Source organism: Janthinobacterium lividum (assembly GCF_011601275.1).
Classification (GTDB): Bacteria; Pseudomonadota; Gammaproteobacteria; order Burkholderiales; family Burkholderiaceae_D; genus Janthinobacterium; species Janthinobacterium lividum_E.
In genome coordinates this window covers 345,600-402,492 of the sequence record NZ_JAAOLY010000003.1, presented here as the reverse complement: position 1 = coordinate 402,492, position 56,893 = coordinate 345,600, and the positions used below count along the sequence as shown (strand labels likewise).

The 56,893-nt window shown below is 64.2% G+C and carries 51 protein-coding genes (2 of these 51 only partly in view); 21 read left to right on the top strand and 30 right to left on the bottom strand.

Annotation, left to right across the window (positions count from 1 at the left end; all coding sequences use genetic code 11):
• From GYK42_RS07085 to GYK42_RS07045, 9 genes are all read right to left on the bottom strand, one after another.
• A protein-coding gene (locus GYK42_RS07085) for a TatD family hydrolase (protein WP_166446945.1) crosses the window boundary here: on the bottom strand, positions 1-296 show its 5' portion. Its footprint begins 502 nt before the window's first position; 296 of the gene's 798 nt are visible here — the first part of the coding sequence; the start codon lies at positions 294-296; its stop codon lies beyond the left edge, outside the window.
• Positions 297-308: 12 nt separating this feature from the next.
• Positions 309-1,034, bottom strand: coding sequence for a lipoprotein-releasing ABC transporter ATP-binding protein LolD (lolD, locus tag GYK42_RS07080; protein ID WP_035819561.1), 726 nt, complete (start codon positions 1,032-1,034; stop codon positions 309-311).
• 16 nt (positions 1,035-1,050) lie between these two features.
• Positions 1,051-2,316 (bottom strand): lipoprotein-releasing ABC transporter permease subunit, encoded by a 1,266-nt coding sequence (locus GYK42_RS07075; RefSeq protein ID WP_046682975.1) that lies wholly within the window; start codon positions 2,314-2,316, stop codon positions 1,051-1,053.
• 65 nt (positions 2,317-2,381) lie between these two features.
• Positions 2,382-3,659 carry a lipoprotein-releasing ABC transporter permease subunit gene (locus tag GYK42_RS07070; RefSeq protein WP_166446894.1) on the bottom strand — a complete coding sequence of 426 codons (1,278 nt, stop codon included), beginning with the start codon at positions 3,657-3,659 and terminating at the stop codon, positions 2,382-2,384.
• Between the two features lie 94 nt (positions 3,660-3,753).
• A complete protein-coding gene (locus tag GYK42_RS07065) occupies positions 3,754-5,055 on the bottom strand; it encodes a TolC family protein (protein WP_240943489.1) in 1,302 nt (433 codons plus the stop codon).
• The gene (locus GYK42_RS07060; RefSeq protein ID WP_166446893.1) at positions 5,055-6,368 is read right to left on the bottom strand and encodes an HlyD family type I secretion periplasmic adaptor subunit; all 1,314 of its coding nucleotides are present in this window, start codon (positions 6,366-6,368) and stop codon (positions 5,055-5,057) included. Before GYK42_RS07060 ends, GYK42_RS07065 begins: the two co-directional genes overlap by 1 nt.
• Entirely contained in the window at positions 6,365-8,518 is a 2,154-nt protein-coding gene (locus GYK42_RS07055; protein WP_166446892.1) for a type I secretion system permease/ATPase, read from the bottom strand. The genes GYK42_RS07060 and GYK42_RS07055 overlap by 4 nt, the downstream gene beginning before the upstream one ends.
• A gap of 103 nt (positions 8,519-8,621) precedes the next feature.
• Entirely contained in the window at positions 8,622-9,293 is a 672-nt protein-coding gene (locus tag GYK42_RS07050; protein ID WP_166446891.1) for a PEP-CTERM sorting domain-containing protein, read from the bottom strand.
• A 116-nt stretch (positions 9,294-9,409) separates the two neighbouring features.
• Complete coding sequence (locus GYK42_RS07045; RefSeq protein WP_166446890.1) at positions 9,410-12,922, bottom strand: SdrD B-like domain-containing protein; 3,513 nt, start codon at positions 12,920-12,922, stop codon at positions 9,410-9,412.
• A gap of 392 nt (positions 12,923-13,314) precedes the next feature.
• Here GYK42_RS07045 and GYK42_RS07040 point away from each other — a divergent pair, with 392 nt between their 5' ends.
• From GYK42_RS07040 to GYK42_RS07015, 6 genes are all read left to right on the top strand, one after another.
• On the top strand, positions 13,315-14,373 hold the full coding sequence (locus GYK42_RS07040) for a hypothetical protein (protein ID WP_166446889.1): 1,059 nt from the start codon (positions 13,315-13,317) through the stop codon (positions 14,371-14,373).
• Positions 14,370-16,070 (top strand): single-stranded-DNA-specific exonuclease RecJ, encoded by a 1,701-nt coding sequence (gene recJ, locus GYK42_RS07035; RefSeq protein WP_166446888.1) that lies wholly within the window; start codon positions 14,370-14,372, stop codon positions 16,068-16,070. The genes GYK42_RS07040 and recJ overlap by 4 nt, the downstream gene beginning before the upstream one ends.
• Before the next feature lie 119 nt (positions 16,071-16,189).
• A complete protein-coding gene (fos, locus tag GYK42_RS07030; RefSeq protein ID WP_166446887.1) occupies positions 16,190-16,606 on the top strand; it encodes a fosfomycin resistance glutathione transferase in 417 nt (138 codons plus the stop codon).
• 156 nt (positions 16,607-16,762) lie between these two features.
• Positions 16,763-17,200 carry an MbcA/ParS/Xre antitoxin family protein gene (locus tag GYK42_RS07025; RefSeq protein ID WP_071076812.1) on the top strand — a complete coding sequence of 146 codons (438 nt, stop codon included), beginning with the start codon at positions 16,763-16,765 and terminating at the stop codon, positions 17,198-17,200.
• A 2-nt stretch (positions 17,201-17,202) separates the two neighbouring features.
• Entirely contained in the window at positions 17,203-17,910 is a 708-nt protein-coding gene (locus GYK42_RS07020) for an RES domain-containing protein (RefSeq protein WP_166446886.1), read from the top strand.
• Between the two features lie 42 nt (positions 17,911-17,952).
• Positions 17,953-18,273 (top strand): DUF2288 domain-containing protein, encoded by a 321-nt coding sequence (locus GYK42_RS07015; RefSeq protein WP_166446885.1) that lies wholly within the window; start codon positions 17,953-17,955, stop codon positions 18,271-18,273.
• 46 nt (positions 18,274-18,319) lie between these two features.
• Here the strand turns inward: GYK42_RS07015 and GYK42_RS07010 are convergent, their stop codons facing one another.
• On the bottom strand, positions 18,320-19,105 hold the full coding sequence (locus GYK42_RS07010) for an SDR family NAD(P)-dependent oxidoreductase (protein WP_166446884.1): 786 nt from the start codon (positions 19,103-19,105) through the stop codon (positions 18,320-18,322).
• 102 nt (positions 19,106-19,207) lie between these two features.
• Between GYK42_RS07010 and GYK42_RS07005 the strand changes: the two genes are divergently transcribed.
• Positions 19,208-20,122 (top strand): LysR substrate-binding domain-containing protein, encoded by a 915-nt coding sequence (locus GYK42_RS07005; protein WP_166446883.1) that lies wholly within the window; start codon positions 19,208-19,210, stop codon positions 20,120-20,122.
• Between the two features lie 146 nt (positions 20,123-20,268).
• Positions 20,269-20,958 carry a hypothetical protein gene (locus GYK42_RS07000; protein WP_166446882.1) on the top strand — a complete coding sequence of 230 codons (690 nt, stop codon included), beginning with the start codon at positions 20,269-20,271 and terminating at the stop codon, positions 20,956-20,958.
• On the opposite strand, the gene GYK42_RS06995 is transcribed toward GYK42_RS07000, so the two are convergent.
• The 4 genes from GYK42_RS06995 to GYK42_RS06980 form a co-directional block, all read right to left on the bottom strand.
• On the bottom strand, positions 20,937-21,659 hold the full coding sequence (locus tag GYK42_RS06995) for an ABC transporter ATP-binding protein (RefSeq protein ID WP_166446881.1): 723 nt from the start codon (positions 21,657-21,659) through the stop codon (positions 20,937-20,939). The two genes, GYK42_RS07000 and GYK42_RS06995, sit on opposite strands and share 22 nt — an antisense overlap.
• Positions 21,660-21,669: 10 nt before the next feature.
• Entirely contained in the window at positions 21,670-23,613 is a 1,944-nt protein-coding gene (locus GYK42_RS06990) for a branched-chain amino acid ABC transporter ATP-binding protein/permease (protein ID WP_166446880.1), read from the bottom strand.
• A 7-nt stretch (positions 23,614-23,620) separates the two neighbouring features.
• A complete protein-coding gene (locus GYK42_RS06985; protein WP_010398938.1) occupies positions 23,621-24,511 on the bottom strand; it encodes a branched-chain amino acid ABC transporter permease in 891 nt (296 codons plus the stop codon).
• A gap of 85 nt (positions 24,512-24,596) precedes the next feature.
• Positions 24,597-25,754: an ABC transporter substrate-binding protein gene (locus GYK42_RS06980; RefSeq protein ID WP_046682990.1), complete on the bottom strand. Its 1,158-nt coding sequence runs from the start codon at positions 25,752-25,754 to the stop codon at positions 24,597-24,599.
• A 390-nt stretch (positions 25,755-26,144) separates the two neighbouring features.
• Here GYK42_RS06980 and GYK42_RS06975 point away from each other — a divergent pair, with 390 nt between their 5' ends.
• Together GYK42_RS06975 and GYK42_RS06970 are read left to right on the top strand one after the other, a co-directional pair.
• Entirely contained in the window at positions 26,145-27,053 is a 909-nt protein-coding gene (locus GYK42_RS06975; RefSeq protein ID WP_166446879.1) for a hypothetical protein, read from the top strand.
• A gap of 24 nt (positions 27,054-27,077) precedes the next feature.
• Positions 27,078-27,491, top strand: a complete 414-nt coding sequence (locus GYK42_RS06970) for a hypothetical protein (protein ID WP_166446878.1) — start codon at positions 27,078-27,080, stop codon at positions 27,489-27,491.
• On the opposite strand, the gene GYK42_RS06965 is transcribed toward GYK42_RS06970, so the two are convergent.
• Both GYK42_RS06965 and GYK42_RS06960 read right to left on the bottom strand, forming a co-directional pair.
• Positions 27,488-27,982, bottom strand: coding sequence for a tetratricopeptide repeat protein (locus tag GYK42_RS06965; protein ID WP_166446877.1), 495 nt, complete (start codon positions 27,980-27,982; stop codon positions 27,488-27,490). The genes GYK42_RS06970 and GYK42_RS06965 overlap by 4 nt on opposite strands.
• Positions 27,979-30,009: a bifunctional 2',3'-cyclic-nucleotide 2'-phosphodiesterase/3'-nucleotidase gene (locus GYK42_RS06960; protein ID WP_166446876.1), complete on the bottom strand. Its 2,031-nt coding sequence runs from the start codon at positions 30,007-30,009 to the stop codon at positions 27,979-27,981. The genes GYK42_RS06965 and GYK42_RS06960 overlap by 4 nt, the downstream gene beginning before the upstream one ends.
• Positions 30,010-30,100: 91 nt before the next feature.
• Between GYK42_RS06960 and GYK42_RS06955 the strand changes: the two genes are divergently transcribed.
• From GYK42_RS06955 to lysS, 4 genes are all read left to right on the top strand, one after another.
• Positions 30,101-30,295: a peptide chain release factor 2 gene (locus tag GYK42_RS06955; protein WP_166446637.1), complete on the top strand. Its 195-nt coding sequence runs from the start codon at positions 30,101-30,103 to the stop codon at positions 30,293-30,295.
• Positions 30,212-31,316 (top strand): peptide chain release factor 2 gene (gene prfB / locus GYK42_RS06950; RefSeq protein WP_138829122.1). Its coding sequence is split into 2 segments (ribosomal slippage): positions 30,212-30,292 and positions 30,294-31,316, totalling 1,104 coding nucleotides; the frame shifts between segments, so codons are not numbered across the junction. The genes GYK42_RS06955 and prfB overlap by 84 nt, the downstream gene beginning before the upstream one ends.
• 2 nt (positions 31,317-31,318) lie before the next feature.
• Positions 31,319-32,020 (top strand): HAD family hydrolase, encoded by a 702-nt coding sequence (locus tag GYK42_RS06945; RefSeq protein WP_166446875.1) that lies wholly within the window; start codon positions 31,319-31,321, stop codon positions 32,018-32,020.
• A gap of 18 nt (positions 32,021-32,038) precedes the next feature.
• On the top strand, positions 32,039-33,568 hold the full coding sequence (lysS, locus tag GYK42_RS06940) for a lysine--tRNA ligase (protein WP_166446874.1): 1,530 nt from the start codon (positions 32,039-32,041) through the stop codon (positions 33,566-33,568).
• Positions 33,569-33,636: 68 nt separating this feature from the next.
• Here lysS and GYK42_RS06935 read toward each other — a convergent pair whose 3' ends face one another.
• The 11 genes from GYK42_RS06935 to ppnN all read right to left on the bottom strand — a co-directional run bounded on the left by GYK42_RS06935 (position 33,637) and on the right by ppnN (position 44,187).
• Entirely contained in the window at positions 33,637-34,638 is a 1,002-nt protein-coding gene (locus tag GYK42_RS06935) for a Gfo/Idh/MocA family protein (RefSeq protein WP_166446873.1), read from the bottom strand.
• A gap of 12 nt (positions 34,639-34,650) precedes the next feature.
• Entirely contained in the window at positions 34,651-35,673 is a 1,023-nt protein-coding gene (locus GYK42_RS06930) for a porin (RefSeq protein ID WP_166446872.1), read from the bottom strand.
• 34 nt (positions 35,674-35,707) lie between these two features.
• Positions 35,708-36,667, bottom strand: coding sequence for an NAD(P)-dependent oxidoreductase (locus GYK42_RS06925; RefSeq protein ID WP_166446871.1), 960 nt, complete (start codon positions 36,665-36,667; stop codon positions 35,708-35,710).
• A gap of 20 nt (positions 36,668-36,687) precedes the next feature.
• On the bottom strand, positions 36,688-37,635 hold the full coding sequence (locus GYK42_RS06920) for a sugar kinase (protein WP_166446870.1): 948 nt from the start codon (positions 37,633-37,635) through the stop codon (positions 36,688-36,690).
• Complete coding sequence (locus GYK42_RS06915; protein ID WP_166446869.1) at positions 37,632-38,378, bottom strand: TIM barrel protein; 747 nt, start codon at positions 38,376-38,378, stop codon at positions 37,632-37,634. The genes GYK42_RS06920 and GYK42_RS06915 overlap by 4 nt, the downstream gene beginning before the upstream one ends.
• Positions 38,375-39,109, bottom strand: coding sequence for an amino acid ABC transporter ATP-binding protein (locus GYK42_RS06910; RefSeq protein WP_166446868.1), 735 nt, complete (start codon positions 39,107-39,109; stop codon positions 38,375-38,377). The genes GYK42_RS06915 and GYK42_RS06910 overlap by 4 nt, the downstream gene beginning before the upstream one ends.
• On the bottom strand, positions 39,096-39,746 hold the full coding sequence (locus GYK42_RS06905; protein WP_046683001.1) for an amino acid ABC transporter permease: 651 nt from the start codon (positions 39,744-39,746) through the stop codon (positions 39,096-39,098). The genes GYK42_RS06910 and GYK42_RS06905 overlap by 14 nt, the downstream gene beginning before the upstream one ends.
• Position 39,747: 1 nt before the next feature.
• A complete protein-coding gene (locus GYK42_RS06900; protein WP_166446867.1) occupies positions 39,748-40,440 on the bottom strand; it encodes an amino acid ABC transporter permease in 693 nt (230 codons plus the stop codon).
• A gap of 90 nt (positions 40,441-40,530) precedes the next feature.
• Positions 40,531-41,337 (bottom strand): transporter substrate-binding domain-containing protein, encoded by an 807-nt coding sequence (locus tag GYK42_RS06895; RefSeq protein ID WP_034755383.1) that lies wholly within the window; start codon positions 41,335-41,337, stop codon positions 40,531-40,533.
• A gap of 223 nt (positions 41,338-41,560) precedes the next feature.
• Positions 41,561-42,628 (bottom strand): LacI family DNA-binding transcriptional regulator, encoded by a 1,068-nt coding sequence (locus GYK42_RS06890; protein WP_166446866.1) that lies wholly within the window; start codon positions 42,626-42,628, stop codon positions 41,561-41,563.
• 188 nt (positions 42,629-42,816) lie between these two features.
• Positions 42,817-44,187: a nucleotide 5'-monophosphate nucleosidase PpnN gene (gene ppnN / locus GYK42_RS06885; RefSeq protein WP_034755381.1), complete on the bottom strand. Its 1,371-nt coding sequence runs from the start codon at positions 44,185-44,187 to the stop codon at positions 42,817-42,819.
• Between the two features lie 311 nt (positions 44,188-44,498).
• Between ppnN and GYK42_RS06880 the strand changes: the two genes are divergently transcribed.
• From GYK42_RS06880 to GYK42_RS06865, 4 genes are all read left to right on the top strand, one after another.
• Positions 44,499-46,004: a peptide MFS transporter gene (locus tag GYK42_RS06880; protein WP_166446865.1), complete on the top strand. Its 1,506-nt coding sequence runs from the start codon at positions 44,499-44,501 to the stop codon at positions 46,002-46,004.
• 131 nt (positions 46,005-46,135) lie between these two features.
• Positions 46,136-46,813 (top strand): UPF0149 family protein, encoded by a 678-nt coding sequence (locus GYK42_RS06875; protein ID WP_166446864.1) that lies wholly within the window; start codon positions 46,136-46,138, stop codon positions 46,811-46,813.
• A 12-nt stretch (positions 46,814-46,825) separates the two neighbouring features.
• Positions 46,826-48,526 carry a hypothetical protein gene (locus GYK42_RS06870; RefSeq protein WP_166446863.1) on the top strand — a complete coding sequence of 567 codons (1,701 nt, stop codon included), beginning with the start codon at positions 46,826-46,828 and terminating at the stop codon, positions 48,524-48,526.
• Positions 48,527-48,540: 14 nt separating this feature from the next.
• Positions 48,541-48,921 (top strand): hypothetical protein, encoded by a 381-nt coding sequence (locus tag GYK42_RS06865; RefSeq protein WP_166446862.1) that lies wholly within the window; start codon positions 48,541-48,543, stop codon positions 48,919-48,921.
• A 9-nt stretch (positions 48,922-48,930) separates the two neighbouring features.
• Here GYK42_RS06865 and GYK42_RS06860 read toward each other — a convergent pair whose 3' ends face one another.
• Complete coding sequence (locus GYK42_RS06860; protein WP_046683010.1) at positions 48,931-49,158, bottom strand: hypothetical protein; 228 nt, start codon at positions 49,156-49,158, stop codon at positions 48,931-48,933.
• A gap of 146 nt (positions 49,159-49,304) precedes the next feature.
• Here GYK42_RS06860 and GYK42_RS06855 point away from each other — a divergent pair, with 146 nt between their 5' ends.
• The gene (locus tag GYK42_RS06855) at positions 49,305-50,486 is read left to right on the top strand and encodes a hypothetical protein (protein WP_166446861.1); all 1,182 of its coding nucleotides are present in this window, start codon (positions 49,305-49,307) and stop codon (positions 50,484-50,486) included.
• Positions 50,479-51,405, top strand: a complete 927-nt coding sequence (locus GYK42_RS06850) for an AAC(3) family N-acetyltransferase (RefSeq protein ID WP_166446860.1) — start codon at positions 50,479-50,481, stop codon at positions 51,403-51,405. Before GYK42_RS06855 ends, GYK42_RS06850 begins: the two co-directional genes overlap by 8 nt.
• A gap of 10 nt (positions 51,406-51,415) precedes the next feature.
• On the opposite strand, the gene hepB is transcribed toward GYK42_RS06850, so the two are convergent.
• Entirely contained in the window at positions 51,416-54,241 is a 2,826-nt protein-coding gene (gene hepB / locus GYK42_RS06845) for a heparin/heparin-sulfate lyase HepB (protein WP_166446859.1), read from the bottom strand.
• A 165-nt stretch (positions 54,242-54,406) separates the two neighbouring features.
• The gene (locus tag GYK42_RS06840) at positions 54,407-56,674 is read right to left on the bottom strand and encodes an OPT family oligopeptide transporter (RefSeq protein ID WP_166446858.1); all 2,268 of its coding nucleotides are present in this window, start codon (positions 56,672-56,674) and stop codon (positions 54,407-54,409) included.
• A gap of 212 nt (positions 56,675-56,886) precedes the next feature.
• Here GYK42_RS06840 and GYK42_RS06835 point away from each other — a divergent pair, with 212 nt between their 5' ends.
• Positions 56,887-56,893: the beginning of a penicillin-binding protein 1A gene (locus GYK42_RS06835; protein ID WP_205711296.1), read on the top strand. Its footprint extends 2,321 nt past the window's final position; 7 of the gene's 2,328 nt are visible here — the first part of the coding sequence; its start codon is at positions 56,887-56,889; its stop codon lies beyond the right edge, outside the window.

Sequence of the window (56,893 nt, the reverse complement as noted above, 5' to 3'; positions counted from 1 at the left end):
AGGCCGATTTCGCCGATGGCGACAAAGCGCGGGTCGGCCATGGCCTGCCTCACGGCTTCGCGCAAGGCGATCAAATCGTCCTCCGTAGCGTGCGGCACGTAGATCGGGTGGATGCCCAGCGCATAGCAGGCGTTGGGCGCCGCTGCAGCCATGTCGCGCACGATGGCGAAATTGGCCCGTTCGATAGCGGGAATGACGATCATGCCCACGCCCTGCTGCTGCGCGCGCGCCGCCACCTGCAGCGATTCGCTGCCGAATTCATGCGCGTCGAGGTGGCAGTGCGTGTCGATCCACAGCATGGCGGTTCCTTAGTATTGGTACGGTTGCAGCCCTTCGTCCGTCAGGCGCAGCACGCGGTCGCAACGCTTGGCCAGTTCGATATCGTGCGTGACGATGACGAAGGCCGTGCCCAGGGTGCGCGACAATTCCAGCATCAGGTCGAAAATCTGTTCGGCCGTGGCGTGATCAAGGTTGCCCGTCGGTTCATCGGCCAGCACGCAGGCCGGCTGCGTGACGAGGGCGCGGGCCAGGGCCACGCGCTGGCGCTCGCCGCCCGACAACTCGCCCGGCGTGTGCGTGACGCGCTTGGCCAGGTTCACGCGCGTAAGGATCTGCTGCGCCAGCTCGGTGGCGGGCGCGCGCTTCATGCGCCGTATCATCAGCGGCATGGCGACGTTGTCGAGTGCGGAAAACTCCGGCAGCAGGTGGTGGAACTGGTAGACGAAGCCCAGCGAGGCGTTGCGCAAGTCGCCGCGCGCCTTTTCGCTGAGGGTGGCGAAGTCCTTGCCCAGCAAGGTGACCTTGCCGCTGGTGGGGGTGTCGAGGCCACCCAGCAAGTGCAGCAGGGTCGATTTGCCGGAACCGGAGGCGCCGACGATGGCAACGCGCTCGCCGCGGTGAACGTCAATGTCGATGCCAGCCAGCACCTGCACCTTGTAGCTGCCCTGCGTAAAAGTCTTGCCCAGGCCGCGGCAGGAAAGGACGGCGGAATCGGCGGAAGCGCCGTTGGAGGCAGGTTTGTTCAGATCGGTCATGGTCGTAGTCAGTGGTTTATTCATAGCGCAGGGCTTCCGCAGGTTTCACGCGGGCAGCCCACCAGCTTGGGTACAGGGTCGCCAAAAAGGCGAGGATCACGGCCAGCACGCCGATCTTGGTGACGTCGGGCCAGCGCAGGTCGGACGGCACGGTGCTGATGAAATAGATGTCCTTGGAGAGAAACTGCACGCCCAGCAAATGCTCGATGAACGGCACGATGACGTCGATGTTCATCGCCACCAGCACGCCGCCGCCCACGCCCAGGATCGTGCCCAGGATGCCCACCAGCGCGCCCTGGATCATGAAGATCTTCATGATAGAACGTGGCGAAGCACCCAGGGTGCGCAAAATCGCGATATCGGCCTGCTTGTCCGTCACCGTCATCACCAGGGTCGACACGAGGTTGAAGGCGGCCACCGCGATGATCAGGGTCAGGATGATGAACATCATGCGTTTTTCCGTCTGCACGGCAGCGAACCAGTTGGCGTTCAGCTTCGACCAGTCGCGCAGCCACAGGTCGCCCGGCATGGTTTTTTTCAGTTCCGCCGCCACCTGCGGCGCCTGGTTCATGTCGGCCAGGCGCAAACGCAGGCCCGATGGGCCGTCAAGGCGCAGCAGACGCTGGCCGTCCTCGATATTGATGAAGGCCAGGCCCGCGTCGAATTCATTGTGGCCCGCCTGGAAGATGCCGCTGACGGTAAAGCTGCGCATGCGCGGCAGCACGCCGGCCGGCGTGACCTGGCCCTGCGCCAGCATCAAGGTGACTTTTTCGCCGAGGTTGACGCGCAAGGCGCGCGCCAGTTCGATGCCCAGCACGATATTGAAGGTTCCCGGCTGCAGCGCCTTGAAGCTGCCCATGCGCGTCTGGCCGGCCACGTCGGAGACGTTCGGCTCTTCCTCCGGCAGCACGCCGCGTACGATGGCGGGGCGCAGCGCATCGTCGCGCAGCAGCATGCCCTGCGTTTCCACGAACGGCGCGGCGCCTTTCACGGCCGGATTCTTGAACGCCTGCGCCGCTTCGGCGCGCCAGTCCGGCATGCTGCCGCTGTTGTCGAACACTTCCACGTGGGCCAGCACGGACAGCATGCGGTCCGTCACTTCCTTCTGGAAGCCGTTCATCACGGACAGCACGACGATGAGCGCCGCCACGCCCAGGCCGATGCCGGCCATGGAAATGAGCGAGATAAAGGAGATAAAACTGTTGCGGCCACTGCGCTTGCCGGCCCGCGTGTAGCGCAGGCCGACCAGCCATTCGAAGGGAAGATTTTTTAACATGCTCATTGATTCGTTATTTCTCAGGGGTCCGACCAGCCGGGTCTGACCCCGGCAGTTTGTTGATCAGCCAATTACTCATAGCGCAGCGCCTCGGCCGGCTTGACACGCGCGGCGCGCCAGCTCGGATAGATCGTTGCCACCAGCGCCAGGCCGAAGGCGATCAGGCCGATCTGCACCACGTCCAGCCAATGCACGTCGGACGGCACGGCGCTGATCTGGTAGATTTCCTTGGAAATGAAGTGCAGGCCGAAGATGCCTTCGATGAAGGGCACGATGACGCCCACGTTCAGCGCCAGCACGACGCCGCCGATCACGCCCAGGGCACTCCCCAGCAAGCCGACCAGCGCGCCCTGGATCATGAAAATCTTCATAATGGAGAACGGCGAAGCGCCCAGGGTGCGCAGAATCGCGATGTCGGCCTGCTTGTCGGTGACCGACATCACCAGGGTCGAGACGAGGTTGAACGCGGCCACGGCGATGATCATGCTGAGGATGATGAACATCATGTTCTTCTGGCTTTGCACCAGCGCATACCAGCTGGCACTGGCGCGCGACCAGTCGCGCATCCATAGCTGGCCCGGCATCGACGCCTTGAGTTCGCGCGCCACCTGCGGCGCCTTGTTCATGTCATGCAGGCGCAAACGCAGGCCGGACGGGCCGTCGAGCTGCAGCAGCTGCTCCGCGTCCTGCATGTTGACGAAGGCCAGGCTGCCATCGAGTTCATTGTGGCCCGCCTCGAAGATGCCGGCTACCTTCAGCGCGCGCATGCGCGGCATGACGATGCCGTTGGCCGGATCGCCCGCCCTCGGCTCGCGTTCCAGCATCAGGGTAACGTTCTGCCCCACTTTCACGTCGAGCGCCTTGGCCAGGTCGATGCCCAGCACGATGTTGTACGAGCCTGGCGTGAGATCGTTGAAACTACCCTGCTTCATCTGGCTCGCCACACTGGACACGGTGGCTTCCTGCTGCGGCAGCACGCCGCGCACGACGGACGGACGCATGGTTTCGTCATTGAGCAGCATGCCCTGGGTTTCCACGAACGGCGACACGGCCTTGACTTGCGGGTTGGCGTAGGCGGCGCGCTCCTGCGCCTGCCAATTCGGCATGGAGCCGCTCGTATCGAACACCTCGACGTGGGCCAGCACCGACATCAGGCGGTCGGTGACTTCCTTCTGGAAGCCGTTCATGACGGACAGCACGACGATCAGGGCGGCCACACCCAGACCGATGCCGGCCACGGAAATGAGGGAGATGAAGGAAATGAAGCTGTTGCGGCCACTGCGTTTCCCGGCGCGCGTATAGCGCACGCCGACCTGCCACTCGAAGGGAAATTGTTTGATGATGCTCATGCGCTCCCGCGACAACGATGATATGCGAGCGCGCAGTGTGCCACACAATGGGCATTTCATGCATCAAGTCTGCGTGAAACAGCGCACGCCAGCCCTATTTTGCCTCCTGCGCCAGGCCGAACGCGGCCAGTAACCGCCCTGCCAGCGCATATTGCCGCATCTGCGCCAGGGTCAGACGGTGCACCTGGTCGCTGCGCCGCTGCTGTATCGTGAAGTAGCTGTCGCGTGTCTGGATGACCTGCTGCAGGTTACGCCTGCCCGCCTCGTACTGGATGGTCCCGCCGCGCACGACGAAGGCCATCTTCTTTTCCTGCTCGTCGAGCAAGGCCAGGGTGCGCTGCGCATTGGCGATGCGCGGCAGCATGCTGGCCAGGTCGGCGCGCGTACCCTGCTCGGCGCGCGCCACGTCCGCCTCGGCCGCCTGGGCGCGGCTGATGCTCTCGTCGCGTTGCGCCAGGCCGCCCCCTCCGAGCGGAATTTCCCACGACACGCCCACCGACCAGCCCCGCTGCTGGATGGTCGACGGCGGCGGCGTGGTCTTGTTATTCAACAAGTGGCTGACATTCAGGTCCACTTTTGGCGCCAGGGTGGCCGCCACGCTGCGCACGCGCAGCTGGGCCGCCGCCGCCCGCTCGCGCGCGGCGCGCAATTGAGCCTGCTGCGTATCGGCATTCTCCAGGGCCTGCGCCGGCAGCGGCGCGAAGGCGAAATCGGCAAACTGCGCCACCGGCTCGAAGGCCAGCGCTTCGAGCTTGATGCGCGCCGCCTGCTGGTCCGTCAGCAAGCCGTCGTGCACCAGTTCCGCGTCCAGCTGCGAGCTTTGCGCCAGTTCGCGGTCAACTTCCGACGCTTTGCCCAGCTCCGCCTGGCGCGTCACCTGCCGCACCAGCTGCGTCACGTCGCGCAGCCGTTCCTGCGACTGCTGCAGGCTGCGATCCAGGCGCTGCATGTCGAAATACGCTTCGGCCAGCTTTTCCGCGCTGTCCGCGCGCGCCCGCTCCACGTCGAAAGCGGCGCCCGCCATGTCGCGCTCGGCCGCATCGAGTTCGGCGCGGTCGGCGCCGCCGTTGTAGACATTCCAGCGCACGCTCGCCTCCACCTGATGCGTGCGGCGTTCCACGTCCAGAGTGCCGTCGAGGTCATTGCTGCGCCCCCGCGTCGCCTGCAGCGCGGCCGTCGGGAACAGGCGCGAACGGGCCTGCCTGTAGCGCGCCTCGGTGGTGGCCAGCGCCGCCTGCGCCGCGATCACCTGCGGATCGCGCGGCACGGCGCGCGCCAGCAAGGCGGGCAAGCCGCGCGCGGACTGCGCCTGGAAAGCGGCCGGTGGCGTGGACTGGGCCGTTTGAGCCTCCGCGTTGGCGCAGGCGAATGCCATGCAAAGTAAAAAAGTACGCATCACCGCTCCTGCAGGGAAGACTGCAAGCCGCGCAACACGGGCTTGAACACATATTGCAGCACCGAGCGGCGCCCCGTCAGGATGCCCACGTCGACGGGCATGCCGGGCGTAATCGGCAGCACCTTGCCGTGCGCCGTCAACTGGCTGCGGTCGGTACTCAGCTGCACCTCGAAATAAGGCTCGTTGCGTTCATCGGGAATCGCATCGGCGCCCACGCGCACCACCTGCGCCTGCATGCGTCCATAGGTGGTGGCGTCATACGCCAGCACATTGGCCGAGGCGCGCTGCCCCACGTGGATGAAACCGATGTCCGACGGCTTGACGCGCACGGAGATCAGCATTTCCGAATCGGCCGGCACGATTTCCAGGATAGGTTTGCCTGGCTGCGCCACGCCGCCCACGGTGGCCACCAGCACGCGGTTGACGACGCCGTCGACAGGCGCCGTCACGTCGCGCCGGCTCACCTGGTCCTGCTGGCCCTTCACGGTGCTGGCCAGGGCGCCGGCCTTGGTTTCGTATTCGCTGCGCTGGGCGCCCCACTGGCCGCGCATGCGCGCTTCCACTTCGCCGGCCTGCGCCTGCGCCTCGGCCAGGGTGGCCGCCAGGCGCGGCACGGAGGCGCGCAGGCCGTCGAGTTCCGTGCGCTGCTGCTGCACGCGCTGCTGGGCGTTCAGGTAGTCGCCGCGCGAACCGGCGCCCTCCTTGAACAGCCGCTCTTCGATCGACAGGCTTTCCAGGGCGATTCTCAAGCCCGTGTCGAGTTGGGCGATGCGGCTGTGCGCCTCGGCCAGCTCACCGCGCCGGCGCGTCACGCCTTCGCGCGCGGCCGCCGTGGCCGACGCGAACTCGCGCTGGCCGTCGCGCCACAATTGCGTTTCCTTGGCGATCAGCTCGGGCGCCTCCTGCTGCCATTCCGGCGCAAACTGGGGCGTGCCACCGGACAGCAGCGCGTCGAGGCGCGCCCTGCCCGCCAGCGCGGCCAGGCGGTTCTGCACGCTGGCGCCCAGGTTGGCTTCGTACTGGGCCGTGTCCAGGCGCAGCAGCAAGTCGCCGCGGCGCACGCGCTGGCCCGGTTTCACGAGCATTTCACGCACGATGCCCCCTTCCAGGCTTTGCACTTCCTGCAAGTGCGACGGCGGCGTGATGGCGCCACGGCCATTCACGGACACGTCGAGCTGTGCAAAAGTGGCCCAGGCCAGCACCAGTACCAGCAATACGGCGATCAGCGCCAGCATGCGCGTGACGATGCGCTGCGGTTCGCGTTCCGGGTCCGGGTGGGCCGCCGGCAGAGGACGGGCATTCAGGGCGCTCATGCCGCTACTCCCTGTTCCGCCGCAGGCCTGGCCGCCTGGCTGTTCAACACGCGCATGACCTCATCGCGCGGGCCATCGGCCACGATGCGCCCCTTGTCGAAGACGATCAGGCGGTCCACCAGCGCCAGCATGGCCATGCGGTGGGTGACCAGCACGATGGTCGTGTCTTTCAATGTACGCAGCCGGGAGATCAAGCGCTGCTCGGTGGCCGGGTCGAACATGCTGCTCGGCTCATCGAGCAGCAGCATGGTCGGTTTCGCGAGCAAGGCGCGGGCCATGGCCACGGCTTGCCGCTGGCCGCCGGACAGGCGTTCGCCCCGCTCGCCCACTTCCGTCGCCACGCCGTTGGGCAGCTGGGTGATGATGTCGTCGAGGCAGGCCAGGCGGATGGCGTCGAGCAGGCTGGCGTCGTCAGGCTGGCTGCGTCCCAGTTCGATGTTTTCGCGCAGGGTGCCGTGGAACAGCGTCACGTCCTGCGGTACGTAGCCGATCTGGCGGCGCAGGCTCAAAGGCTCCAACTGGGTGCTCACCAGGTCGTCGAACAGCACGCTGCCGCTTTGCGGGCCGTACTGGTTCAGCAGCAAACGCAGCAAGGTGCTCTTGCCGGAACCGAGCTTGCCGATCACGCCGACCCGTTCGCCGGGGCGGATGTGCAGATTGAGTTTATCGAGCAGCGGCGGCGAATTCGGGTAGGCAAAGCCCACGTCGCGAAATTCGATGCGCCCGGACAGGGGCGGTGCCTGCAGGCTGGCCGCGTCGTCATCGGTCGGCGCTTCCATGATTTTATTGAGCGCGTGATACGACAGCTTGGTCTGCTCCCAGCGCATGATCAGGCCCGCGATCTGGCTCACGGGCGCGAGAGCGCGGCCCGTCAGCATGCTCACGGCGATGATCTGGCCCAGGGTCAGCAGGTGCTCGCCCATCAGCAAGGCGCCCGTGGCCACCACGGCCACGCCGGACAGGGCCAGCACGGCCGTGTTGATGTAATTGACGCGGCTGACGATTTCGCGCGTCTCGACGCTGTTGGCGGCGATGGCCACCGTCAGGCTTTCCCACTTGCGCCGGCTCCACGCTTCGGCGCCCAGCGCCTTGATGGTATCGAGGCCATTCATGGTTTCAAACAGGTGCGCCGTGCGCTGCGCGCTTTCCTGCATCGAGGCGGCCACGTGGCGCGCCAGCGCCGCGCGCGAGGCAAAGGCCACCAGCAGCAAAATCGGGATGACGGCCAGCGGCACGAGTACGAGCCAGCCGCCTACCAGAGCGATCACCAGCAGGAACAGCAGCAAGAACGGCAAGTCGCCCAGGGTCGTCAGAGTGGTCGAGGCAAAGAATTCGCGCACGGATTCGAAATCGCGCACGGTATTGGCCAGGGTGCCGCCGGAGGCGGGCCGGCTGGCCGCGCGCAGGCGCAAGCACTGGGCAAAGATGTTCGACGACAGCGCCACGTCCATGCGGCGCGACGCCGTTTCCACCAGTTCGCCGCGCAACAGGCGCAGGGCCAGCTCGAAGCCCGTCAGCACCACGACGGCGATCGTCAGCACCCACAGGCTGGAAGTGGCATTGTTCGGGATCACGCGGTCATACACGGCCATCGCATAGAACGGCACCAGCGCGCCGATGATATTGAGCACCAGGGTGCCCAGCAGGGCCCAGCGGAAGACCCGGCGGTTGCGGTTGAAGACATCCCAGAACCAGCGCCCCGCCACCGGCATGCTGTAGAGCAAGCTGCGCTGGTCGAAGAATAGTACGGGCCGCACGGCCACCCAGCGTGCGTCGGGCACTTCCTGCTCCAGCGCGGCCGCGTCCAGCCAGGCGCTGCCTTCAATGCCGGGCACGTGGCATTCATATTTACCATCGGCAATAGACAGTATCACCAGCGCCTGCCCCTCCCCGTTGAGCAGCAAGGCAGGCATTTCCGTAGCGCGGCGCGGCGTTCCTGCCGGCAACGCGGTGCCGGCCAGGGTGGCTTGCGCCAGCGCCTGGTCGAGGAAATCGGCGGCGGCCGGGCTGGCCTGGGCCGCCACGCTGGCGCGCAGGCGCTCGGCCTGCACGGCCACGCCGAAAAAGCGCGCGAGGAAGACGATGGCCTCGGCGAGCGCATGGGTGGACATGCCGGCGGAAGCGGTGGAAGTGTCGGGGGGTGGGGTCATGATGGATTCACAATAAAACGCTGCGGCGCGCAGGTCGGGCGCGCCGCAGCGGGAACGCTATCGCTTGCGCGATAAGCGATGAGCAATAATTAGTGAGTAATAATCAAGTCAGCGCGGAAGCGCCCTTGCGGCGGCGCGCCATGAAGCCCAGCAGGCCCAGGCCCGCGACCAGCATGGCCCACGTTTGCGCTTCCGGCACCGGCGACACGGAAAGCAGGGTCTGCGAAGCCGGGTTGACGCTGCTCAAGCTCGTGTAGCTGTACAGGTTCTGGATGGCGCCATTGCCCGTTGCCACGCCCAGCATGGTGTTGGCCTGGCTGACGACGGCATTGCTCAGGCTTTTGAAACGCAGGTCGCCCGTCAGCAGGTTCGTGTTGTCGTTATTCAACTCCCACAGGGCCAGCTGGAAGGCGGCGGCGCTGTTGGCGCTGGTCGACACGTTCGCGACGGACGAGGCGTAATAGCCTTCATACAAGCGCTTGACGGCATCGCTGGCGGCGAAGACGCCGCTGCTGTAGCTGTTCGAACTATTGCTCAGTGCGACATGGGGATCGAGGCAAAACGCCAGGAAGGTGTTGCTGTCGTACTTGACTTCCCACAAGGTCGGCGAGATGGCGCTGCCCGAGCCGAAGGCGCCGCCGGCAGCCGTAAACAGGCTGACGCTGTGCGAATCGACGACTTGCAGGTTGGAGGCGGCCAGGGCGCTGCCGCTGGCAAGGGCGAATGTGGCGGCGGCGATGGCGCCGCGAACGAACAGGTGCATGGATTGTTTCATCGTGGTTTCCCTATTTCTATTATCAAATGTGCAAAAAAGCATGGAAAGCGCCGGCGCCCCGTGACGGGCGCGCCGGTGCGACATTGCCGGGCAGGATTACGGGCCGGCAAGGGACATCAGGCAGCCATTTCCTGGGGCTGGGTATTTGCGTGGGCCATGGCGCGACGCAAGAGGTCGGCCATCTCGCACTGGGCCTGGGCTTCGGCAGCCGGGGCAACGGTGGCAGCCTGAGCGGCAGCGACCGTGTTGACCGTGCCATCCTGGCCCAGCACCACGTCGAGCGTGCTGTCGTCACGCAGCAGGTCGGCCATGCTCGGCAAGGCCACGCCGGCGGCGGCCGCATCCTTGGCGTCGACGTTGAAATACACGTCCGTCATGTCGACCGACTTGCCGTCGGCCAGGGTGGCGCTGCTGCGCTCAAGGTGCAAATTGCTGTTGGCGTCGAGGAACGGCAGTTCCGTGTAGCTGACCGTCAGGCTGGCCACGCCGGCGTCGTTCAGCGACATCAATTCGCCGTCGTCCGTCACGCCATTGCTGTTGGCGTCGCGCCAGATGCGCAATTCCGCAAACTTGTCATCGTGGGCATCGACCACGCCGTCGCCGTTCGAGTCATAGCTGGACAGCTTGGCAAAGCCCGTGCCCTTTTCGTTGCCGCCGAACAGTTCCGAGATGTTGTCGATCTTGCCATTGCCATTGCTGTCGATGGCCAGCAAGCCATCCTGGGCCGAGACCCAGCCTGTCTGGATGGCGTTGCCCGTGCCCAGCAAGTCAAAGCTGCCGTGGAAGTCGGCGCGGGCAATCGTGTGCACGCCGTCACCGTTGAGGTCGATGACGATGGGCGTGATGGCCGCATCCCAGCTCATGTCGTTCTGGCCCGACGCCAGTTTCAGGATGTCCGTGTAGACCACGTTGCCCGTCGTGCCATTGCTGTTGACGTCCGAATCGATGTTGTCGTTGGCACCCACGTTCTTCGCGCCCCACTTCCACGTATCCATGGCGTAGCCGGCGTGATAGACGCCCGACTTGTCGAACTTGAGCGAATAGCTGCCCGGATCGAGGTTGCTGAACAGATAATTGCCGTAGGCATTCGTGTAGGTGGTGGCCAGCAGCACGCCGCTGCCCGAGTACAGTTGCACCTTGATGTTGGCGATGCCTGCCTCGTTGTAGTCCTGCACGCCGTCATGGTCGGCGTCGCGCCACACCTTGTCGCCCAGGCTGGCCTTGCGGTAAATGCCCGCATCCCAGCTCATGTCGTTCTGGCCCGCGGCCAGGTTGATCAGGCCTGAGCGCCCCGTGCTGACATCGACGTCGGAATCTGCCGTGTCAACGCCCACATTGGCCTTGGTGTAATAAAAGCCCGATGGACGGATGACTTCCACCTTGTAGCTGCCGGCCGCCAGTTCGCTGAACAGGTAATTGCCGCTGGCGTTCGTCGTCGTCGTGGCGATGACCTGGTTGTACGCATTGAGCAGGTTGACTTTCACGCCTGCCACGCCCAGTTCACCCGCCTCCTGCACGCCGTTGTAGTTCTTGTCTTCCCATACGCGGTCGCCGATGGAGGCCGTGTTGAGTTTCACCAGGCCCGCATCCCAGTCCATCTGGGTTTCGCCCGACTTCAAGGCAGCCCACGTGGTGGTAAAGCCGGTGGCCGGATTGACATCCGAATCGGTGGCGTAACCGCCGATATCGGCCTTGGTGAAGCCATAGCCGGCAGGCGGCACGAAGCCCAGGTAGTAATTGCCTGGCACCAGGTTGCTGAACAGATAATTACCGCTGGCATCCGTGGTGGCGCTGGCCACGACGGCGCCTTGCTCGTTGTACAGGTTGACTTTCACGCCACCCACGCCCGCCTCGCCCGCATCCTGCGTACCGTTGCCGTTCGCATCGAACCACACGCGGTCGCCGATGGACGCCGTCTTGTACAGGCCGGCGTCAAGATCCCTGTAGTTCTGGCCGGCAGCGACCGTCACCTGGCCGCTGTTGCCCAGCGTATTGATGTCGCTGTCGAGCGCGTCGTTGCCGCCCGCATCCTTGACCGTCGTCAGATAGCCGGCTGGCGCGACGACGGCGATCGAGTACGTGCCGGGATCGACGCTGAAGTTGTAATAGCCGGTGGCGTCCGTCACGGTCGAACCGATCACGCTGCCGGTCGCGTTTTTCAGCTGCACGGTGACGCCGCCGATGCCGGACTCGCCCGCATCCTGCACGCCATTCATGTTGCTGTCATGCCAGACCCGGTCGCCCAAGGTCGCTGGCAAGGCCACGATGCCGGCGTCGAGCGAGTGATTGCTGTCGCCCGAGGCCAGCAGCACTTGCGCCGTGCGGCCGTCGGCATTCGCATCCGAGTCGCGCTGGTCGTCGCCGCCCTGGTCCTGGCCCGTGAAGGCGTAGCCGGATGGCAAGGTGGTTTTGTCGAACTGCACGCTGTAGGCGCCTGGTTTCAGGTTCGTGAACAGGTAGTTGCCATTTGCGTCCGTGATGAGCGGGCTGCCGACGGCGTTGCCCGACGCATCGAGCAAGGTCACTTTCACGCCTGCGGCGCCCGCCTCGCCCGCGTCCTGCACGCCATTCCTGTTCGTGTCGAACCAGACGCGGTCGCCCAGCTCGGCCGTGCGGTACAGGCCCGCATCGAGGGTCAGGTTGGTCTCGCCCGGCGCCAGGGTCACGGGCGCCATCTTGCCGGCCGCATCGATATTGCTGTCCTTGGCCGTGTCGCCGCCCTGGTTCGCTGCCGTCGGCACATAGCCGGCGGGTGCCACCACGGTCACCGAATAGGTACCGGGATTGACGTCGAAGTGGTAGCCGCCGCTGGCGTCCGTCGTGGTGGAGGCGACCACATTGCCGGCCGTATCCTTCAGTTGCACGACGACATTGGCGATGCCCGCCTCGCCCGCGTCCTGCACGCCGTTGGCGTTCTTGTCTTCCCACACGAAATCGCCCAGGTGGGCCATCGGCACCTTGAAGGTCAGGTAATGGGGCGCCAGGCTCAGGTCTTGCGCATTGCAGCCGGCCGTGCCGCCATCGTCGCGCACCTTGAAACCGAGGTCGAAGTCGCCGGCCACGGTCTGGCTCGGCATGAAGACCAGGTGGCCCGCGCGGATGTCGTCGATCGACACTTCCGTGCCCACCGCCACGGCCACGCCATTCAACAAGACCTGGCCCGCCGTGGTGGTATTGGTGATGACGATGGACTTGAAGCCGTCGTGCTCGACGTCGTCGTGGAAGCCGAAATCGCTTTCGCTCAGCACGACGCTGGAACCGTCGACCAGGGTGAAGGTCTTGTCGGCCGCATCGGGCGCGTCATTGACGGGGTCGATGATGACTTGCAGGCTCAGCTGGACGATATCGCCATTCCCCTTGTCGATCGTCACCTGGATGGTCGAGAAGCTGCCATTGTAGTTGGCGGCCCAGTCGCCGGGACGCACGTACACGGTGTCCGCGTCGAGCATGCCGAACAGCGGCGTGTTCTCCGTCGATTCCGTATCGTCCGGCAACAAAACCGTGAAATTCTTGATATTCAGTTCGCCTTGCACCGAGTAGCCGGCCTGGATCAGCAGGTCGCGGATGTCGAAATTCTTGTTGATGTCTTCGCAGACGTGGACCGTGGTCGACAGGTTGTAGGTGGTCATGCGGCCTCCTGACGGCATGCAACGACGGCAGCAGGAGCGGAAATACGGGGGGCCAGGGCGCGATCAGCCTGGCCGCGCAAAGCGGCGAATGTATACATAGGTGGGCTTCCAAGAAGAGACTTGTTTAAAAAATGAAGCCGGCAGATCTTGTATACAGTTTCGAGGGACACAGGAGCCAGACGACGCAACCACGCAGCAGGGGGTGATTGTATTTCTGATATTTAAGTTGTCGCAATTATATCCACTATCTTTTCAAAAGCAAATTAATTTCCATCAATATAAATAAAATTTTTATAATTTTTGTGCATTTCCAGCACCGCCGGTGTTGCCATCGCAGGCTCGAAAACAGATGCGCCTTTTCGGCCCGCACCACAATCGCCTACAATCTCGGGATGAATCAACTTACCCTCGTCTTGCCCTTCGCCTTGCCCAATGCCGAACTGGCTGCCGACCTGCTCAAGGTCTTGCAGGCGCCCGCGCTGGCGGCGCTGCTGTCGCGCACCTCCACTTGCAATTTAGAACCCTTTGACAACGCCAACCGCCTGCTGCCGCACGAAGCGTGGCTGGCGCACGCCTTGGCCCTGTCGCCCGCGCCCAACGGCGAAGGGGCGCAGGCCGCCTTTGCCGCCCAGGCCATGCGCGGCTACGGCCTCGTGCCGGAACCGGGCGCGCGCTACTTCGTGCTGCATCCGGCCCACCTGGCCATCGCCCGCAGCCATATCAGCCTGGAAGATTTGCGCCAGCTCAAGCTGAGCGAGGCCGACGGCCGCACCCTGTTCGACACGGCGCGCCCGTATTTCGACGAGATCGGCCAGCCCCTGGCGTATGGCGACGCGGGCACCTGGTTCATGCGCGCCGACGCCTGGTCCGACTTGCAGTGCGCCACGCCGGACGCGGCCACCACGCAAGACCTGTCCGTGTGGATGCCGGAAGGCGAGCATGCGCGCGCGGCGCGCCGCCTGCAAAACGAAGTGCAGATGCTGTGGCATGAGCATCCCGTCAATGCGGCGCGCGAGGAACGGGGCTTGAAAGCCATCAATTCCTTCTGGATCTGGGGCGGGAGCGTGGCCGCGGCGGCATCTGCATCTGCGCGCTGCGCGGCCAGCCTGCATACGCAGGACGCACCGGGCTGGCTGGCCGCGCTGGCGGAACCGGCACGGCGCAATGCCAGTCCAAACAGTGTGCTGGCGGACCAATCCGATGCAATCGTCGTGCTGGGTGGCTTGACCGAAGCGGCACAGGCGCAGGAATGGGGCATGTGGCTGCAACAGTTGCAAGCGCTGGAAAAGGACTGGTTCGCGCCCCTGCTGGCGGCATTGAAGGATGGCCGCCTGGGACAGTTGCGCCTGGTGCTGAGCCACCGCGACGCATGGCTGGACTGCACCACCAGCAAGCACGCGCAGCGCAAATTCTGGCGCGCGATTACCCTGAACAAGTTGAAAGCATCATGACCCGTACCCGCATCGCCACCCGTCCCTGCCCCTACCGCGAATCCGAATTGCTGCGCCAGGGCGGCATCCATCCCGTGCTGGCCCGCTTGTACGCGTCGCGCGGCCTGTCCGACGCGAAAGAACTCTCGATCGAGCCGAAAGACTTGATACCGCCATCCGGCTTGCTGCACATCGACGCGGCCGGTGTCTTCCTGGCCGACGCCATTGCCGCCAAGAAGCGCATGGTCATCGTGGCCGACTACGATTGCGACGGCGCCACCGCCTGCGCCGTGGCCATCCGCGGCTTGCGCGCCATGGGCGCCGACGTCGATTTCATCGTGCCCAACCGTTTCGAGTATGGCTACGGCCTGACGCCGGAAATCGTCGAACTGACGGCCCGCGAAAAGTCGCCCGACATCATCATCACCGTCGACAACGGCATCGCCAGCATCGACGGCGTGGCCGAAGCGAACCGGCGCGGCATCCAGGTGGTCGTCACCGACCACCATTTGCCGGCCGACACCCTGCCCGACGCGGCCGTCATCGTCAATCCGAACCAGCCCGCCTGCGGTTTCCCCAGTAAACATCTGGCGGGCGTGGGCGTCGTGTTCTACGTCTTGCTGGCCCTGCGCGCGGAAATGCGCCGGCGCGGCCTCTTTGATGCGCAAACGCAACCCAAGCTCGACAACCTGCTCGACCTGGTGGCGCTGGGCACGGTGGCTGACGTCGTGCGTCTCGATACGAACAACCGCATTCTCGTCGCGCAAGGTCTCAAACGCATGCGCAAGGGCAATATGCACGCTGGCGTGGCCGCCCTGTTCCGCGTGGCGGGCCGCGAAGCGCGCAGCGCCACGCCGTTCGACCTGGGCTTTGCCCTGGGACCACGCCTGAACGCGGCCGGCCGCCTGCAAGACATGTCGCTGGGCATCGAATGCCTGGTCACGGACGACGAAGGCCGCGCCTGGGCGCTGGCGCAGCAGTTGAACGACATCAATTTGAAGCGCCGCGAAATCGAGGCGGAAATGCAGGACACGGCCCTGTTGCACCTCGATACGTTCGAGCCGGCCAACAGCAGCACCATCAGCGTCTTCGATGAATCGTGGCACCAGGGCGTGATCGGCATCGTGGCCTCGCGCCTGAAAGAAAAATTCTACCGTCCGACCATCACGTTCGCACCCGGCGCGGACGGCTGGATCAAGGGTTCGGGCCGCTCGATTCCCGGCTTCCACTTGCGCGACGCGCTCGACCTCGTGTCGAAACGGGCGCCGAGCCTGATCGACAAGTTCGGCGGCCACGCCATGGCGGCGGGCTTGACCATCCGCGCCGACGCTTTCGACGCTTTTTCCAAGGCTTTCGAAGCCGTGGGCCAGGCCTGGCTCAGCCAGCAGCAGCTGGAACGGGTGGTGGAAACGGACGGCCCGCTGGAAGACGCCTACTACACGACGGCCTTCATCGAGCTCATGGATGGGCAAGTGTGGGGCCAGGGCTTCGCCCCGCCCGTCTTCTGCGACGAATTCCGCGTCGTCAGCCAGCGCATCCTCAAAGAGCGCCATCTGAAACTGCTGCTGGAAAAGAACGGCGTGCGCTTCGACGCCATCTGGTTCGGGCATACGGACGCCCTGGGCGAACGCACGCGCGTGGCGTTCAGGCTCGATGCGAATGAATACAATGGCACGACGAAAGTACAACTCATGGTGGAACACGCCGAACCTGTGTAGTGACACCTGACAGTACCTGCCGGCGTCGGTACTGTCAGGCGTTGCAACGTTTGTGATCTTATTCTTGCTCGGTACAACGATGGCTGGAACACCCCTAAACACCACCTGAAAGCAGCACCATGCTGACCGGCCTGAACCACTTCACCCTGTCCGTGCGCGACCTGGCGCGCAGCGTCGTCTTTTACCGCGACACCCTGGGCCTGCGCCTGCATGCGCGCTGGGACAGGGGCGCGTATCTGTCGGCCGGCGACTTGTGGCTATGCCTGTCGCTGGACCAAGAAGGCACTGCCGTGCTGGCCAGCCCAGGCTACACGCATTACGCGTTTTCCATCGCGCCCGCCGACTTCGCCCCGTTTGCCGCCCGCCTGCGCGCCGCCGGCGTGTCCGAATGGCAGCAAAACCGCAGCGCCGGCGATTCCGTGTATTTCCTCGATCCGGACGGCCACCAACTGGAAGCCCATGCGGGCAGCCTGGCGCAGCGGCTGGCAGCCTGCCGCGCGGCGCCCTATGCCGGCATGCAATTCTTTGAAGACTAAGAGCACCTAACATAAGCTACTGCGCGTCGCGATTTGTGGCCTCCAATGCTCACTACGGTTCTGTTAGGCACTCTGAGGGTATTGGCGCGCACATTTGGAAGAGGACAGCATAAATTGCAAAAAAGGAGTAATATTCATCCATAAAAGGAGTTTATTATGAATCTTGCCTACGCCTACCCCAAGAGCCGCTTCGAACCGGCCGTGCTCGTCGACTTGAACGCCAAAGCCGAGCGCGAGCGATTGTCGCAGGCGGCACTGAAGGGTTTTTTCAAGCTGGCCGCCGCATGGAAACTGCGTGACGACGATGCGCGCGAACTGCTGGGCGGCTTGTCCAGCAGCGCCTGGTACGAGTGGAAGAAGCACCCGGATCGCGTGCTGGAAGTGGACCGCATCACGCGCATTTCCTATTTGCTGGGCATTTATAAAGCCTTGCACATCCTGTACGGCGACAAGCTGGCCGACGAATGGGTGAGTTTGCCCAACAAAAATCCCATCTTCGGCGGCCGCACGCCCCTGTCGCAAATGCTGGCCGGCGGCTTGCTGGCCATGCAGACGGTGCGCAAGCTGCTCGACGCGCGCCGCGGAGGACTGTAATCGTGACTGCAGCCTCGAATACCCACCTGCCGCCGCTGGCCGCGCTGCGCCAGATCGACACTTGCCGCCTGATTCCCTCTCGCTTTGCCGACATGGAAGACTCCGTACTGGCGCCCTTGGCCGAGGACGATGATCACCTGCGCGAGCTGTTCGAGCTCGATAACGCCACCAACGCGCGCCTTGTGGCCGAGTATGGCGGCGCGCCAGGAATTGGCGTGGACGAACTGGTTTTTGGCGTGCCGCACTTTCGCATCATCAACGCCGCGTACACGTATGCCCGCCCGGAAGGAGCGCGCTTCAACGATGGCGAACGGGGCGCTTGGTATTGCGCCTTCGACATGAAAACGGCGCTGGCCGAAATCATTTTCCATAAAACCGTGGAATACCAGGAAATCGACTATTTCGACGACAGCGTCAACTACCAGTCGCTGCTGGCCGATTTCTCCGCCAGCTTCCACGACTTGCGCGGCCAGGAGCGCTATGCGGCCTGCCTCGACCCGGCCAGCTACATCGCCTCGCAAGACCTGGCCGCCATCCTGCTTGAGGCCGGCTCCATGGGCATCATCTTTCCCAGCACCCGGCTGGCCGGCGGCACCAACCTGGCCTGCTTCCGCCCTGCCCTCGTGGGCAATGTTCGCAAAGGCGCCGCCTATCGGTTAACATGGCAGGGTACGCCGATACCGCACGTGGAAGCCTTGCCAGGCAAATAAAGCGCACGCATCGGCACCCGACTCACCGCAACCTGATCTCACATGCAAACCAATCCTGAAAAAGACACCGAACTGCGCCTCAAAGTAAACAGCGAAACGGCCCGCCTGGCCTGGAGCGAACTGGAAAAGCACTTCGCCCAAGGCAATGTCGTCTGGGTCGCCAATGAACTTGATCTGGTCGAAGTGGCCGTGCGCATCTCGCACGACGACAAGGCCACCATCACGCAATGGATGGTCGACGGCAAGGTAGCCAAAGTCTCCGACCAGCAGGCGCTGGACTGGCAGGCCGCCGATAGCTCGCTATGGGCCGTCGTCGTCAGCCCGTTCATTCTGGTGCAGCAGGAAAAGCCCACCAGACATTGACGCCGGCGCCCACGCCCGTCAATATTCCCAAACACATCTGAAGCTCTTACAGCAGCATGCCGCCCGACGCTTCGATGCGCTGCCCGGTGACCCAGCCGCTGCTCTCGACCAGCAAGGCAGAGGCCATGGCGCCGATGTCGTCCGGCACAGCGGTGCGCCCCAGCGCGGTCATCGCCGCCAGTTGCTGCTGGAGGGCACTGTCATCGCGCACCGCACCGCCGCCGAAGTCGGTTTCCGTGGGACCGGGCGCCACCGCATTGACACTGATGCCGCGCGGTCCCAGCTCCAGCGCCATATAGCGCGTGAGCACATCGATGCCACCCTTGGCCGCGCCGTAGGCGGCATAGCCGGCGAACGCAAAGCGGGTCAGGCCCGACGAAGTGTTGAGGATGCGGCCGCCGTCGGCGAGCAGCGGCAGCAGCTTTTGCGTCAGGAAGAACGTCCCCTTCAGGTGGGTGTTGATCATCAGGTCGAACTGTTCTTCGGTAGTGTCGGCCAGTGTCGCGTACACGCCGCCGCCGGCATTGTTGACCAGGTAATCGAAGCGCTCGCGCTGCCAGGTACCGGCCAGCGTGCTGCGAACCTGGTCGGCAAAACCGGCGAAGGTGGCCGATGCGCCCACATCGAGCTGCAGCGCCACGGCGCGCCGTCCCAGCGCCCGTACTTGGCGCACGACGTCGTCGGCCTGTCCGGCGCGATTCAGATAAGTGATGATGACGTCGACGCCCTGCCGGGCAAGGTGCAGCGCCGTGCTGCGCCCTATGCCACGGCTGGCGCCCGTGATCAGCGCGATGCGTTGGGTCGGAACGGAGGTCGATACGGTGCTGGTCATGATGTTTCCTTGAACGGTGAAAGAGGTGATCACTGTATCGTTTCGCTTAGCGTTAATAAATCGGTTTAAAATGAAATGACTGTTTCCCAATAGAGAACAATCGTGGACTTGTCAGAACTGAGGATTTTTTGCCGGGTGGCCGAACTGGGCAGTTTTACCAGGGCCGCCGACCAGCTGGGCATGGCCAAGGGACGGGTATCGACCGTGGTGCAAGCGCTGGAAGGTAAAGTGGGCGGCCGCCTGCTGCAACGGACCACGCGCAGCGTGCGGCTCACGCCTGAAGGGGAGCTGTTCCTGGTGCGCTGCAAGGAACTGCTGACCGATGCCGAGCAGTTGCAAGGCATGTTCCAGCTGGCTGCCGGCGAAATACGCGGCCGTGTGCGCATCGACATGCCCAGCCTGTTCGCCCAGGAACTGCTGATGCCGCACCTGCCGGCGCTGCTGGCGGCCCACCCGCAGCTCGACCTGGGCATCAGCACCAACGACCGCCGCGTGGACATGGTGCGAGAAGGATTCGATGCGCTGATCAGGATCGGGCCGCTGCCCGACTCGGACCTGGTGGCCCGGCCGCTGGGACTGATGGACATGGCCAATCTCGCCAGTCCGGCCTACCTGGAAGCACATGGCACGCCGCATACGCTGGCCGATCTGGCGGCCCACCGGCTGGTGTACTACGCGGGCAACCTGCGCAACGAGGAGGCGGCGCTGCGCTGCGTGGTCGACGGCGCGCCAGAGGCCGTGCCGATGCGCAGTGCGCTGGCGGTCAATAGCTCGACCTTCATGCAGTCGGCCTGCCTGAACGGGCTGGGCATCATGCAGGCGGCACTGCCAACCAACCAGCGCCTGCTGGACAGTGGCCAGCTGGTACAGGTTCTGTCCGCATTTCGTGCGCCGCCAACGCCGGTCACGCTATTGATGCCGCACCGCCGCCACCTCGCGCCCCGGGTGGACATGGTATTGAACTGGATCGCCCGCGTCACCAGGCCATCGATGCTGCAGACGCCAGCGCCACTCTAGCCGGACCTGCTTCGCGCTACAGGCTGTGCTCGATCTTCAGCCGTAGCGTGCTGCCGCCTGCAGAATGCAAGGGAAACAGCAGTGCGCACCAGGCCGCAGCCTATCGGTTAACATGGCGGCCACCACTTGTCGCCACCTGATCCCGCATGCAAGCCAACCCAGATCACCCTCTCCTGCGCCTGCGCACGCTCATCGACGCGGACGCCCTCGAACGCATCGCGCCCGAACTCGAAGCACATTTCCATGCCAGGCTGCTGGCGAACAGGGTGCGCGGCGGGGTCGAACAGCGCTTGCAGGCCAGCCAGCGGCAAATGCAACAGGCGTTTGCGCAGTCGCCCAGGCTGCATGTCGTGATGGTGTGGGGCAGCGTGATAGGCCTGGCCACCGCCATGGCCTTTGCCCTGACTGGTGGCCTGGATCTGCACGGATATCGGCTCGATATTGCCTGCATGGTGCTCTTCGGCACGATCCTGGTTCTGCTGGTATTCGTGCCGCGCATTGTCGTCTGGCAGCAGCAGCCGTGGGAATGGCTGTGGCGCACCCTGGCCCGGCGCCTGGTCAACAGACAGCTTAAAAGCGCGCGCGCACTGGCGCCGTTCGAAGCGCAGTACGATATCAACGATATCGACGGCGACAGCAGGACGGTCACCTACACGCGCATCACACCGGCATCCGCCACCGTCAGGTGGACCCACACGCTGGCGGGACCTGGCATTTTCGGCAACGGCTACAGCCTGTTCTTCGAACCAGCCCCATCACTGCAGTGCGTCCTGCTGCTGCACCCACCCGATGCACGTTTCGAGGCGTTATGGGCTCAGTGTCCGCCGCCCAGGTAAGCTGCGATCACCTTCGGATCGTTTTTCAGGCTCTCGGCCGGCCCGTGCACCGAGATGCTGCCGTTTTCCAGCACGTAGCCGTAGTCGGCCACGTTCAAGGCGGCGGCGGCGAATTGCTCGACCAGCAGCATGGTCACGCCTTCGGCCTTCAGGCGCGTGATGATGCGGAAGACTTCTTCCACCAGGATGGGCGCCAGGCCCATCGACGGCTCGTCCAGCAGTATCACTTCCGGGTTCAGCATCACGGCGCGGGCCATGGCCAGCATTTGCTGCTCGCCGCCCGACAAGGTGCCGGCCAGCTGGTCGCGCCGCTCCTTCAGGCGAGGGAACAGCTCCAGGGCCTTGTCCAGGTCGCGCTTGATATCGCCTTTCGGGCGCGCCCGCGTAAAGCGGGGGAAGGCGCCCAGCAGCAGGTTGTCCGTCACCGACATCGAGGCGAACACGCGCCGCCCTTCCGGCGAATGGGCCAGGCCCGCACGCGCGATCTTGTGCGAATCGAGGCCCGTGACGTCCTTGCCGCCCAGGGTGACAGTGCCGGATTTCGGTTTCAGCATGCCGGAGATGGCGCGCATGGTGGTGGTCTTGCCAGCGCCGTTCGAGCCGATCAGGGTCACCAGCTTGCCCTTCGGGACGTCGAGCGAAATGCCGTGCAGGACTTCGACTTTGCCGTAGGCGGCGTGCAAATTTTGAATGGTCAGCATGGTCTTCCTCTCAGTGCGCCGCTGGCGCCAGGGTTTCGGCGCTGCCGCCCAGGTAGGCTTCGATCACTTTCGGATCGCTCTGGACAAGCGCGGGCGCGCCTTCCGCGATCTTCTGGCCGAAGTCCAGCACCGTCACCACGTCGGACAGGGCCATCACCACGTCCATGTGGTGCTCGATCAGGATGATGGTGATGCCGTGCTCGCGGATCTTGCGGATGATGGCCATCAGCTCCTTGATGTCGGGCGCCGTCAGGCCCGCCGCCGGCTCGTCGAGCAGCAGCAAACGTGGGTTGAGGCCCAGCGCGCGGCCGATTTCCAGCAGCCGCTGCTTGCCATACGGCAGATTGCGCGCCTCTTCGTTGGCCAGGTCGGCCAGGCCCACGAATTCGAGAATGCTGGCGGCCCGCTCGCGCGCGGCCGTCTCTTCGCGCTTGTAGCGGGGCGTATGCAGCATCACGTCCAGCACGTTCGACTTGAAGGTGTTGTGCAGGCCCACCAGCACGTTCTCGGTGGCCGTCATCTCGCCGAACAGCTGCACGTTCTGGAAGGTGCGCGCCACGCCGCCCAGCGCGATCTCGGACGGCGTGCGGCCGGAGATCACGGCGCCGGCAAATTCCACCTTGCCCGCCGTCGGCTTGTAGATCCCCGTGAGCACGTTCATCATCGTGCTCTTGCCCGAGCCGTTCGGCCCGATCAAGCCGTGCACGGAGCCTTGCGTGACGTTCAGGTCCACCTGGTTCAGCGCTTTCAGGCCGCCGAACTGCATCAGGGCCTGATCCACGCGCAGCAGGGTCGCGCCCTGCTGCCCGCCCTGCGCATGGTCGAACGGCGCCACGCCGTGCGAAGCGACGGCTTGCACATGGCGCCGGCCCTTGCCGATAAAGCTCATCAAGAAGCCGACGATGCCATCCTGCAGGTAGTACACGACGAACAGCGTCATCAAACCGAAGATGGTCAGACGCCAGTCGACCATGTTTTCCAGTTTGTAGGAAAACGCGGCCAGGCCGATGGTGGCCACCAGGGGCACGATCACGCCGCGCAGAGTGGAACGCTTTTTCGCCAGCATGAAGGCGGAGCCGATCACGCCCAGCACGGCGGCGCCGACGGCAATCTTGCGGAACAACTCGATGTCCGACAAGAGGCTCGGCAGCATAACGACGATCAGGGCGCCGATCAGCGCGCCCGAACGGGTCTTGCGTCCGCCCATGATGACGGCCAGCAGGAACAAGATCGTCAGCTCGAAGTTGTAGGTATTGGGCGAGATGTACTCTTCCGAATACGCATACAGGCTACCGGCCAGGCCCGCGAAACCGGCGCTGATGACGAAGGCGTACACCTTGTAGCGGTACACGGACACGCCCATGCAGTCCGAGGCGATGGGGCTGTCGCGCAAGGCTTCGAACGCGCGGCCCAGGTTCGACTTCAGGATGCGGTGCACCACCACCAGCGAGATCACCAGCAGCGCGGCGACCATGTAGTAGTACTCGACCTCCGTCAGTTTGTGGCCGAACAGGACGGGCTTGTGGATCTTGATGCCCATCGGCCCTTCCGTGAGGAAGCTCATTTCATTGATCAGGATTTGCACGATGGTGCCGAAGGCCAGCGTCACCATCGCCAGGTACGGGCCCGTCACGCGCAAGGCCGGCAAGGCCAGGATGGCGCCAAACACGGCCGCACCCAGGATGCTGGCGGGGATGGCCAGCCAGAACGACACGCCCAGCTTGAACACCAACACGCCCGTGACGTACGAGCCGATGCCGAACAGGCCCGCGTGGCCCAGCGACACCTGCCCCGTGTAGCCGACGACGATATCGAGGCCGAACAGCAGGATGGCGTAGATCAGGATGGTCTCGGCCAGGTGGATGTAATACGGGTTCGGGATGACGATGGGGAACAGCGCAAGCGCGGCAAGTCCCGCCGCGCTCAGCGCCAGCATGGTGATTTTGTTGTTCATGTGGTCCTCAGACTTTCTTGATCGCGGCTTTGCCGAACAGGCCGGACGGCTTGACGGCCAGCACCAGCAGCAGGAGCAGCAGGCCAGGCACTTCCTTGTAGCCGGTGGAGATGTAGTAGCCGGTGGTCGTTTCCGCGATACCCAGGATCAGTCCGCCGACGATGGCGCCCACGCCCGACGTCAGCCCGCCGATGATGGCCACGGCAAACGCTTTCAAACCCAGCGAGGCGCCCATGGTGGCCCCCGTCAGTGTCAGCGGCGCCACCAGCACGCCGGCAAAGGCGGCCGTGGCCGACGACAGAGCGTAGGAAAACGTGATGACCATGCCCGTGTTGATGCCCATCAGGCCGGCCGCATCGCGGTCGTTGGCGGTCGCCACGACGGCCTTGCCATAGATCGATTTGCGGTTGAACACTTCGACGGCCAGCATGATGGCCAGCGCGCCGACGATGACGGCCACCTGCATCTGCTGCACGTTGGCGCCGAACACCTGAAACGGCGCGGCCGACAGCGGCGACGGGAACATCAGGTCGTCCTTGCCCCAGATGTTTTCCGCCACGTTCTTGAAAATGATGGCCAGCGCGATGGTCGACATGATCCAGCCGAATTCGGACTTGATCTTGATGGCGGGCCGCACACCTATCCATTCGACGAACACACCCTGCAAGGCGCCGAAGACGATGACGATGGGGATCATCAAGAGATAGCTCATGTACGGGCCGCCGTGGATGGTGCCCACCAGGGAAAGGCCCACGAGCGCGCCCAGCATCAGGGATTCGCCCTGGCCGAAATTGAGGGTGCCGGAAGTGGCAAAGGTCAGCTGGTAGCCGAAGGCGATGACGGCATAGATCATGCCCAGCGCGATGCCGCTGAAGACGAGCTGCAGGAAGATTTCCATGGTATTCCCCGGAAGACGAACGATGAAAAAATGGCCAGTCCTGATTCCTCAAGGCTGGCCACTGCGCGGCGAATGTCTGCCAGGCTTATTTCGCGAGGACGACTTTGCCGTCCTTGACCTCACCGAAGACCGTCAGGTCGGCCGTGATCGCCTCATGGTTGGTCTTGCTGAACGGCTTGTTGTAGGTGGTGACGGCGCCTTCCACTTTTTCATTCAGGTTTTCCAGCGCGGCGCGCACTTTCGGGCCGTCCGTGCCGCCTGCCTGCGTGATGGCCGCGGCCAGCAGGTAGATCGAATCGTAGCCTTGCGCGGCCGAGACGGCCGACGGCATGCGTCCGCCCGAGGGCTTGTAGGCGGCCACATAGGCGTCGATGAAAGCCTTGCGCTTCGGCGTGCTGGCGTCCTGGATGAAGGTTTGCGGCATGCGCGTGCCATTGCCGTTCTTGCCCGCGTTGTCGATGAAGTTACCCATGGCCAGGGTCCAGCTGCCGATCAGCGGCACTTTCCAGCCCAGTTTTTCCATGCCGTTGGCGATCTGCGCCAGCTCCGGGCCGATGCCGTAGGTCAGCACGACTTCCGCGCCCGCCTGCTTGGCTTTCAGCAGCTGGGCCGTCATGTCGACGTCCTTGATGTTGTATTTTTCCACGACGACGGGCTTGATGCCCTTCTTGTCGAGCGCCTTTTCCAGGTCTTCACGGCCCAGCTGGCCATAGTTGGTGGAGTCGGCCAGGATCGCCACTTTCTTGAACTTGCGGTTCTCGATCGCCTCATGCACGATCATGCCGGACTGGATGGTGTCATTGGCCGCATTGCGGAAAATGTAGTTTTCCGGCTGGTCGGCGAATTGCTTGGTGACGATGGAACCCGTCGCCACATTGTTCATGACGGGAATTTTCGCTTCCTGGTAGAAGCGCTGCGAAGCCAGGGCCACGCCCGTATTGATGTAGCCGACGGTGGCGGCGACCTTTTCCTTGTTGATGAGTTCCTGGGCGATCTGCACGCCGCGTTCGTTCTTCGCTTCGTCGTCGCGCTCGATCAGCAGCAGGGAACGGCCCAGTACGCCACCCTTGGCATTGATTTCAGCCACGGCCAGCTTGACGCCGTCGCGCATCGACACGCCCATCGGCGCGGAACCGCCCGTGAACGGACCGGACACGCCGATCTTGATGGGGTCGGCTGCGACCGCCGCCTGCGAGAAACCCAAAACCAAACTTGCCACGAGCAATTTCTGTTTCAAATTCATTGTCATCTCCTCTGATACAACGTTTTTAATGCCACTTATTTTTATAGTCGTACGCTGGATAACCGCCCCATCGATAAATCATTGTAGGTGAGTAAACATGCCCCAGCAACAACTACATATGACGCGTCGCAACATGCGAAAACAACATGCGAAAAAGACCAGATTGCTGGCCGATGTCAGTCTTTTGTAAGGAAAATATGGCGCAAATTGGAGCACCTTGCACCATCGGGCAACAGTCCTGTGGCAAAACGCGACAGGCAAAAAGGCGAGCTCGGCGATTCTCCTGGCCACTGATCTGGCGCAATACTGCCACCCCTCAGCATGCTAACGTCGGCCATGCCAGCGCGTGCGCGCCGGACCCATCAGTCACTGCTACCGCGTGGAGGCCATATGCAGCGCCCGTCGAATTCATCCCTTTACCCCCTGCTACTTGGCGCCATCGCCAGCCTGCTGCTGGGCGGCTGCGCCACCAACCTGGCGCCCGTGCGCACGTTTGCCGAACAGACGCAAAAGATGTCGCTCCACTTCGAACCCATGCTGGCGGGCGGCGTCCACAGCTGCATGGACAAGGCCATGCGCAAGCGCCTGATCCTGGCCGAGCGTTTCGATGCGCAAGCGAGCGAACAGGCGGCGCGCGCCGATTGCGCCGCCATCGAGCAGGCCACAGCGTCGATCGCCAGCCTGAACGACCTCCTGCTGCGCTATGCCCGCACCATGGCGGCGCTGGCCGATGACAAGCTGCCCGTCTACAAGGAAGAGCTTGGCGGACTCGGCGATGCGCTGGGCGGCCTGGCGCAACCGGGCGGCGGCGCGCCCCTGCTCGATGCGGGCAAGCTGTCGAAAGTGGTCAAATTGAGCGAGCACCTGAGCCGCCTGGCCACGCAACGCCTGCAGAAATCGGCCTTGCGCGAATTGCTCGACGAGCAGGAGGCCGTCGACATCGTCAGCAATGCGCTCAAGGAGTATGCGCAGCGCAGCTACCGTGCCGGCTTGCAGGATGAATTGCGCGACCTGGACCTGTTGCGCGGCGCCGTCGACAAGGCCGCGCCGCGCGAACCGCTGGCCGCCAACTACATCCGCACGCGACTGCACCTGGAAGGCCGGCAATTGCAGGAAAGGGAAAAGATCGTCGCCGCGTACGTCGCCGCCGTCGACGCGCTGCAAGCGAGCGTGGCCGCGCTGCGCGCCAATCTCGACCGCCTGCAGGCGCCTGAACTGGAACAGCAGCTGGCGCAGTTTTCACGCCAGGTCGACACGCTGCAAAAACAGGCTGTTTTCTATGCCCCCGCCCGCTGGTAAGCGGCGCGCACACAGGAGTATCCCATGGCCCAACTGACCGAACTGACGAAAGACCAAAGCTACGCCATCGCCGACAGCCTGGCGCAGGCTTCGAGCCTGGTGCTGGAATTGCGCATCCGCGAACGCGAGACGCTGGCGCCGGACGAGCGCGCGCTGCTGGAACAATATGAAAACCACCTGGACCAGATGGTGTCCCTGTTTCGCGCATACGGCATCTATCTGACGGCCGAAGGGGCGGAGCAGGCGCGCGGCGATATCGAGGGCGCCATCGCCAAGGGCAAGCAGCAGCTCAAGCGCATCGCCGACATAAAGGCCGCCATCGGCGCGGCCGCCAGGCTGGTCGACCTGGGCGCGGCCATCCTGTCGCGCGACCCGTTCGCCATTGGCGAAGCGGCGGCCAGCCTGCGGACCAAGCCGAAGAAGGCAGAGAATAGCTAGGGTTCGGGCGGACGGTGCCCCATCGCGTGCGTGGCCATTTTCAGGTACAAATTCGCCTGTGCCTCGTTGTGCGCATAGCCCATGCGCCCTTCCGCCAGGGCGACGGATTTCTGCTGCAGCGCCTCCGGATACTCAAGGTCGCAGGCGGCGTCCAGCCAATGGCGCGCCCGCGCTTCGTCGCTGTCTTGCAGCATGTTCGCCAGGATGAACATGGCGGGCGCCACGCCCCGTTGCGCGGCCTGCTCCAGCCAGCGCATGGCGGCGGCATTGTCCTGCGGCCCGCCCATGCCGTTTTTCAGCATAAGCCCCAGGTAATACGCGGCCGCACCGCCGCCCTGCCCCGCCGCATGCTCGAACAGGGCACGCGCCTGCGGCTGGGAGGCGGGGCTCGCGCGCATCAGCAGTTTGGCCTGGACCGTGATATCCGGCGCCGGCGACGCTGCCACCGGCGCCGCCAGCGCGGCGGCCAGCAGCAAGTTTGCCAGCATCATTTCGACAGGTCGAGCTGATACAGCGCAAAGCCCTTGCCCGCGCCGTCATCAGGCTTCAGCTGCGTGACGTTGTCGATGCCGGCCGCTTGCGCCAGGTCGATCACGTTCGGCGCGGAATGGAAGACCACCGGGCCTTTCGTGGCGGTCTTGGCGAAGCGCCAGCTGCGCGCCGAACCGTTTTTCACGCGCGTCAGGTTTTTTTCCTTGCTCACGTAAGCGATCAGGAGTTCGCGGTTGTTGTCGGGCGAGGCCACCACCGTCTTGCTGCCGTCCAGGCCAGGGAAATTGCCGCCGCCGCTGGCGCGGTAGTTATTGGTGGCGATCAAAAATTCCTGGCTGGCGTCCACCGGCTTGCCCTTGTACGTCAACGCCTTGATACGCTGGCCGGGCTGTTGCGTGACGTCGATCTGGTAGCGCACGTCGGCGCTCGTGATCGCGTCGAAGTTGTAGCTCGGGTGAGCCGTGTTGACCAGTTCCTGCGCTTCCAGCTTGTTCGGATCGATGGTATTGAAACGCTGCGCCGACTGTTCCAGCCAGGCCTTCAGCTCCGCGCCATTCATCTTCACGCCATACAGCGCGTTCGGATACAAATACAGATCGGCCGCGTTATTGAGCGCCACATTGCCCGCCTTGACGTCCGTGTAGTCGGACACGCCGGCCGAGCCGCTCTTGAACGGGGACGACATCGACAGCACGGGCAGGTGCGCGTACTGCGGCAGGTTCGCTTTGACGTAGGCAGCCAAATAGCCCGCCTGCGCCTGGTTCACCACCTCGATGGCGCTCACGTCGCCCACGTCGGCGAAGTACGTCGACATGCGGAAGTCCGTCTTGCCCACGGGCGTCTGCACGTAGGCAATCGTCGCCGCGTGCTCCTCGGCCACCAGTTGGGCGATGGCAGGATCGGGGGCCACATAACTCTTGTCCGCGTTCTGGATGCCGCGCGCTTCCACCGTGGTGGCGCGCTTGTCGACAACCCACTGCTTGCCGTCGTGGCGCAGGCGCAGGCCGATCACGCCCAGGTGCTTGCCCCACAAATTGGCCATCACGGTCGGCACGCCGTTCACCAGCCCTTTGACCTTGTCGACGCCGGGCAAATTAAATTGCGGCACCGTGCTGCTCGCGTTCGGGAACAGCTGGTGCGAGTGGCCGATCAGCATGGCGTCCACGCCTGGCACTTGCGACAGGTAGTAATTGCCGTTTTCCATGGTGGGCGAATACGGGCTGTCATCGAGGCCGCCGTGCGAGATCGCCACCACCAGTTCGGCGCCCTTGGCGCGCATCTCGGGGATGAATTTTTCCGCCGTCTCGCGCACGCCCTGCGTGTAGACGCGCCCTTCCAGCCAGCGCTTGTCCCAGGCCATGATGGTGGGCGGCGCAAAGCTGATGATGCCGACCTTCACGGTAGCGGTGATGGCCTTGCCATCGGGGCCGGTGGCCGTGATTTGCTTGGCTATGATGTGGTATGGCGCGAACAGGGGTTTACCCGTCTTGACGCTGTAGACGTTGGCCAGCACTTGCGGGAACGCGGGGCCGGCGCAGCGCGGTTTGGCTGAGTCCACGCTGTCGACGTCGAAGCGGTTACCCGTCACCTGGCTCAGGAACGCCAGGCCGTAGTTGAATTCGTGGTTGCCGATGCCGCCGCCGTCCACTTTCAGCAAATTCATCGCCTTGTAGATGGCCAGGGTCTGGTCGCAGGCCAGCGGTTTTACCAATGCCTGGTAGTCGGCCAGCGCCGTGCCCTGGATGGTGTCGCCGTTGTCGAGCAACAGGTTGTTCGGGAATTGCGCACGTGCCTGGGCGATCAGGGCCGCCGTGCGTTCCAGGCCGATCGACGGTTCCGCCTGCAGCTTGTAGTAATCATAACTGAGCACATTCGCGTGCAAGTCCGTCGTCTCCAGCAGGGCCAGGGTGGCGCTGCTGCCGGCCGGCGCGGCCGATGGCTGGACCGGACCGGTGGCGGCGGGCGGCAAGGTGCCGCAGCCGGCCAGCAGCAACGGCAACAGGGCAAGACGGGGAGATTGAAGCATGATGTATTCCTGTAGAAAGACAATATCGCCAGCATCATACGCAGCACGCCAGCCATCTTCAAGGCAAAAATATTGTCGCAAATACAGCGAAATGACGATTTTATTGCCCCGTGCGGCAGCAATTGCGCGGCGGCGGCAGTGGAAACGCGCCGCGCTCGCGTATAATTCAGGGTTTGATTTCACCATAGAAGACCAGAACATTATGGAAGCCGAACGCATCAATATCATCTCCGCCCTGCTCAATGACCTGACGGTCCGCGAAGCCGAACTTCGGAGGTATCTTTGACTTCACTGTCAAGTCGGAGAAACTAGAGCAAGTCAACGAAGAACTGGAAGATCCAACCGTCTGGAACGATCCCAAGCGCGCCCAGGACCTCGGTAAAGAGAAGAAGGCGCTGGAAGCCATCGTCTTCACCCTGGCCAAGGCCGATGCCGACCTGCGCGACACCCGCGACCTGTTCGACATGGCCCGCGAAGAAGGTGACGACGATACGCTCGAAGCGATCGAGCAGGACGTGCAGGAAATCCGCAAGGTCATTGAAAGCATGGAATTCCGCCGGATGTTCAACAATCCGATGGACCCGAACAACTGCTTCATCGACATCCAGGCCGGCGCCGGCGGCACGGAAGCCCAGGACTGGGCCTCGATGCTGCTGCGCCAGTACCTGCGCTATTGCGAACGCAAGGGCTTCAAGGTCGAAATCCTCGAGCAGTCCGACGGCGAGGTGGCCGGCATCAAGACGGCCACCTTGAAGGTCGAGGGCGATCACGCCTACGGCTTCCTGCGCACGGAAACGGGCGTGCACCGCCTCGTGCGCAAGTCGCCGTTCGACTCGGCCAACGGCCGCCATACCTCGTTTACATCGCTGTTCGTGTATCCGGAAGTCGACGATTCGATCGAGATCGACGTCAACCCGGCCGATATCCGCGTCGATACCTACCGCGCGTCGGGCGCCGGTGGTCAGCACATCAACAAGACCGACTCCGCCGTCCGCATGACCCATGCGCCGACCGGCATCGTGGTGCAGTGCCAGAACGACCGTTCGCAGCACCGCAACCGCGCCGAAGCGATGGAAATGCTGAAAGCGAAGCTGTACGAGCATGAGCTGCGCAAGCGCATGAGCGAACAGCAAAAGCTGGAAGACTCGAAGACGGACGTGGGCTGGGGTCACCAGATCCGTTCCTACGTGCTGGACCAGTCCCGCATCAAGGACTTGCGCACCGGTTTCGAGACGGGCAATACCAAGGGCGTGCTCGATGGCGACATCGACGAGTTCATTTCCGCCTCGCTCAAGCAAGGCGTATAAGGATGAACGCATCCGCTCCGGCATTGGCAAAGCGCGCCTTCCTGTTCGACATGGATGGCACGATCGTCGACAACATGGCCTTCCACACGACATCGTGGCTGGCGTTCTTTGAACGCCACGGCCATGCGCTGGATGCGGATGCCTTTTTCCGCGACACGGCGGGACGCCAGGGACACGAAATCATCGCCAAGTACCTGGGCGAGGAAGCCGACCACGTCACCCTGCTGGCTGAAAAGGAAGTCGTCTACCGCGAACTGTATGGCCCGCACTTGGCCACGGTCGCCGGTTTCGACCGGCTGATCGCCAGCGCGCGCCAGGCCGGCGTCGGGCTAGTGGTCGGGACGGCAGCGCCGGCCGAGAACATCGCATTCACGCTCGACGGCCTGGACCTGCGCCACCGCTTCGACGCCATCGTCGGCGCCGCCGACGTGGAACGGGGCAAGCCGCACCCGGACGTTTTCCTGAAAGGCGCGCTGCTGGCCGGCGCGCAGCCGCACAACTGCATCGTCTTTGAAGACGCACCCCTGGGTGTGGAAGCGGCGCGCCGTGCCGGCATGCGCGTCGTGGTGCTCACCACCACCCTGCCCGCCGAAGCATTTGCCGCCTTCGACAACGTCATTGCCATCGTGCCGGATTTCTCCGCGCTCGACGTCGACGCACTGTTTGCCAGCGTGGCGCCTGCGCTGGCGCCACATCATCAATAATCACCAACGAAGAACACCATGACTACGGATATCCAAGAACAAGCCGCCGCACCCGATGAAAACAAGATCATCGCCGAGCGCCGCGTCAAGCTGGCAGCACTGCGCGAACAAGGCGTCGCCTTCCCGAACGATTTCCGCCCCGAGCACAAGGCGGCCGACCTGCACGCGCAATACGGCAGCAAGACGCGCGAAGAGCTGGAAGCCGAACCTGTCACCGTGGTGCTGGCAGGCCGCATGATGCTCAAACGCGAAGCGGGCAAGAAAGCCGCTTTCGCCACCCTGCAAGACGCTTCCGGCCCGAAAGCCGACGGCCGCATCCAGATCTACGCCACTTTGGACCTCACCGGCGAAGCGGCCATGGCCGCGCTGCACCACTATGACCTGGGCGATATCCTGGGCGTGACGGGCACCCTGTTCAAGACCAAGACGGACGAACTGACCATCAAGGTCACGCAACTGCGCTTGATCACCAAGTCGCTGCGCCCGTTGCCGGACAAATTCCACGGCCTGGCCGACCAGGAAACGAAGTACCGCCAGCGCTACGTCGACCTGATCATGAACGAAGAGACGCGCCGCACCTTCAAGGCGCGTACCGCCGCCATCTCGTCGATCCGCCGCTTCATGGAAAAGAACGAGTTCATGGAAGTGGAAACGCCGATGCTGCACACGATCCCCGGCGGCGCGGCGGCCAAGCCCTTCATCACGCACCACAATGCGCTGGACATGCAGATGTTCCTGCGTATCGCGCCCGAGCTGTACCTGAAGCGTCTGGTCGTGGGCGGCTTTGACCGCGTGTTCGAGATCAACCGCAACTTCCGCAACGAAGGCGTGTCGATCCGTCACAATCCTGAATTCACGATGATGGAATTCTACGCGGCCTACACCGACTACAAATGGCTGATGGACTTCACGGAAGCCGTCATCCGCCAAGCCGCCATCGACGCGCACGGCACCGCCACCCTGACCTACGGCGGCCGCGAACTGGACCTGGCAAAACCGTTCCACCGCCTGACCATCGTCGAAGCGATCAACAAGTACGCGCCTGGCTATACGCCGGAGCAATTGAACGATGCGGACTTCATCAAGGAAGAACTGAAGAAATTCGGCGTCAAGCCGTTCGCCACGGCCGGCCTGGGCGCGCTGCAACTGGCGCTGTTCGAAGAAACGGCTGAAGCGCAGCTGTGGGAACCGACCTACATCATCGACTACCCGGTCGAAGTGTCGCCACTGGCGCGCGCTTCCGACACGGTGGCCGGCATCACCGAACGCTTCGAGCTGTTCATGGTGGGCCGCGAGATCGCCAACGGTTTCTCCGAGTTAAACGATGCGGAAGACCAGTCGGCCCGCTTCCTGGCGCAAGTGGCCGCCAAGGACGCCGGCGATGAAGAGGCGATGTTCTACGACGCCGACTACATCCGCGCGCTGGAATACGGCATGCCGCCGGCCGGCGGCTGCGGCATCGGCATCGACCGCCTGATGATGATCATCACGGATTCGCCGAACATCCGCGACGTATTATTGTTCCCGCATTTGCGCCGCGAAGAATAATCACGGACGCAAGCCGATAAAAAGCCGCCTGATTTTGCGATCAGGCGGCTTTTTTTTCACGCCGGCTGTCAGCTGGCCAGGGTCACGCGCTGGTGGCTGCGGCTGGCCTGCTGCGCCGCCAACGCCGTGGCCAGCGCGCGCATGCCGTCGTCGCCGGTGGCGGCCGGCTGCCCTTCGCCGCGCATGGCGCGCTGGAATGCGCGCACCGAGCGCACGTACAGGTTTTCATGCTCGACGGGGATATCGATGCTGCCGCCGTCGCGCGTCAGGCTGATGGTGCCGACGGGGCGCTGCGTCATCACGCCGGTGGCGAAGATGGTGCCCTTCGTGCCGATGATTTCCACGCCGGACAGCGAATACGGCGCGTTGAACGCGTCGTGCACCTGTACCAGGGTGCCGTTGTCGAACTCGATGACGGCCATCAATCCCTCTTCCAGTCCGGCCACCGTCATGCCGCCGCTGGTGGCGCAGGCGGTGACGTGGCGCGGTTCCGCGTCGAGCAGGAAGCGCAAGGTGTCGACATCGTGCACGAACATGTCGAGCGTGACGCCGCCCGACTCGGGCGCGTCCAGGCGCCAGCCGCGCAGGTGCTGCGGCAGGTTGTTCGCGTGCAGCACGCGGCCATACAGGGGCTGGCCGATCTCGCCGGCGCGTATCAGCTCGCGCACCTTGCCATGGCTGGCCGCGTTGCGCAGGTGGTGGTTAATCCCCAGCAACACGCCCGCCTCGGCACAGCCGTCGACCATGCGGCGCGCGTCTTCCAGGTTCAGCGCCAGCGGCTTTTCGCACAACACGTGCTTGCCGGCGCGCGCCGCCTGCAAGGTCTGCGCCATGTGCAACTCGTTGGTGGTGCTGATGTAAACGGCGTCCGCTCCCGGATGCGCGAGCGCCGCATCGAGGTCCGTGTAGCTGGCGGCGACGCCGAACTGCTCGGCAAAGGCGGCGCCGCGCGCGGCGTCGGTGCTGACCACGGCCAGCACTTCGGCATCGCCCTGCTGGCCGATCGCGTCGACCATCCATTCGCGCGCCACGGTGCTGGCGCCGACCAAAATCCATCCGGTTTTCTTCATTCGATTCTCCCGTTAAAAAGTGTGGCGCAGGCCCAGGTTCCAGGCCTGGTTGCCGGTGCCGTTGTCGGTGGCGTTGCCCACCACGTAGGCGGCGCCGTTGCGGTTGTCGATGTGCGCGTAGGCCGCATACAAGGTGCTGCGCTTCGACAGCGCGTAGGTGTAGCCGATGCCGATTTGAGAAGCGTCACCGTTGGCGGCGCGCCGGTCGTCGCGCCGCACGTACGAGAACAGGATGCGGTGCGGGCCCACGGGTACGGTGGCGCCCAGCATCAGGTCCGCGCTGTCGACCGTGGTGGCGGCGCCCGCCGTGCTCTTGCTGACGGCGACGGCGCCATGCGCCTTGACGACGCCGAAGTCCCAGGTGGCGCCCAGCACCGTGTTGCGTGCCCTGCCCGTCACCAGCGCGCTTGATATCGTATTGGCATCCTGGTGCGCCATGCGCACATACAGCGGACCGCTGGCATAGGTGGCCGCCGCGCCCGCGTAGCGTTTGGCCGATGCGTCGCCCGGCACTTCGCCGAAGCCGTACGCCAGTTCGCCGGAAAGGCCGCCGCGCACGGGCGAGCTGTAGGTGATGCTGTTGTCGACCCGGCTGATGTAGCCAGCCGTGAAGACATTGCTTATCCTGCCCGCAAAACCCAGGTAAAACGGGTCCAGCGCCCCCAGGCTGCTATCGATGAAGGTGTACTGGCGGCCCAGCCGCAGCGTACCCGCCGCGCCGGCCAGGCCGACGAAAGCCTGGCGTCCGAACAGCAGACCGCCCTGGGCCGATGCGCCCGTGTCGGCCAGGATGCCCGCATCGAAGGTAAACATCGCCGTCATGCCGCCGCCCAGCTCTTCACTGCCCTTGAAACCGAGGCGCGAACCGTTGGCGATGCCGCTGGTCACCTTGAGCACCCTGCCGCCGGGGCCGCCGTTCTCGGACACCACGCCCAGGTCCGCGATGCCATACATGGTCACGTTCGACTGCGCGCAACACAGACCGCCGCAAGCGCCTACGCCGATGATCATTGCCCTTGCTACCTTGTTCTTCATTTCTTTCCCTGTCTATTTTTTATCGATACTGCTCTTAGCCGACTAGGTAGCGCGGACGCTCGCCGCGCAGACCGGCCAGCAGGTTGTCCACGGCTTGCTGCGCCATGGCGTAGCGCGTTTCGTGCGTGGCCGAACCGATATGCGGCAGCGCCACCACGTTGGCCATGCCCGGCAGCGGATTGCCCGGCGCCAACGGTTCGCGCTCGAACACGTCCAGGCCGGCGCCGTGGATGGTGCCCTGCTGCAGCGCCTCGATCAGCGCCGCCTCGTCGACGATGCGCCCGCGCGAGCCGTTGATGAAGATGGCGCCGGGGCGCATCAGCGCGAACTCGCGCCGGCCCATCATGCGTTCCGTCTGCGCCGTCAGCGGCAGTACCACGCAGACGAAATCGGAGCCGGCCAGCAAGTCATCGAGCAGTACCTGGCGCGCGCCCAGCGCCGCCTCCACCTCGGGCACCGATTCGCCGTTCACGTACAGCACCTGCATGCCGAAACCCAGCGCGGCCCGGCGGGCGACGGCGCGGCCGATGCGGCCCATGCCCAGCATGCCGATGGTCTTGCCGTGCACGTTGACGCCGTACTGGCTTTCGCCCACGCTGCGCGTCCAGCGTCCGGCCTTGACGAATTCGGCCAGTTCGACGACGCGCCGCGCGCTGGCAAGGATCAGCGCAAAGATCGTGTCGGCCGTCGTTTCCGTCAGCACGTCCGGCGTATTGGCCAGCAAGATGCCCCGTTCGCGCAGGTAATCGACGTCGAACTGGTCGACGCCCACGGAAATGGTGGAAATGATGCGCAGGTCCAAGGCCGGGTCCAGCAGTTCGCGGTCCAGGCGCACGCTGGCGCCCAGCAAACCGTGCGCATCGCGGATGGCGGCGGCAAATGCGGCGCGGTTGCCCGCATCGATCGCTTCGAAGTACGTCACCTCGCATTCGGCGCGCAGGCGCGCCAGCAGCGGCTCGGCCAGCTTTTTATAGACAACCACATGTTTTTTCACGAGTGTTTCCCCTGTACGGTTCAAGATGGGACCAGCGCGTCGAGCTGGGCGCGGGTCGGCAAGCCTTCCATGTCGCCGGCCACCTGGATGGCGAAGGCGCCGACCCGGTTGCCGCGCCCTACCGCCTGCGCCAGCGGCAAACCTTCCAGCAAGGCGCTGACCAGGCCAGCCGCGAAGCCGTCGCCGGCGCCCACCGTGTCGACCACGTTGGCCACGCGCTCGCCCGGCACCATGCCGCTGTCGCCATCGGCCGTGCGGTAATAGGCGCCCTCGGCGCCCAGCTTGAGGACCACCAGGCGCGCGCCCTGCTGCAGATAAAAGCCGGCGACGTCATGCGGCAGGTCGTGGCCGGTGAGGATTTTTCCTTCCCCCAGGCCGGGCAGCACCCAGTCCGCCTTGGCGGCGAGGCGGTTGATCTGTTCGACCATGACGGCTTGCGACGGCCACAGCGACGGCCGCAGGTTCGGATCGAACGATACGCTGCGGCCGTTGGCGCGCATGAAGTCGAGCGCCTGGCCGGCGAACGCCAGGCTGGTCTCGGACAGCGCCGCGGCCACGCCGGTAGCATGCAAGTGGCGCGCGGACAGGAAATAGGCTGGATCGAAGTGCTCGGGCGCCAGCCGGCTGGCGGCGGAACCCTTGCGGAAGTACTCGACCAGCGGATCGGCGCCGTTCTCGGCCTTCTCCTTGAGCAGGAAGCCGCTGGACTGGCCGGCGACGGCGACGACCCGGCTGCAATCGACGCCCTCTGCCTGCACGCTGGCGCGGATGAAGCGGCCGAACGAGTCGTCGCCCACCCGGCTCAGCCAGCCGACTTTCAAGCCCAGGCGCGCCAGGCCGATGGCGACATTCGTCTCGGCGCCGGCCAGGCGGCGCGTAAAGTGCGCCACGGTCGCCAGGTCGCCCGTTTGCTCGGCAACGAACATCGCCATCGCCTCGCCGTAGGTAACAACGTCAAGCTTCATCATGCAGCCTCCAGTATCTGAATGTAGCGGCTCGTTTCTGCCACCAGGTCGGCGCCCTCGAGCGGGAATTCGATGGCCCGCTGCACGCCCGGCGCAAAGTGCGCGAAGACGGCGCACCAGGTGGGATCGGTCTCGGAAACGGCGCAGGCGGACAAACGGCCACCGTCGTCAAGAACAGCCTTGCAATGCACATAGCGCACGTACGGCGCCAGCAGGCGCGCCGCCTGCTGCGCGTCCTCGCCCACCCAGCGCCAGTTGCCGATGTCAAAGGTCAGCCCCACGGGCAGCCCGATGTCGCGCGCCGCCGCCAGGAAGCGCGCCATCGTCGCCAGTTTGCCGCCGTGGGCCGTCTGGTCGTTTTCCACCAGCAGCGCCACGGGTGCGGCCTCCAGCTGCGCCTTCAAGGCCGGCAAGTCCGGTGCGGCCGGGTAATGGCCCAGCGACACCTTCAGGTAGCGCGCACCCAGGCGCGCCGCCTCGTCCAGCATTTGCCGCAGCAGTTCTTGCTGCAGCTGCCCGTCCGCGTCCCACAATTCGATGGGCGTGGAATACACGGAATACAGGCCGCGCGCGGCCACGGCCGCACCCATGCGCGCCAGGTCCGGCACGTCGGAAGTAAACAGTTCGCGGCGGATCTCGATGCCGGCGCCGCCCGCATCGGCCACCACGTCGATGAAATGGCTTTGCCCCAGCTGCCTTACCCTGCTTGCGCCGTAGGCCGACGCCGCCACCAGGACGGGGCTCACTTGATCGCTCCCGCGCCGACGAACTGGCGCGCTTCGGGCGTTTGCGGGTTGCTGAAAAAGGCTTCCGACGGCCCGCTTTCCCACACCAATCCCTGGTGCATGAAGACGGTGACGTCGGCCATGCGCCGCGCGAACTCCATCTCGTGCGTCACCAGGAGCATCGTCATGCCCGCCTGCGCCAGCTCTTCCATCACCTTCAGCACTTCCTGCGTCAGTTCCGGGTCAAGCGCCGACGTCACTTCGTCGAACAGCATCACTTGCGGCTCCATCGCCAGCGAACGGGCGATCGCCACGCGCTGCTGCTGGCCGCCCGACAGCTGCTCGGGATAGGCTTCGCTCTTGTGGTCCAGGCCCACCTGCTTGAGTACGCGCAGCGCCGTGGCGCGGCCCTGGGCATCGGGCACCTTCTTGACGATGCGCGGCGCCAGCATGACGTTTTCTTCCACCGTCAGGTGGGGAAACAGGTTGTAGCTCTGGAAGACCATGCCGACGTCCTTGCGCAAGTCGAGCAGGTGTTCCTGGCGCGCCGTCAGCGTGTGGCCGGCCACGACGATGCTGCCGCTGTCGATGGTTTCCAGGCCGTTGATACAGCGCAGCATGGTGCTCTTGCCGGAGCCGCTGCGGCCGATCACGGCGATCACCTGCCCCCGCTCGACGGCGAACGACACGCCCTTGAGCACGTGATTGGCGCCGAAGCTCTTGCTGATATTGTCGATTTCAACGATGGGCATGAAATTTCCTTTCCAGTGAATGGCTGTAGCGCGACAGCGGATAGCACATCGCGAAGTAGATCAGGGCGACGATGGGGAAGACGATGAACGGCAGGAAGGTCGCATTGCTGACCAGTTGCCCTGCCCGCGTCAGTTCCACCACGCCGATGATCGAGGTGATCGAAGTATTCTTGATGATCTGCACCATGAAACCCACCGTCGGCGGCAGCGAATGGCGCAGCGCCTGCGGCAGGATGACGTAGCGCAGCTGCTGGTAGCGGTTCAGCGCCAGCGCGGCCGATGCTTCCCACTGCTGCCGCTGCACGCCTTCGATGCAGCCGCGCCAGATCTCGCCCAGGTAGGCGCTGGCAAAGATCGTCATCGCCGCGCCGGCCGCGATGACCGGCGACAGCTTGTAGCCGAACAGCGCCAGGCCGTAATAGGTCAGAAACAGCACGATCAGCACGGGCGTGCCCTGGACCAGCTGGATGTACAGGGCGCTGATGAAACGCAGGAACGGGCTGCGCGCCGTGCGCAGCAGCGCCACGGCGAAGCCGGCGATGCCGCCCGTGACGAAGACGATCAGCGACAGGCCGATGGTCCAGCGCGTGGCCTCGAGCAGGAATTGCAGGTTATCCCAGGAAAAATCACTGATCATGTCATGCTCCCATGCGCACCGCGCCCAGACGGCGGCGGCGTTTGAAGACGATCTGGCCCAGCACCCAGAAGCTGAAGCGGAACAGCAGGGCCAGCAGGATGTACAGCACCATCACGACGATGTAGATCTCGAAGCTGCGGAAGGTTTCCGAGTCGAGCAGGTGGGCCGCGGCAGTCAGCTCTTCGGCGGAAATGGCCGATACGACGCTCGAGGCCAGCATCATCAAGGTGAACTGGCTGGCCAGCGCCGGATAGACTTTTTCCAGCGCCGGCAGCAGCACCACGTGGCGCATCACCTGCCAGCGCGTCATGCCCAGCGCCTGCGCCGCCTCGAGCTGCGACGGATGCACGGCGCCGATGCCGGCGCGCACGATCTCGGCAGCATAAGCGCCGAGGTTGACCGTCATGGCGACGAGCGCGGCGCCATTCGCGTCGAGCTGCAGGCCCAGCGACGGCAAGCCGAAGTAGATGATGAACAGCTGCACCAGGAACGGCGTGCTGCGGATGATCTCGACATAGGCGCGCACCATGGCGCGGGCATAGGCGGGACCGTTCTTCAGGATGACGGCGGCGCACACGCCCACCGCCAGCCCCAGCACCATCGATAAGGCGCTCAGGCGTATCGTCAGCGCCGCGCCCCATAACAGGCGGTCCAGCGATTGCATGACGAGTTCGAAATGAAATTCATACGGCATACTCAACTCCTTTCTACGTGCGCATCCCCGGCCGCGCCACCGTGGCGGCGCGCCGTGCGGACGAGCACTATCGCTGTGCGGGTTGCGGTATCAGAAGGTCGGCAGCGCCGGCAGCGGCGCGCCGCTCCACTTGCGCGCGATGGCATCGAGTTCGCCGTTCAGCTTGACGTAGTAGATGAAGTTGTTGAGCCACTGGTGCAGCTCGAAGTCGCCGCGGCGCACGGCCATCGAGTTCGGTTGCAGCGAGTAGGAGAAGCGGACCTCGATCTTGCCCGCGCCGCGCGTCTTGATGATGTCGAGCGCCATCGTGCTGGGAATCGAGACGGCATCGACCTGCTTGCTGAGCAAAGCCTGGGTGACGGTGGCGTCATCCTCGAAACGCACGATACTGGTGCCGGCCGGCGCCATGCGGCTCAGCGCCGTGTCATTCGTGGTGCCGCGCGTCACGCCCACCTTCTTGCCCTTCAAGTCGGCCAGGGCCTTGAATTTGCCGCCGACCGGCGCGACGATGGCCAGCTCGAACGCGCTGTAGGGCATGGTGAACATCAGGGTCTTGGCCCGTTCCGGCGTGGGCGCCAGGGTCGCGACGAGGAAGTCGACCTTGCCCGATTCCAGCGACGGCACGCGCGACGGCGCCGTCAGCGGCACGATTTCCACGGGCAGGTTCAGGTATTTGCCGATCAGGTTGGCGACGTCGACGTCATAGCCGACGGGCACGCCCTTGGCGTCGATGCTGCCAAACGGCGGCGTGCCGCTGACCACGCCGATGGTCAGCTTGCCTTTCTTGATCAAGTCGCCAAGCGTCTGGGCGCCGGCGTCGGCGGCCGCACCCAAGGCGCACGTTGCTGCCAGTGCGCAGGCCACGAATTTCGCGTAAAACAGTGTCGTCATCTTCATGCTTCAGTCTCCTGTGATCCCGGTACCGGCCTCGTCGAGGCGCTTCCGGGAATATTGTCAAATGGACGATTCGGATCGTCTCTTGCCTTGTCGTTTCAACTTATGTTCAAGCTCCTGCCAACCATTGCCCTGCCTGCCTATCCACGCCCCTTTCCTAGCTGAATACAATCCATGAAACCGGTTCCATAACCTTTCCAAAAAAAAGGGCAAGGCCCTCTTCCCATCAATCGCCGCCCGTGCGCCCTTCGTTGCCCCCGGTGGAGTGGCGCACAATCAGCTTGCCTGGCAACAGCACCTCGCGCGGCGGGCACTGGTCGCCCTGCAGGCGCGACAGCATGCACGTCATCGCGGAAAACCCGATCTCATAGGTCTGTTGCTCGATCGTGCTCAGGCCCGCCAGCGGCGACCACGGCAATTCGTCAAAGCCCAGCAATCCCACGTCCTGCGGCATGCGCAATGCGAGGCGCTGCAGCATCAGCGCCAGTTCCAGCGCCACCATGCCGTTCGAGGCCAGCAGCGCCACGCGGCGGCCGCGCCACTGCGCCAGGCATTGCCGCACCTGCGCGTCGATGGAAGCCCGGTCGTCCAGGTCCACGGCCAGCACTTCGCCCACGCAACCCGGATGCTCGGCCATCACGGCCTGGAAACCGTCGGCGCGCATCAGGCGCGAACTGACGCCCGTCAAGGGCGGTGCGACGAAGGCGATGGCGTCGAAACCCTGTTCGATCAGATGCGCCGTGGCCAGCCGGCCCGCCTGCACATTGTCCAGCCCCACCAGATCGAAATCGGCGCCCTCGATGCGGCGGTCGACCAGCACGATGGGCATGTCCGCCTGCTGCAAATCGGACGACTGGATGTTGCGTCCCTGCGTGTTGACGATCAGCCCTTCCACGCTGTACGAGCGCAGCGCGGCAAGCGACTGGCGTTCGCGCTGTTCATCATTGCCGGTATTACATAAAATCAGGGTATAGCCATGCTGCTGGCAAGCCGCTTCCACGCCTTGCAGCACGGCCACCGTGTAGGGATTGAGCATGTCCGCCACGACCATGCCGATCAGGCGCGTGCGTCCCCGTTTGAGGCCGCGCGCCATCTGGTTCGGCTGGTAGCCGAGGCGCGCGATGGTGCTGGTGATCTGCTGGCGGATGTTCTCGGACAGGGCATCGAGCTCGCCACCGAGAAAGCGCGACACGCTCGTCTTCGACACGCCAGCCTCGCGCGCCACCTGGGCGATGGTCACGGGCCGCGCCGGCTCGCCGGAAACTGTTTTTTTACTACCGCGTACTGAATCCAAGGTCTATCTCCACTACCTGTAGAACTGCATATTTTTATTTTGGAACCGGTTCCAAAGATAGCACCCACGAATCGATGACGCAAGCGATTTGATTGCCTGTGGCGGCGAAGGAACACGATGGGGGCATCAATGGAAAGGCGCCGCCCACCCCCGGCGAATGCAGGCGGCGGGCGGCGCTGGCTGAAAAGTTACTGGATCACCGTATAGCACGGCACGTATGCCGTGCCCGCCAGTTTCATGCGGTGCTGCGCCACGAAGGACGCAAGCAGCGCATCCATGGGGCCGGCGATGGATTTGTCGCCGTGGATCTCGAAGTTGCCGTACTTCTCGATCGAGCGGATGCCGTCATCCTTGACGTTGCCCGCCACCACGCCCGAAAACGCGCGGCGCAGCTGGGCCGCCAGCAAGTGCGTAGGCTGGTTCTTGTGCAGGCTCAGGTTGCGCATGTTTTCATGCGTGGGCTGGAACGGCTTCTGGAACTCATGGTCTATCTTCAGCAGCCAATTGAAGTAATACGCGTCGCTGTGCGCCTTGCGGAATTCGCGCACTTGGCGGATGCCTTCGAGCATCTCGCGCGCCACCAGTTCCGGGTCGTCGATGATGATCTTGTAGCGCTGCTGCGCTTCCGGGCCCAGCGTGTCGTGGATGAACTGGTTGATCTGCACGAAGTACTCGCGCGACGTTTCCGGGCCAGTGAAGATCAGCGGGAAGGGAATCTCGGCGTTGTCCGGGTGCAGCAGGATGCCGAGGATGTACAGAATCTCTTCGGCTGTGCCCGCGCCGCCGGGGAACACCACGATGCCGTGGCCCGCGCGCACGAACGCTTCCAGGCGCTTTTCGATGTCCGGCATGATGACTAGGTCATTGACGATGGGGTTCGGCGACTCGGCCGCGATGATGCCCGGCTCGGTAATGCCCAGGTAGCGGCCGTTGTGCAAACGCTGCTTGGCGTGGCCGATGGTGGCGCCCTTCATGGGGCCCTTCATGGCGCCCGGGCCGCAGCCGGTACAGATGTCGAGGCCGCGCAAGCCCAGCTGGTAGCCCACTTCCTTCGAATAATTGTATTCGGCGCGGTTGATCGAGTGGCCGCCCCAGCAGACGACCAGGTTCGGGTTGAGCTGGGTTTGCAGCACATTGGCGTTGCGCAGGATGTGGAAGACGGCGTCCGTCACGCCTTCCGTGCTCTGCAAGTCGAATTTCGGGTTGCCCGTGACTTCATCGCTGACGAAGATAATGTCGCGCAGCACGGCAAACAGGTGCTCGTGGATGCCCTTGATCATCTTGCCGTCGACAAAGGCGATGGCTGGCGCGCCCTTGATGTCGAGCTTGATGCCGCGCTCGCGCTGGATGATGGAGATTTCAAACGATTGGTAGCGCTCCAGCAAGGCGCGCCCATCGTCGATGGTGCTGCCGCAATTCAAGACCGCCAGCGCGCAGCGGCGGAAGGTGTTGTACAGGCCGCCCTGGCTGGTGTCGAGCAGTTTGTTGACTTCAGTCTTGGAGAGCACGTCCAGGCGGCCTTCCGGTGAAACCAGAGTATCGATAACGTCGTGTTCCATAATGCGAAAAATCCCTTTAAAAATCGATGCTCGAAGGTCATGCAGCCTTAATATACGACAAGTCAGGCAAGTTGTGCTGTGGTGCCGCAAAATCGCCGGTGCCACCCTTGCCTGCAAACCGGTTTGAGCAATATGAAACAGTCATTCTTGCTAATGCGAATCGAAATCTTCGCTCAGCGCAATTTGTAGATTAGAATGCCTGCCTATTGGAATTCCCGTGCGACAGGTTCTTCATGAGAGTGCCCACAGCCCGCAGGCTTCCATAAGTTTGTTTTATCGATTGACTATAATAATTTTTCAGGAGGAACCGCATGAGCGGTGCGACTACGCCCAACAAGGAAGCCGTTATTCCCGAGTTCAAGCAGATTATGGGCCATCCAAGCCCATTGTGGATGTTGTTCATGACTGAATTCTGGGAACGCTTCGCGTTCTACGGAGTTCGCTGGGCGCTGGTACTGTACATCGTTGCCCAGTTCCACGCTGGTGACGCTTCCGGACAGGCAGCGGCCAACCTTACCTACGGTTCCTTCCTCGCGCTGGTGTACGCCGGCGCCCTGTTCGGCGGCTACATCGCCGACCGCGTCATCGGCTACCAGCGCTCCATCCTGCTGGGCGCCGTCTTCATGGCCGCCGGCCTGTTCTGCATCTCGGTACCGAACCAGGACATCTTCAACCTGGGCCTGGCCACCATGATCGTCGGTAACGGCATGTTCAAGCCGAACATCTCGACCATGGTCGGCAAGCTGTACACGACAGCCGATCCGCGCCGCGACAGCGGCTTCACGATCTTCTACATGGGCATCAACATGGGCGCCATGGTCGCGCCCGTCTTCACCCAGTGGCTGGCCGAGTCGATCTTCGGCACCAGCGCCATGCCTTCGTACAAGATGGTCTTCATGGCCTCCGGTTTCGGCATGCTGATCAGCTTGGTATGGTTCGCCATCGGCCGCCGCGCCCTGAAGGGCATCGGCACCCCGGAAGCCGGTTCCGGCAACCCCATGCGCGTCGTCTGGGTAGCCGTCGGCTCCCTGTGCGTGATCCCGCTGATGTACTTCCTGCTGACCGTCGGCGCTGAAAAGCTGCAAATCGTCCTGACCGTGCTGTTCGTCGGCCTAGCCGTGATGCTGATGATCGAAGGCATACGCAACGGTAAAGTTGCGCGTGACCGCGTCATCGCCATGCTGCTGATCTTCGTCTTCAACATCCTGTTCTGGATGTTCTTCGAACAGGCTGGCAGCTCGTTTACCTTCCTGGCAGACAAGATCGTCAACCGCGACCTGGGCTTCTGGATCTTCCCGACCGCCTACTTCCAGACCGTCAATTCGGTCGCCATCATCGTCTTTGCGCCTATCATCGCCGCCGTCTGGGTCTTCCTGGCGCGCCACAACGTCAACCCATCGATCCCGCGCAAATTCGGCCTGGGCTTGCTGGGCAATGCGCTGGCCTTCGGCCTGCTGATCTTCGCTCTGTCGAGCCTGGTTGGCGCCGATAACAAGATCCCGTTCTGGACGCTGACTACCGTCTACGTGCTGCAATCGATCGGCGAGCTGTGCCTGTCGCCTATCGGCCTGTCGATGGTCACCAAGCTGGCCCCGGTACGCCTGGTCGGCATGGGCATGGGCGGCTGGTTCCTGTCGACCGGTATCGGCAACAACCTGTCGGGCATCTTCGCCAGCTACGTCAGCGGCGAAAGCGGCATGTCGGTGCAATCGGCCCTGTCCGGCTACACCTTCGGCTTCTGGTCCCTGCTGGGCGCCGGCGTCGTGCTGTTCCTGATCGCACCGCTGATCAACAAACTGATGCACGGCGTGAAGTAAGCTTGTGCCTTAGCTCTGACAACGGCGGCCTGCGGGCCGCCGTTTTTCATTGCGGCGCCGGTTTTCCCCTTGGCGGGCGGTACAATACGGCCAGGGCCACCGGCCATCCTCCCACATTACTGAAGAACACCATGTCCAGCATCTCCACCACCACGCCCCTCTCCGACGACGAATACGCCGAACTCGACACCCTGCTGGCCGCGCCCGCCCTGGCCGGCCGTGCCATGGACGTGTCCATGCTGGAAGGCTTCCTCACGGCTGTCGCCCTGAGCCCGAAACAGATTGCTACCGGGCAATGGCTGCCATGGATGTGGGACAAGGCGGCCGGCAGCGCCTTGCCGGCACACGACGAGGCCAGCGAACGGGCGGCCAGCCTGGCGCAGCGCCATCAGGCCTACATGGTCGAATGGCTGGCGAAGGACCCGGACAGCTTCGAGCCCATCTACGTCTGCGGCCCCGAATGGAGCGTGTCCGCATGGTGCGCAGGTTTTGTGCTTGGCACGAGCCTGGACAAACCCCAGTGGGCGGCCCTGGCCGTCAGCCATCCGCAGTACCTGGCGCCGTTCCAGCACCTGGCCACGGCGAGCGAACTCGATGACGATGCGGCCGAAACGGCCATGGATGGCGTGATTCCCGCCGTCATCGCCATCAACGCAGCCTGGGCGCGCCAGCGCCACCTGAAACAAAGCCAGCCTGGCGCTACCGTCCTGCGCGAACTGCCAAAGACGGGCCGCAACGACCCGTGCCACTGCGGCAGCGGCAAGAAGTATAAAAAATGCTGCGCCGACGCCGATAGCGCGGCCGCCTAAGACGGTAGCTCCTTGCGCCAGCTGCTGACGGCCATCCTGCGCTTCCTGCTGCGCCACGCGCTGCAGTTCGCCCTGTTCATCATTATCCTGCTGGCCGGACGCTTGCTGCTGGCCGAATGGCGCGCCTACGGCGCCGGCAGCGAGGCCGTCGCCGCCCTGCGCCAGGCGTCCAGCAGCGCCGACAGTCATGGCGCCGGCTTGGCCGACGCGGCCACGACCCGTGTCAACGCCCTGCGGCACGCCTCGCAGGCAGCCATTGCCGCGCAGTTGGCGCAAGTGCAGGCGCAATTGCGCACCTTGCGCGCGCAGCAGCAGCCATCGCTTTTCACCCTGCCCCTGCCCGATGCGGACACCTTGGCCCGGCACGCGCAGGAAGAAGCCGCGCGGCGCGTGGAAATCGAAGTGCTGGCGCAGGAAGCCCGTTATTTGACCTCCGTGCTAGCGGCGATCAGCGGCGAGGATGCACGGCAGGCCCTGGCGCGCCTGCATGCGCAGCATGTGCACGCGTACGCCGCATTGCAGGAAAATGTGCGCCGGCGCCAGCTGCTCGAAACGCAGCATCCGCTGGCGGCGCACCTGCCCGGCAGCGATGCTTACGCGCAGCTGGCGCGCCTCGACGCCGAGGGCCTGCGCCTGCGCGAGATCAACCTGCAAGCCTATCAGGCTTGGCTGGCGCAGCGCGCGCGCAGCAGCGCCACTCAATCTGCCCGCCCCGCACCATTTGCCATCGACAATGTGGCGCTGGCCGGCGCGCTGGCGCCCATACAAACGGCCATCGCGGCTGGAGAAACGCAGCTGGCGCGCAACTGGATCGCCCGCTGGCGCACACCAGTGCTGGACGTGGCGCCCACGGCCGCCCTGCTGGTGCTGTCGGCCATTTTTCTGCCCGCCGCCATCAAGGCCTTCTTTTACTTCGTGCTGGCGCCCGTCGCTGCCCGATTGCCGCCGCTGTCGATCGCACGCGAGCTGCAAGTCGCGGGCAGCTCCCTGCCCCTGCCGCCTCAGGGAGAATCGCGCATTTCCGCCGTCTCGCAGGCGCTACAACTGCAACCTGGCCAGCGGATGCTGATCCACCCCGAATACCTGCAATCGTCGCCCGTCAGCACCTGCAAACGCACGCAATGGCTGCTGGACTGGCGCTTCCCGTTCACCAGCCTGGCCGCCGGCATGGTGGCGCTGACCCGGCTGGAAAGCAGCGAGCCTGCATCCGTGACGATTTCCGCCAGCGACGACCCGCTGCTGGAAGTGGCCATCGTCCACCTGCCGGCCGGCAGCGCCCTCGTGTTCCAGCCGCGGGGTCTCGTCGGATTGATCTGCGACGCGGGCCAGCCGCTGGCGCTATCGAGCCACTGGCGCCTGGGAAGCCTGCACGCCTGGCTCACCCTGCAGCTGCGCTTCATCGTCTTTCGCGGCCCCGTCACCCTGATCGCGCGCGGCTGCCGCGGCGTGCGCCTGGAGCGGGCCGGCCAGGGACGTTCGATCAGCCAGTCCGCCACCCTGGGCTTTAGCACCGACGTGCTGTACTCGACCCTGCGCAGCGAAACCTTCATCCCCTACCTGCGCGGCCAGCAGGCGCTGCTCAACGACCGCTTCGACGGCAACAACGGCGTCTACCTGTACGAGGAAACCCCGCGCCACGGCAAGCAACCGGGCAAGGTGGGCAGCTGGTTCGAAGGTTTCACGGACGCGATCTTGAAAGTGTTCGGCATCTAGCCGGAAAGGAAACCATGGGAGACTTCCTGTTTGCCGATTTTCTCGAGAACCAGGCCTCGTATGCGGCACTGCAAGCGTACTGGCACGCGCGCCTGGCCTTCCTCGACGGCCAATGCACGCCGTATCTGCGCACCGCATTCGCCAACGGTCAGCCTTTTTACGACGGCAACCCCATCGTCAACCTGGCGGACAGGGACGCGGGCAAGGCGGCGCGCATCGTGCAGCAATGCCCGCGTGAATTCGGCCACGACTACACGAGCTTCGAGCAAGCCATCGAACTGGCCATCGGCGATGGCCATCGCCCGGCGCGGGAAAAGATCATCGTGCTGACCTTGACGCAGGCAACGGCGCAGCGGGCCGAGGATGAATTGCGGGCCTGGTTTGTGCCAGCCTAGGGCTGCCAGCTACGCCGCGATCGAATGCGACACCGTCAGCCACTCTCCCGGCTGCAGATTTTCCGCCGCCTCGCGGGTGGCCAGCACGCTATCGGGGTCCAGGTCGGAGCGTTTCAGCTTGTAGGAATAGGCAAAATCATCGGCGTCGAACGCCTGCCCCGCCTTGACGTAATACTTGAAGCCGACAAAGGAGTCGGGATTGGTGACGACCGAGTACTCAAGCGTGACATTGTTCATGGCGGGCCTCGTCAACGGTGGTGAGGCATCCATTATGCGTCAATTCCCGCGGCAGCGATGCGGCGGCTGATCCTTGCGACAGGTCAATAGCCGTGCCGGCTGCCGGCGCTACAGTAGCCTGAGCCCACCACTACGCCATCGCTGCCATGCGCACCTTGCTTACAAAAATCCGCAATACACTGACGCCGCAGGCTGGCCTGCCGGCGGCCGCGCGCATGGAGCGGCAGTCGGACCGGCGCGGCCTGCCCGCCTTCGACCCTGGCCCGCAAGCCGTCGTCAATGCCTGCACGGCCTGGCTATGCGCGGCGCAAGACCATTCCAGTTCAGACGACGGCGGCGTCGCGCGCGACTACAGCCTGCTGACGGGCTGGGCTAGCTCCTACCCGGAGACCACCGGCTACATCATCCCCACCATGATCACCCTGGCGCAGCGCGCGGAGGACGCGGCACTGCATGCGCGCGCGCGGCGCATGCTCGATTGGTGCGTGGCCATCCAGTTCCCCGAAGGCGGTTTCCAGGGCGGGAAGGTCGATTCCACGCCCCGCGTGCCCGTCACCTTCAATACGGGGCAAATCCTGCTTGGCCTGGCCGCCGGCGTGGCAGCGTACGGCGAGGCTTGGCAGGACGCCATGCACCGCGCGGCAAGCTGGCTGCGCGACAGCCAGGATGGCGACGGCTGCTGGCGACGGCATCCGACGCCGTTCGCCAGCGCCGGCGACAAGGCCTATGAAACGCACGTGGCGTGGGGACTGTTCGAAGCGGACCGCGTCGCGCCGGGCCACGGCTATGGCGCGGCCGGCCTGCGCCAGGTCGACTGGGCGCTGACCAAGCAGCGTCCCAACGGCTGGTTCGCCTCGAACTGCCTGGATAACCCGCTGCTGCCCCTGACCCATACCATCGGCTACGCCTTGCGCGGCCTGCTCGAAGCGCATCGCTTTTCGGCGCGCGCCGACCTGCTGAACGCCGCCGCGCGCACCGGCACGAGCGTCGCCAAGGCCGTGATGGCCGACGGCTACCTGGCGGGCCGCCTCGGTCCGGACTTCCAGCCGGGCGCCAGCTACGCCTGCCTCACGGGTTCCGCGCAAAACGCGCATTGTTTGTTCCTGCTGTACCAGCTCACAGGCGAGCGGCGCTACCTCGACGCGGGGCGCCGGCTGAACCGTTACGTGCGGCGCGCGGTCAGCATCGACGGTCCCGCGCACGCGCGCGGCGGCGTCAAGGGCTCGTTTCCCGTCGATGGCGACTACGGGACATGGGCTTACCTGAACTGGGCGGCCAAGTTCTGCATCGATGCCAACCTGCTGGAACTGGAAATTGGCGATGATTGAAAAGGCAAAAAGTGCCATCCATGTCGCGCTGGAAGCATGGCGCCGCACCGTCAGCGCCCGACACATGCGCCAGAACGCGCCCCATGTGACGCGCGCCGGCTTGGCCGCCGATCTGGCGCGGCTCGGCATCGCGCACGGAGATATGCTGTTCATCCATTCTTCACTGAAAAGCCTCGGCTACGTGGAAGGCGGCGCGCTGGGCGTGATAGGCGCCCTGCAGGACGCCGTCGGCCCGCAAGGCACCCTGCTGCTGCCCACCTACTATCTGCCCGGCGGCACGGTGCGCGCCACCTGCGCCATGCCGGACTATGTGTTCGACCCGCGCCGCCATGGCACGCACATGGGCCGCCTGCCCGAAGCGTTCCTTGCCAGCGCAGGTGTCCGGCGCAGCATCCACCCCACTCACTCCGTGTCCGCGTGGGGCCGCCATGCCGCCGACCTCACCGAAGCGCATCACCGCGCACCCTCGATCTTCGGCATGGACTCGCCCTGGCAGCGCTTCATCGGCTGCGACCACGCGAAGGTGCTGGGTCTCGGCATTTCCATGGGGCCCGTGACGTTCTATCACGCGCTGGAAGACGCCATGGGCGACGCCTTTCCCGTGCCCGTGTGGGAAGACGATACCAAGCTGCTGGCCTGCCTGGACCACGCCGGCAAGCGCTGGGACGTGCCCGTGCGCCCTTTCGACCCGACGGTCGCCCAGCGCCGTATCGACCATCCCGGCCGCGGCGATCTGCGCGACTATTTTCACCGGGAATTCGACGCCGCCGGCTTGCGCGTCAACGGGCAAGTGGGCGATGCGGCGTCGTGGTGCATTCCGGCGCAGGCGTTTTATGCGCACCTGCGCCAGTTGGCGTCCGACAATGTGACGATCTACGCCACAGCGGCGCAGCTGGCGGCGCGGCCGGTGAGGCTGTGACCTGCAGCGACTACTTGCGTTGCAAGTCGTACACCCCGCCCCCATTGGCGACAAAATACAGGGTGCCGCCGCCGTCACTCACCTCATCTTCGATGGGGCCATCCGTGCCGCGCTTGCTCACTATCCAGCTTCCCGCCTGCAAATCCGTCACCAGTACCTGCATGGACGCGCTTTGCGCCGGCAACACGACGGTGACGGTCCCGCCCAGCGGCAAGCCGCTTTTGGAAAACAGCACCACGCGGTCCTTGATTTTCACGCCGGCCAGCAGGGCCGAATCGATGGCCGTCGTCGGCAGTGCAGACAGCGTGCTGCTGGCATCCATCACCTGCATCACGTTCAGGAACAAATCCGTTTCGTTCCCGCCCGGCGGAGACACTTCCAGCCGCCACGCGCCCGCTTCCTCGGTCGAATAATCGGCTTCAGGCTGGATAGGATAATTCGTCCCGCCGACGCTGAATTCATTGCCGCTGCCGCCGACCTTGGCCAGCACGGCACTCGCCGGCAACAAGGTGCGGTTGATCAGCTTGCCGTTGTACTGCAAGGTGCTGTTGTAGTCCCATTCGGTGCGCTGGATAACCACCGTGTCGCCGTTGATCTCGGGTTCGGATTGGCTGTGCAGCAGCCAGGTCTTCTTGAACCCCGCGTCGCTGGCGCTGACCTTGTCGAACACGATCAGGGCGGCCGGGTGGTTCGCATCCTTGAGGTTCAAGAACACGAATGACCTCTGGAACTGGCGCACCTTGCTGCTGTACGCGGCCGTCAGGTCGCCCTTGATGTAGCTGAAGTCGGGCGCCCCGGCCACGCCACCGACCTGCTGCTGGCGCAGGACAGTGGCCACCTTGTAGCCATTGGCCAGTTCCGCCAGGGATGACGGCTCGTCGCCCGGGAAGCGCTGCCCGCCATCATTGGCATAGCCGTCGAAATTCTCGTCCGGGTCATGCACCAGCATGGTGTTGTGCGCGATGCTGCGCTTGTGATAATTCATGTCGTGCGCACTGCCGTATTCCAGGGGGATGCTGGGATCGGTCACATCCCTGCCGCTATAAATACCCGAATCGATGGCCAGGCCGCCCTTGTAGTAAATCTGAAAATGCCCGGCGTCATAATGTTCGTGGTTGCCGAACCAGTCGCCGCCGAGCTTCATCGTCGCCACGACATTGCCTGACTCCACATGTATGCCATCGGTCCACCCCGTGCGGGCGATCATCAAGCCGGCGGGATCCGGGAAATATTTGGTCAAGGGCAACGCCACCGGGCTCGGCGTGCTGCCCATGGCCGTATTGCCAAGCAGGACAGGCCAGATGCTGTCCTTGGGATGGATAAAGCTGGTCGACTGCTGCAGCGACTGCTTCAAATACTCATGCTTCAAGGTGGGATTGTTGTAGTAGGTGGCGGGCAGCATGAAGGCCAGCGGTTCGCTCCAATACTCCCTGCTGTTGGTGTAGGAGGAGTGATAGACGTCGCCATCACGCATCCATTGTCCGTCGGGGCGGCGCGTGTACAGCCAGTGATACGGCGTCATCTGCTGCACGGGATCGAACACGGGCGCGGCGCCCATGCGCCGGAAAATCCATGCGGCGTACATATCAGCCAGGAAACGCACCGTGCCGTACGACGCGCCCTGGTGATAGGCTTGCGCGGCATACGCATAGTTACGCGGCGCGATATAGTCGGCAAAGAAGCGCCCGGCAACGATGTTGTAGACGAGTGGCGCCTCGTCATAAAAGGCGATGGCGGCCGATAGCTGGTCGCGCAGCAGCTGGTTGTCGCTGCCATGGCCGACGACAGCGCCTTGCCGCGATGGCGGAAAGCCGATTTCCATCGTGGCCGCCAGCTGGGTAAAGCGCGTAACGACATACGCGCGCTGCTGCGCGCTCATCAGATGAAAGCACCAGTCATACACCATGGCGCTGGCCAGGATGATGTCGCCTTTCTCGTTCGGGTGATTGTAGCCAGGCGCAAACTGCACGGCCGCCAGGTAGTCGAGCAGCATTTGCACGGCTTCCCGGCCCCGCTGCGCCTGCGCCTGCGCCTGCGCCGCCGAACCGTCGCGTTCGTACAGCAGGGAGTACAGCGCCTTCGCCTTGATCGTGCTCACGACATCGACCTGGTGATTGCTCCTGGCCGGGCCGCCAGGCACGAACACGGGCAACGCCACGATCGCCGGTGCCGCGACAAACCCGTTCAGGACAGCGCGATGCGTAGCCATCTCCTGCGCGCTCGACTCGAAACGGCTGCGTATCGCGGCCAGGTCCCCCACTCTGGCAAACACGCGCGGATGCTCGCCGGCGGGCGGCAGCACTGTGGGCAGCGGATACACGCCATAGCCTTGCGGGACAAAGTCAGCCAGCGCCGTGACCAAGAGACAATCGATGCCCAGGCCGCCCTCGCGGTACTGGAGCTTCAGTTCGCGCTCGCCCGCAGCGAGCCAGCGCGTGACGGGCAACCAGGTCCACTTCGGCGGCTGGCCGGCGGTGAACGGCACGGATGCACTGGCGTAGGCGCCATTGTCGACCGCCAGGTACAAGGACGCCGCGTTCGCCGCCGGCGCCAGCACGCGCAGCCAGATCGTATAGTTGCCGTCGCGGGGCACGGCCACGCTGTACGACAATTGCGCTGCCGCGCCTGGCGGCTCGGCGCGCACCAGGTCGGCCGGCGTACTCAGGTAGGCGCCGCCGGACACCACGTTGCTGCCCTGGCTTTCCAGCACCCACGGTGCGCCCGCCGCCGTACTTTCCGCTTCAAACATGGCCTCGACGGGAAAAGGCGTCGCATGCAGGGCAGGACTGGCTGCCAGCAAGGCAAAAGAGATAAAGCCGCGTTGCAGTGGGGACATAAGGAAAACTCCAGTTTATTGTATTTTGAACAGCAAGAACAATACACCATCTGGCGATATTTGATTTCATTTTTATAACAAAAATACCCGAACAGGCCGGCAACGGGCAAAAAAAAACCGCCCGGATCGTTATGACACCGGACGGTTTCATGGAGCTTAGTAACATCAAGCCTGCGGGCGATCCGCCTTTTTCTCTCTTGCGACGATATACAGCAGCACGATGATGACGGCATACGGCAGCAGGGACAGCGCGTCCGAGTGCAGGCCCGCGTAGAACGGGTTGCCGTGCTCGGCCCAGTCGGCCATCATCTGGTCGAAGTGCGTGAGCACGCCGGACGTGATGGCGATAATGATGCCGGCCAGCGCGCCGCCGGCGATGTAGCCGGAGGCCAGCAGCACGCCCGAGCTGCGGTCGCCCGCCAGCTGGCGCTCTTCCTCGTTCAGCTTTGCGTTGTGTTCCAGCTTGTTGTTGCGGCGGTCCGCCAGCCAGCGCACCAGGCCGCCGACGAAGATCGGCAAGGTCGATGACAGCGGCAGGTACACGCCCACGGAAAACGCCAGCGACGGGATGCCGGCCATTTCCAGCACCACGGCGATCATCACGCCAAACAGCACCAGGGTCCACGGCAGTTGCTGGTCGAGGATGCCCTTGATGATGTAGGACATCAGCACGGCTTTCGGCGCATCGTACTTTTTCACTTCCGAACCGTCCGGACGCTTGCTGTAATGGCCGTTGATGCCCGGGTCGACCAGGTAAGCCAGCTGGCCGTCTTCCTTGACGAAATACTTGCCGGCCGGGCCGCCCACGGTATCGGTCTTCTGCCAGACTTTATACGTATTGTGGTCGGTATCGGCTTGCGGGCCATGCAGCTCGCCCGTCGCCGTCAGCTTCGACGCGTCGACCGTCAGGCCGGGCGCCACTTGCGCGGCAGGCACGTAGACGGTGCTCGCTTCGTTCAGCTTCAGCAGAATCGGGCCGAGGATGAGCGCGGACGACAGCGCGCCCGCCAGGATCGCGTACTGCTGCAGGCGCGGCGTGGCGCCCACCAGGTAGCCGGTTTTCAAATCCTGCGAGGTAGTGCCCGCATTGCTGGCGGCGATACACACGATGGCGCCCACCGACAGGGCCGTCACATAGTAACGCCCGCCCGTCCAGCCCATGATCAGGAAGATCAGGCAGGTAAACAGCAAGGTGGCCACGGCCATGCCGGAGATCGGGTTCGACGACGAGCCGATTTCGCCCGTCAGGCGCGACGACACGGTGGCGAACAGGAAGCCGAAGACGAGGATCAGCAGCGCACCGAGGAAATTCATGTGCAGCGGCGTGGCGAAGGTGATCACGGCGATGATGGACAGGCAGCCGATGACGACCCATTTCAAGGGGATATCCTGGTCCGTGCGCAAGGTGGAATTGCTCTTGACGCCCTTACCGATGCCTTTCAGGCCGGCCGACAGGCTGCGCCAGATCATGGGCATGGCGCGCACGAGGGAAATCAGGCCGCCAGCGGCCACGGCGCCCGCGCCGATATACAGCACGTAGGCGCTGCGCACGTCGTCCGCGCCCATTTCGCTGATCAACTTCGTGCCAGGAGACAGCACGGTGGTCAGGCTGTCGCCGAAGAACTTGATCATCGGGATCAAAAGCAGGTACGACAGCACGCCGCCGGCCGCCATGGTGGCGGCGATGCGCGGGCCGATGATGTAGCCCACGCCCAGCAACTCAGGGGAAATCTCGGCACCGATGGAGCCGCCCTTGAGCGGCGCGGCAAATTCCACGCCCGGCGTATCCTTCCAGCCCTTGAACGAGATATTGAATACCTTGTACAGCAAGCCGACGGCAAAACCGCCGAAGATGATCTTCGCGCGGCGCTTGGCGTCCAGCGCGGCGGCCGAATCCTTCTCGATGCTTTCACCGGCGGCGATGCGCGATTCTTCCGTGGCGGCCGCCTTGAGCACTTCGGCGCACGCCGTGCCTTCGGGGAATTTGAGTTCCTTGTGCTGGTCGACGATCATGGTGCGGCGCATCGGGATCATCATCAGGATGCCCAGCAGGCCGCCGAGGATACCGACCAGCATGACCCGCGAGATTTCCAGGTCGAAGCCGAGGATCAAAATGGCGGGCATGGTCACGCCCAGGCCGAAGGCCAGCGATTCGCCGGCCGAACCGGCCGTCTGCGTGATGCTGTTTTCCAGGATCGACGAATCCTTGCCGCCCACCTTCTTGGCCAGGCCGAACAGGGTGATGGCGATCACGGCGACGGGGATCGAGGCGCTGACGGTCAGGCCCACTTTCAGCACCAGGTACAGCGAGGAGGCGCCAAAGACCATCCCCAGGATGACGCCCATGAATAGCGCGCGGAAGGTCATCTCGGGCAGCTTCGCATCGGCCGGAATGTACGGCTTCACGACGCTCGGTGTTGCATCTTTTGCCATGGATATTTCCTTAATTTTTAAAAATAAACAGCCCGGATTGACGCCCGGGCTATTTTCTTGAAGCCGAGACTATCGCACAGCCGCGTTTCGATGAAAAGGTTTTTTGCTCCCGGTCCCGGCGGGCGGCCCTGGCGCCCCGCCCGCGCCGGAACGGCTGGCGCATTGGTCTATAATCGCTGCCACCGTGCCCTGCACGCTCATGTGAGACTGCCTTGACTG

Coding starts and splice junctions, on each gene's coding strand:
- GYK42_RS07065 (WP_240943489.1), bottom strand. CDS start 5,055: ATGCGTACTTTTTTACTTTGCATGGCATTCGCCTGCGCCAACGCGGAG.
- GYK42_RS06900 (WP_166446867.1), bottom strand. CDS start 40,440: ATGCCGTATGAATTTCATTTCGAACTCGTCATGCAATCGCTGGACCGC.
- GYK42_RS06930 (WP_166446872.1), bottom strand. CDS start 35,673: ATGAAGAACAAGGTAGCAAGGGCAATGATCATCGGCGTAGGCGCTTGC.
- GYK42_RS07070 (WP_166446894.1), bottom strand. CDS start 3,659: ATGAGCATCATCAAACAATTTCCCTTCGAGTGGCAGGTCGGCGTGCGC.
- GYK42_RS06935 (WP_166446873.1), bottom strand. CDS start 34,638: ATGAAGAAAACCGGATGGATTTTGGTCGGCGCCAGCACCGTGGCGCGC.
- GYK42_RS07000 (WP_166446882.1), top strand. CDS start 20,269: ATGCAAGCCAACCCAGATCACCCTCTCCTGCGCCTGCGCACGCTCATC.
- GYK42_RS06970 (WP_166446878.1), top strand. CDS start 27,078: ATGGCCCAACTGACCGAACTGACGAAAGACCAAAGCTACGCCATCGCC.
- GYK42_RS06850 (WP_166446860.1), top strand. CDS start 50,479: ATGATTGAAAAGGCAAAAAGTGCCATCCATGTCGCGCTGGAAGCATGG.
- GYK42_RS06865 (WP_166446862.1), top strand. CDS start 48,541: ATGGGAGACTTCCTGTTTGCCGATTTTCTCGAGAACCAGGCCTCGTAT.
- lysS (WP_166446874.1), top strand. CDS start 32,039: ATGACTACGGATATCCAAGAACAAGCCGCCGCACCCGATGAAAACAAG.
- GYK42_RS06990 (WP_166446880.1), bottom strand. CDS start 23,613: ATGAACAACAAAATCACCATGCTGGCGCTGAGCGCGGCGGGACTTGCC.
- GYK42_RS06965 (WP_166446877.1), bottom strand. CDS start 27,982: ATGATGCTGGCAAACTTGCTGCTGGCCGCCGCGCTGGCGGCGCCGGTG.
- GYK42_RS06875 (WP_166446864.1), top strand. CDS start 46,136: ATGTCCAGCATCTCCACCACCACGCCCCTCTCCGACGACGAATACGCC.
- GYK42_RS06855 (WP_166446861.1), top strand. CDS start 49,305: ATGCGCACCTTGCTTACAAAAATCCGCAATACACTGACGCCGCAGGCT.
- lolD (WP_035819561.1), bottom strand. CDS start 1,034: ATGACCGATCTGAACAAACCTGCCTCCAACGGCGCTTCCGCCGATTCC.
- GYK42_RS06905 (WP_046683001.1), bottom strand. CDS start 39,746: ATGATCAGTGATTTTTCCTGGGATAACCTGCAATTCCTGCTCGAGGCC.
- GYK42_RS06895 (WP_034755383.1), bottom strand. CDS start 41,337: ATGAAGATGACGACACTGTTTTACGCGAAATTCGTGGCCTGCGCACTG.
- GYK42_RS07045 (WP_166446890.1), bottom strand. CDS start 12,922: ATGACCACCTACAACCTGTCGACCACGGTCCACGTCTGCGAAGACATC.
- GYK42_RS06975 (WP_166446879.1), top strand. CDS start 26,145: ATGCAGCGCCCGTCGAATTCATCCCTTTACCCCCTGCTACTTGGCGCC.
- GYK42_RS06945 (WP_166446875.1), top strand. CDS start 31,319: ATGAACGCATCCGCTCCGGCATTGGCAAAGCGCGCCTTCCTGTTCGAC.
- GYK42_RS06955 (WP_166446637.1), top strand. CDS start 30,101: ATGACGATTTTATTGCCCCGTGCGGCAGCAATTGCGCGGCGGCGGCAG.
- GYK42_RS07075 (WP_046682975.1), bottom strand. CDS start 2,316: ATGAGCATGTTAAAAAATCTTCCCTTCGAATGGCTGGTCGGCCTGCGC.
- GYK42_RS07010 (WP_166446884.1), bottom strand. CDS start 19,105: ATGACCAGCACCGTATCGACCTCCGTTCCGACCCAACGCATCGCGCTG.
- GYK42_RS07055 (WP_166446892.1), bottom strand. CDS start 8,518: ATGACCCCACCCCCCGACACTTCCACCGCTTCCGCCGGCATGTCCACC.
- GYK42_RS06840 (WP_166446858.1), bottom strand. CDS start 56,674: ATGGCAAAAGATGCAACACCGAGCGTCGTGAAGCCGTACATTCCGGCC.
- recJ (WP_166446888.1), top strand. CDS start 14,370: ATGACCCGTACCCGCATCGCCACCCGTCCCTGCCCCTACCGCGAATCC.
- GYK42_RS06995 (WP_166446881.1), bottom strand. CDS start 21,659: ATGCTGACCATTCAAAATTTGCACGCCGCCTACGGCAAAGTCGAAGTC.
- GYK42_RS06980 (WP_046682990.1), bottom strand. CDS start 25,754: ATGAATTTGAAACAGAAATTGCTCGTGGCAAGTTTGGTTTTGGGTTTC.
- ppnN (WP_034755381.1), bottom strand. CDS start 44,187: ATGGAACACGACGTTATCGATACTCTGGTTTCACCGGAAGGCCGCCTG.
- GYK42_RS06985 (WP_010398938.1), bottom strand. CDS start 24,511: ATGGAAATCTTCCTGCAGCTCGTCTTCAGCGGCATCGCGCTGGGCATG.
- GYK42_RS06880 (WP_166446865.1), top strand. CDS start 44,499: ATGAGCGGTGCGACTACGCCCAACAAGGAAGCCGTTATTCCCGAGTTC.
- GYK42_RS06920 (WP_166446870.1), bottom strand. CDS start 37,635: ATGATGAAGCTTGACGTTGTTACCTACGGCGAGGCGATGGCGATGTTC.
- hepB (WP_166446859.1), bottom strand. CDS start 54,241: ATGTCCCCACTGCAACGCGGCTTTATCTCTTTTGCCTTGCTGGCAGCC.
- GYK42_RS07040 (WP_166446889.1), top strand. CDS start 13,315: ATGAATCAACTTACCCTCGTCTTGCCCTTCGCCTTGCCCAATGCCGAA.
- GYK42_RS07015 (WP_166446885.1), top strand. CDS start 17,953: ATGCAAACCAATCCTGAAAAAGACACCGAACTGCGCCTCAAAGTAAAC.
- GYK42_RS06910 (WP_166446868.1), bottom strand. CDS start 39,109: ATGCCCATCGTTGAAATCGACAATATCAGCAAGAGCTTCGGCGCCAAT.
- GYK42_RS07025 (WP_071076812.1), top strand. CDS start 16,763: ATGAATCTTGCCTACGCCTACCCCAAGAGCCGCTTCGAACCGGCCGTG.
- GYK42_RS07060 (WP_166446893.1), bottom strand. CDS start 6,368: ATGAGCGCCCTGAATGCCCGTCCTCTGCCGGCGGCCCACCCGGACCCG.
- GYK42_RS06860 (WP_046683010.1), bottom strand. CDS start 49,158: ATGAACAATGTCACGCTTGAGTACTCGGTCGTCACCAATCCCGACTCC.
- GYK42_RS07050 (WP_166446891.1), bottom strand. CDS start 9,293: ATGAAACAATCCATGCACCTGTTCGTTCGCGGCGCCATCGCCGCCGCC.
- GYK42_RS06960 (WP_166446876.1), bottom strand. CDS start 30,009: ATGCTTCAATCTCCCCGTCTTGCCCTGTTGCCGTTGCTGCTGGCCGGC.
- fos (WP_166446887.1), top strand. CDS start 16,190: ATGCTGACCGGCCTGAACCACTTCACCCTGTCCGTGCGCGACCTGGCG.